Origin of the sequence: Alginatibacterium sediminis (genome assembly GCF_003610775.1) — a bacterium.
GTDB classification, from domain to species: domain Bacteria; phylum Pseudomonadota; class Gammaproteobacteria; order Enterobacterales; family Celerinatantimonadaceae; genus Alginatibacterium; species Alginatibacterium sediminis.
Window position 1 is genome coordinate 403,700 of sequence record NZ_RAQO01000004.1, and the last position, 57,671, is coordinate 461,370.

Annotated in this window: 53 protein-coding genes (2 of these 53 running past the window's edge); 24 read left to right on the forward strand and 29 right to left on the reverse strand. The window is 43.1% G+C overall.

The window, feature by feature from the left end; translation table 11 throughout:
• Positions 1–464, reverse strand: partial view of a LysR family transcriptional regulator gene (locus DBZ36_RS04940; RefSeq protein WP_120353813.1) — the 5' end (the start) only. 493 nt of this gene lie to the left of the window's left edge; only the first 464 of its 957 coding nucleotides appear in the window; the start codon lies at positions 462–464; its stop codon lies off the left edge, out of view.
• Positions 465–618: 154 nt separating this feature from the next.
• On the opposite strand from DBZ36_RS04940, the gene DBZ36_RS04945 reads away from it, so the two are divergent.
• The 4 genes from DBZ36_RS04945 (at position 619) to DBZ36_RS04960 (ending at position 5,976) form a co-directional block, all read left to right on the forward strand.
• Entirely contained in the window at positions 619–2,214 is a 1,596-nt protein-coding gene (locus tag DBZ36_RS04945; RefSeq protein WP_120353814.1) for an isocitrate lyase, read from the forward strand.
• 186 nt (positions 2,215–2,400) lie between these two features.
• The gene (locus tag DBZ36_RS04950; RefSeq protein ID WP_199711773.1) at positions 2,401–2,970 is read left to right on the forward strand and encodes a hypothetical protein; all 570 of its coding nucleotides are present in this window, start codon (positions 2,401–2,403) and stop codon (positions 2,968–2,970) included.
• 1,135 nt (positions 2,971–4,105) lie between these two features.
• Complete coding sequence (locus tag DBZ36_RS04955; RefSeq protein WP_120353815.1) at positions 4,106–5,119, forward strand: DUF2804 domain-containing protein; 1,014 nt, start codon at positions 4,106–4,108, stop codon at positions 5,117–5,119.
• An 8-nt stretch (positions 5,120–5,127) separates the two neighbouring features.
• On the forward strand, positions 5,128–5,976 hold the full coding sequence (locus tag DBZ36_RS04960; RefSeq protein ID WP_120353816.1) for a sterol desaturase family protein: 849 nt from the start codon (positions 5,128–5,130) through the stop codon (positions 5,974–5,976).
• Positions 5,977–6,888: 912 nt separating this feature from the next.
• Here DBZ36_RS04960 and fabV read toward each other — a convergent pair.
• The 7 genes from fabV to pspF form a co-directional block, all read right to left on the reverse strand.
• The gene (gene fabV / locus DBZ36_RS04965; RefSeq protein WP_120353817.1) at positions 6,889–8,091 is read right to left on the reverse strand and encodes an enoyl-ACP reductase FabV; all 1,203 of its coding nucleotides are present in this window, start codon (positions 8,089–8,091) and stop codon (positions 6,889–6,891) included.
• Positions 8,092–8,161: 70 nt separating this feature from the next.
• Positions 8,162–8,971, reverse strand: coding sequence for an ATP-binding cassette domain-containing protein (locus DBZ36_RS04970; protein WP_120353818.1), 810 nt, complete (start codon positions 8,969–8,971; stop codon positions 8,162–8,164).
• Between the two features lie 4 nt (positions 8,972–8,975).
• Positions 8,976–9,962: an oligopeptide/dipeptide ABC transporter ATP-binding protein gene (locus DBZ36_RS04975; RefSeq protein WP_120353819.1), complete on the reverse strand. Its 987-nt coding sequence runs from the start codon at positions 9,960–9,962 to the stop codon at positions 8,976–8,978.
• Entirely contained in the window at positions 9,962–10,843 is an 882-nt protein-coding gene (locus DBZ36_RS04980) for an ABC transporter permease subunit (protein ID WP_120353820.1), read from the reverse strand. Before DBZ36_RS04980 ends, DBZ36_RS04975 begins: the two co-directional genes overlap by 1 nt.
• Positions 10,833–11,795: an ABC transporter permease gene (locus tag DBZ36_RS04985; protein WP_120353821.1), complete on the reverse strand. Its 963-nt coding sequence runs from the start codon at positions 11,793–11,795 to the stop codon at positions 10,833–10,835. The genes DBZ36_RS04980 and DBZ36_RS04985 overlap by 11 nt, the downstream gene beginning before the upstream one ends.
• Positions 11,792–13,387, reverse strand: a complete 1,596-nt coding sequence (locus DBZ36_RS04990; protein ID WP_158589031.1) for an ABC transporter substrate-binding protein — start codon at positions 13,385–13,387, stop codon at positions 11,792–11,794. The genes DBZ36_RS04985 and DBZ36_RS04990 overlap by 4 nt, the downstream gene beginning before the upstream one ends.
• 64 nt (positions 13,388–13,451) lie before the next feature.
• The gene (gene pspF / locus DBZ36_RS04995; protein ID WP_120353823.1) at positions 13,452–14,426 is read right to left on the reverse strand and encodes a phage shock protein operon transcriptional activator; all 975 of its coding nucleotides are present in this window, start codon (positions 14,424–14,426) and stop codon (positions 13,452–13,454) included.
• A gap of 202 nt (positions 14,427–14,628) precedes the next feature.
• Between pspF and pspA the strand changes: the two genes are divergently transcribed.
• The 6 genes from pspA to DBZ36_RS05025 all read left to right on the forward strand — a co-directional run bounded on the left by pspA (position 14,629) and on the right by DBZ36_RS05025 (position 20,097).
• Positions 14,629–15,315, forward strand: coding sequence for a phage shock protein PspA (gene pspA / locus DBZ36_RS05000; protein ID WP_120353824.1), 687 nt, complete (start codon positions 14,629–14,631; stop codon positions 15,313–15,315).
• 6 nt (positions 15,316–15,321) lie between these two features.
• Positions 15,322–15,558: an envelope stress response membrane protein PspB gene (pspB, locus tag DBZ36_RS05005; protein WP_120353825.1), complete on the forward strand. Its 237-nt coding sequence runs from the start codon at positions 15,322–15,324 to the stop codon at positions 15,556–15,558.
• Positions 15,558–15,935, forward strand: coding sequence for an envelope stress response membrane protein PspC (gene pspC, locus DBZ36_RS05010; RefSeq protein WP_120353826.1), 378 nt, complete (start codon positions 15,558–15,560; stop codon positions 15,933–15,935). Before pspB ends, pspC begins: the two co-directional genes overlap by 1 nt.
• A gap of 217 nt (positions 15,936–16,152) precedes the next feature.
• Positions 16,153–17,616, forward strand: coding sequence for a TyrR/PhhR family helix-turn-helix DNA-binding protein (locus tag DBZ36_RS05015; RefSeq protein ID WP_120353827.1), 1,464 nt, complete (start codon positions 16,153–16,155; stop codon positions 17,614–17,616).
• 123 nt (positions 17,617–17,739) lie between these two features.
• A complete protein-coding gene (leuB, locus tag DBZ36_RS05020) occupies positions 17,740–18,849 on the forward strand; it encodes a 3-isopropylmalate dehydrogenase (RefSeq protein ID WP_120353828.1) in 1,110 nt (369 codons plus the stop codon).
• Positions 18,850–18,921: 72 nt separating this feature from the next.
• Entirely contained in the window at positions 18,922–20,097 is a 1,176-nt protein-coding gene (locus DBZ36_RS05025; protein ID WP_120353829.1) for a cystathionine beta-lyase, read from the forward strand.
• Positions 20,098–20,205: 108 nt separating this feature from the next.
• Here DBZ36_RS05025 and DBZ36_RS05030 read toward each other — a convergent pair whose 3' ends face one another.
• The 6 genes from DBZ36_RS05030 to DBZ36_RS05055 form a co-directional block, all read right to left on the reverse strand.
• Positions 20,206–20,877: a nitroreductase family protein gene (locus DBZ36_RS05030; protein WP_120353830.1), complete on the reverse strand. Its 672-nt coding sequence runs from the start codon at positions 20,875–20,877 to the stop codon at positions 20,206–20,208.
• Positions 20,878–21,048: 171 nt separating this feature from the next.
• Positions 21,049–22,581, reverse strand: coding sequence for an alpha-isopropylmalate synthase regulatory domain-containing protein (locus DBZ36_RS05035; protein WP_120353831.1), 1,533 nt, complete (start codon positions 22,579–22,581; stop codon positions 21,049–21,051).
• A 105-nt stretch (positions 22,582–22,686) separates the two neighbouring features.
• Positions 22,687–23,304, reverse strand: coding sequence for a 3-isopropylmalate dehydratase small subunit (leuD, locus tag DBZ36_RS05040; RefSeq protein WP_120353832.1), 618 nt, complete (start codon positions 23,302–23,304; stop codon positions 22,687–22,689).
• Positions 23,305–23,317: 13 nt separating this feature from the next.
• Positions 23,318–24,721: a 3-isopropylmalate dehydratase large subunit gene (gene leuC / locus DBZ36_RS05045; protein WP_120353833.1), complete on the reverse strand. Its 1,404-nt coding sequence runs from the start codon at positions 24,719–24,721 to the stop codon at positions 23,318–23,320.
• Positions 24,722–24,949: 228 nt separating this feature from the next.
• Positions 24,950–25,375: a SufE family protein gene (locus DBZ36_RS05050; protein ID WP_120353834.1), complete on the reverse strand. Its 426-nt coding sequence runs from the start codon at positions 25,373–25,375 to the stop codon at positions 24,950–24,952.
• Positions 25,375–26,589 (reverse strand): aminotransferase class V-fold PLP-dependent enzyme, encoded by a 1,215-nt coding sequence (locus tag DBZ36_RS05055; protein WP_120353835.1) that lies wholly within the window; start codon positions 26,587–26,589, stop codon positions 25,375–25,377. Before DBZ36_RS05055 ends, DBZ36_RS05050 begins: the two co-directional genes overlap by 1 nt.
• A gap of 245 nt (positions 26,590–26,834) precedes the next feature.
• On the opposite strand from DBZ36_RS05055, the gene nhaD reads away from it, so the two are divergent.
• Positions 26,835–28,247: a sodium:proton antiporter NhaD gene (nhaD, locus tag DBZ36_RS05060; RefSeq protein ID WP_120353836.1), complete on the forward strand. Its 1,413-nt coding sequence runs from the start codon at positions 26,835–26,837 to the stop codon at positions 28,245–28,247.
• Here the strand turns inward: nhaD and DBZ36_RS05065 are convergent.
• A complete protein-coding gene (locus DBZ36_RS05065; RefSeq protein WP_120353837.1) occupies positions 28,244–28,576 on the reverse strand; it encodes a translation initiation factor in 333 nt (110 codons plus the stop codon). The genes nhaD and DBZ36_RS05065 overlap by 4 nt on opposite strands.
• Positions 28,577–28,720: 144 nt before the next feature.
• Between DBZ36_RS05065 and DBZ36_RS05070 the strand changes: the two genes are divergently transcribed.
• Genes DBZ36_RS05070 through DBZ36_RS05080 form a run of 3 tightly spaced genes read left to right on the forward strand, consistent with a single transcriptional unit; the run spans position 28,721 to position 31,429 of the window.
• Positions 28,721–28,948, forward strand: a complete 228-nt coding sequence (locus tag DBZ36_RS05070) for a FeoA family protein (RefSeq protein ID WP_120353838.1) — start codon at positions 28,721–28,723, stop codon at positions 28,946–28,948.
• Positions 28,945–31,200 carry a Fe(2+) transporter permease subunit FeoB gene (feoB, locus tag DBZ36_RS05075; protein ID WP_120353839.1) on the forward strand — a complete coding sequence of 752 codons (2,256 nt, stop codon included), beginning with the start codon at positions 28,945–28,947 and terminating at the stop codon, positions 31,198–31,200. Before DBZ36_RS05070 ends, feoB begins: the two co-directional genes overlap by 4 nt.
• Entirely contained in the window at positions 31,181–31,429 is a 249-nt protein-coding gene (locus DBZ36_RS05080) for a FeoC-like transcriptional regulator (protein ID WP_120353840.1), read from the forward strand. Before feoB ends, DBZ36_RS05080 begins: the two co-directional genes overlap by 20 nt.
• A gap of 63 nt (positions 31,430–31,492) precedes the next feature.
• Here DBZ36_RS05080 and DBZ36_RS05085 read toward each other — a convergent pair whose 3' ends face one another.
• Together DBZ36_RS05085 and DBZ36_RS05090 are read right to left on the reverse strand one after the other, a co-directional pair.
• Entirely contained in the window at positions 31,493–32,605 is a 1,113-nt protein-coding gene (locus tag DBZ36_RS05085; RefSeq protein ID WP_120353841.1) for an AAA family ATPase, read from the reverse strand.
• 266 nt (positions 32,606–32,871) lie between these two features.
• Positions 32,872–33,522: an NAD-dependent epimerase/dehydratase family protein gene (locus DBZ36_RS05090; RefSeq protein ID WP_120353842.1), complete on the reverse strand. Its 651-nt coding sequence runs from the start codon at positions 33,520–33,522 to the stop codon at positions 32,872–32,874.
• A 103-nt stretch (positions 33,523–33,625) separates the two neighbouring features.
• Here DBZ36_RS05090 and DBZ36_RS05095 point away from each other — a divergent pair, with 103 nt between their 5' ends.
• Positions 33,626–34,108, forward strand: coding sequence for an FKBP-type peptidyl-prolyl cis-trans isomerase (locus DBZ36_RS05095; protein ID WP_120353843.1), 483 nt, complete (start codon positions 33,626–33,628; stop codon positions 34,106–34,108).
• A gap of 461 nt (positions 34,109–34,569) precedes the next feature.
• Here DBZ36_RS05095 and DBZ36_RS05100 read toward each other — a convergent pair whose 3' ends face one another.
• Both DBZ36_RS05100 and DBZ36_RS05105 read right to left on the reverse strand, forming a co-directional pair.
• Positions 34,570–35,739, reverse strand: a complete 1,170-nt coding sequence (locus DBZ36_RS05100) for an MFS transporter (RefSeq protein ID WP_120353844.1) — start codon at positions 35,737–35,739, stop codon at positions 34,570–34,572.
• Positions 35,720–36,523 carry a J domain-containing protein gene (locus DBZ36_RS05105; RefSeq protein ID WP_120353845.1) on the reverse strand — a complete coding sequence of 268 codons (804 nt, stop codon included), beginning with the start codon at positions 36,521–36,523 and terminating at the stop codon, positions 35,720–35,722. The genes DBZ36_RS05100 and DBZ36_RS05105 overlap by 20 nt, the downstream gene beginning before the upstream one ends.
• 218 nt (positions 36,524–36,741) lie before the next feature.
• Here DBZ36_RS05105 and efpL point away from each other — a divergent pair, with 218 nt between their 5' ends.
• Positions 36,742–37,314 carry an elongation factor P-like protein EfpL gene (gene efpL, locus DBZ36_RS05110; protein WP_120353846.1) on the forward strand — a complete coding sequence of 191 codons (573 nt, stop codon included), beginning with the start codon at positions 36,742–36,744 and terminating at the stop codon, positions 37,312–37,314.
• Between the two features lie 64 nt (positions 37,315–37,378).
• On the opposite strand, the gene purB is transcribed toward efpL, so the two are convergent.
• From purB to DBZ36_RS05130, 4 genes are all read right to left on the reverse strand, one after another.
• On the reverse strand, positions 37,379–38,746 hold the full coding sequence (purB, locus tag DBZ36_RS05115) for an adenylosuccinate lyase (protein WP_120353847.1): 1,368 nt from the start codon (positions 38,744–38,746) through the stop codon (positions 37,379–37,381).
• A gap of 17 nt (positions 38,747–38,763) precedes the next feature.
• Positions 38,764–39,387 (reverse strand): high frequency lysogenization protein HflD, encoded by a 624-nt coding sequence (gene hflD / locus DBZ36_RS05120; RefSeq protein ID WP_120353848.1) that lies wholly within the window; start codon positions 39,385–39,387, stop codon positions 38,764–38,766.
• A complete protein-coding gene (mnmA, locus tag DBZ36_RS05125) occupies positions 39,384–40,520 on the reverse strand; it encodes a tRNA 2-thiouridine(34) synthase MnmA (protein ID WP_120353849.1) in 1,137 nt (378 codons plus the stop codon). Before mnmA ends, hflD begins: the two co-directional genes overlap by 4 nt.
• A gap of 88 nt (positions 40,521–40,608) precedes the next feature.
• Positions 40,609–41,175: a pseudouridine synthase gene (locus DBZ36_RS05130; protein ID WP_120354467.1), complete on the reverse strand. Its 567-nt coding sequence runs from the start codon at positions 41,173–41,175 to the stop codon at positions 40,609–40,611.
• A 370-nt stretch (positions 41,176–41,545) separates the two neighbouring features.
• Between DBZ36_RS05130 and DBZ36_RS05135 the strand changes: the two genes are divergently transcribed.
• Positions 41,546–43,762 carry an NADP-dependent isocitrate dehydrogenase gene (locus DBZ36_RS05135; protein WP_120353850.1) on the forward strand — a complete coding sequence of 739 codons (2,217 nt, stop codon included), beginning with the start codon at positions 41,546–41,548 and terminating at the stop codon, positions 43,760–43,762.
• Between the two features lie 130 nt (positions 43,763–43,892).
• On the opposite strand, the gene cspD is transcribed toward DBZ36_RS05135, so the two are convergent.
• Complete coding sequence (gene cspD, locus DBZ36_RS05140; RefSeq protein WP_120353851.1) at positions 43,893–44,108, reverse strand: cold shock domain-containing protein CspD; 216 nt, start codon at positions 44,106–44,108, stop codon at positions 43,893–43,895.
• A 297-nt stretch (positions 44,109–44,405) separates the two neighbouring features.
• On the opposite strand from cspD, the gene clpS reads away from it, so the two are divergent.
• Both clpS and clpA read left to right on the forward strand, forming a co-directional pair.
• Positions 44,406–44,732 (forward strand): ATP-dependent Clp protease adapter ClpS, encoded by a 327-nt coding sequence (gene clpS / locus DBZ36_RS05145; protein ID WP_120353852.1) that lies wholly within the window; start codon positions 44,406–44,408, stop codon positions 44,730–44,732.
• Positions 44,733–44,750: 18 nt separating this feature from the next.
• The gene (gene clpA, locus DBZ36_RS05150) at positions 44,751–47,009 is read left to right on the forward strand and encodes an ATP-dependent Clp protease ATP-binding subunit ClpA (protein ID WP_120353853.1); all 2,259 of its coding nucleotides are present in this window, start codon (positions 44,751–44,753) and stop codon (positions 47,007–47,009) included.
• A 68-nt stretch (positions 47,010–47,077) separates the two neighbouring features.
• On the opposite strand, the gene infA is transcribed toward clpA, so the two are convergent.
• From infA to trxB, 3 genes are all read right to left on the reverse strand, one after another.
• On the reverse strand, positions 47,078–47,296 hold the full coding sequence (gene infA / locus DBZ36_RS05155; protein ID WP_120353854.1) for a translation initiation factor IF-1: 219 nt from the start codon (positions 47,294–47,296) through the stop codon (positions 47,078–47,080).
• An 80-nt stretch (positions 47,297–47,376) separates the two neighbouring features.
• Complete coding sequence (gene aat, locus DBZ36_RS05160) at positions 47,377–48,069, reverse strand: leucyl/phenylalanyl-tRNA--protein transferase (protein WP_120353855.1); 693 nt, start codon at positions 48,067–48,069, stop codon at positions 47,377–47,379.
• A 7-nt stretch (positions 48,070–48,076) separates the two neighbouring features.
• Positions 48,077–49,027: a thioredoxin-disulfide reductase gene (gene trxB, locus DBZ36_RS05165; protein ID WP_120353856.1), complete on the reverse strand. Its 951-nt coding sequence runs from the start codon at positions 49,025–49,027 to the stop codon at positions 48,077–48,079.
• Positions 49,028–49,425: 398 nt separating this feature from the next.
• Between trxB and lrp the strand changes: the two genes are divergently transcribed.
• The 5 genes from lrp to serS all read left to right on the forward strand — a co-directional run bounded on the left by lrp (position 49,426) and on the right by serS (position 56,019).
• Entirely contained in the window at positions 49,426–49,893 is a 468-nt protein-coding gene (lrp, locus tag DBZ36_RS05170) for a leucine-responsive transcriptional regulator Lrp (RefSeq protein ID WP_120353857.1), read from the forward strand.
• 139 nt (positions 49,894–50,032) lie between these two features.
• Positions 50,033–52,630: a DNA translocase FtsK gene (locus tag DBZ36_RS05175; RefSeq protein ID WP_120353858.1), complete on the forward strand. Its 2,598-nt coding sequence runs from the start codon at positions 50,033–50,035 to the stop codon at positions 52,628–52,630.
• Between the two features lie 11 nt (positions 52,631–52,641).
• Positions 52,642–53,256, forward strand: coding sequence for an outer membrane lipoprotein chaperone LolA (lolA, locus tag DBZ36_RS05180; protein ID WP_120353859.1), 615 nt, complete (start codon positions 52,642–52,644; stop codon positions 53,254–53,256).
• Positions 53,256–54,587, forward strand: a complete 1,332-nt coding sequence (locus DBZ36_RS05185; RefSeq protein ID WP_325049069.1) for a replication-associated recombination protein A — start codon at positions 53,256–53,258, stop codon at positions 54,585–54,587. The genes lolA and DBZ36_RS05185 overlap by 1 nt, the downstream gene beginning before the upstream one ends.
• A 142-nt stretch (positions 54,588–54,729) precedes the next feature.
• Entirely contained in the window at positions 54,730–56,019 is a 1,290-nt protein-coding gene (gene serS, locus DBZ36_RS05190) for a serine--tRNA ligase (protein WP_120353860.1), read from the forward strand.
• Here the strand turns inward: serS and DBZ36_RS05195 are convergent.
• Positions 56,016–56,345, reverse strand: coding sequence for a TusE/DsrC/DsvC family sulfur relay protein (locus tag DBZ36_RS05195; protein WP_120353861.1), 330 nt, complete (start codon positions 56,343–56,345; stop codon positions 56,016–56,018). The two genes, serS and DBZ36_RS05195, sit on opposite strands and share 4 nt — an antisense overlap.
• A gap of 319 nt (positions 56,346–56,664) precedes the next feature.
• Positions 56,665–57,671 carry the 3' end of an FUSC family membrane protein gene (locus DBZ36_RS05200; RefSeq protein ID WP_147394996.1) on the reverse strand. It continues 1,096 nt past the right edge of the window, so the window shows 1,007 of its 2,103 coding nt (coding positions 1,097–2,103); its start codon lies off the right edge, out of view — the gene reads right to left on this strand; its stop codon occupies positions 56,665–56,667.

The following is a 57,671-nucleotide window of genomic DNA, read 5'->3' on the forward strand; positions in this document are numbered from 1 at the left end:
TCATCAAAACGGTTGATGATGATATCAACGGTGCCTTGCTCAACATCCTGATATGTGACGTCACTAGGTGTCATAATGTCGAGCCGAATATTGGGAGCTACCTGGCTTAAGCGTAGCAATAATGGCTGAATTAGTGTTGACTCGGCATAGTCGCTGGCCATGATTCTAAATACCCGCTGACTGTTTTCAGCATCAAATTCGGTCGTCGGCTGAACAGCTTTTTCTACATTGGTAAGAACATTTCGAATAATAGGTTGTAGCTTTAAAGCACGCTCTGTCGGCGTCATTCCTTCACTGGTTCTCACTAACAATGGATCGTCGAACAAGTCCCTTAGGCGCTTGAGACCATTACTCATAGCTGGCTGAGTTATCCCCATATGCTTGGCTGCTTGGGTGACATTACGCATACGTAATAAGGTGTCTAAATACACAAGGAGGTTTAGGTCAATACGACTAATATTCATATGGAAAATACCGAACATAATAACTATAAATTTAATAAATTATTACATGCGTGCTTATACTTTGTCCAAGGTTAGATGCACATCCGCAGAGATAGCGCTGACCGCTACTAAGCACCAATGCCTTAGTACCCTACACATAATAAAGGACGAGTATATGTCTCAAATCAATCAAGATATCGAAATGATCGAAGTAGCCAAGCGCACTGCAGGTGCTCCTTGGGACGCTATTAACCCTGAATCCGCTGCTCGTATGCGTGCTCAAAACAAATTCAAGACGGGTTTGGATATTGCGCAATATACCGCTGATATTATGCGTGCAGATATGCACGCGTTTGATAATGACAAATCGATGTACACCCAGTCATTGGGTTGCTGGCATGGCTTTATCGGCCAACAAAAGATGATTTCGATTAAAAAGCACTTTGGTGGTAAGACGGACCGACGCTACTTATACCTATCTGGCTGGATGGTTGCTGCCCTTCGCTCTGACTTCGGCCCCTTGCCGGACCAATCAATGCACGAGAAAACTTCGGTTGCAGGTTTGGTTGAGGAGCTATATACCTTCCTACGTCAAGCTGATGCGCGTGAACTCGGCGGACTATTCCGTGCCCTTGATGATGCACGTGAAGCTGGCGATGCGAGTTTACAAGATTCAATTCAAGACCAAATTGATAACCATGTGACGCATGTTGTTCCGATTATTGCCGACATTGATGCTGGTTTTGGTAATGCCGAAGCTACCTACTTAATGGCCAAGCAGATGATTGAAGCAGGTGCTTGTTGTCTACAGATAGAAAACCAAGTAGCCGATGAGAAGCAGTGTGGGCACCAAGACGGTAAAGTAACCGTACCTCACGCGGACTTCCACTCTAAATTACGTGCATTGCGTTACGCATTCTTAGAGCTTGGCATCGATAACGGAATCATTGTTGCGCGTACCGATTCCCAAGGTGCGGGACTCACCAAAGAAATCGCTGTGGTTAAAGAGCCTGGTGACCAAGGTGATGTCTATAACTCATACTTAGATGTTGAAGAAATTGATGTCATGGAAATGGCTGAAGGTGACGTGTGCTTTAACCGCAATGGTAAATTGGTTCGTCCGAAACGCCTACCTTCTGGTTTGTATCAGTTCCGTGAAGGAACAGGCGAAGATCGCTGTGTATTTGACTGTATTGAAGCAATTAATGCGGGCGCCGATCTTTTGTGGATTGAAACTGAAAAACCACACATTGGTCAAATCAAAGAGATGATGGATGGCGTTCGTGAAGTTCACCCTAACGCAAAATTGGTTTACAACAACTCACCATCATTTAACTGGACACTCAATTTCCGTCAACAAACCTTCGATGCAATGCTAGAAGCGGGTGAAGATGTATCTGGATACGAACGTGAAAACCTAATGAGTGCCCAATACGATGAGAGCATTTTATCGACTCGCGCTGATGACCGAATTCGTACTTTCCAGGCTGATGCTGCACGTGAAGCGAATATCTTCCATCACTTAATCACGCTACCTACTTACCACACCGCTGCCTTATCTACCGATAACTTGGCTAAAGAGTACTTTGGTGACCAGGGCATGTTGGGCTATGTAGCTAACGTACAACGCAAAGAGATCCGCCAAGGTATTGCCTGTGTGAAACACCAAAATATGTCGGGCTCTGATATTGGTGACGATCATAAAGAGTACTTTGCTGGCGAAAACGCGCTTAAAGCTGGTGGCGCGAAGAATACATCTAACCAGTTCTAAACTAGCGAAAAATAGTTAAACTAAAGCGGCCTTTATAAGTATAAATTAGAAGTAAGGCCGCTTTTTCTTTCCGAAACCTTTGTACATTAAGCATTAAAAGACTAAAAGACTAAAAGACTTTTGGTGATATTTAGCTATGAATGTTCTTTGGACTAACTTCCTACCCACTGTTTGTTGAGACATTTTATGACGACTCTACCGCTGTACTTACAAGATGATAAACAAGGGCTCACAGATAAGGGCTTTGCTATTTCAAATGTGTGGTATCACGGAACATCTTCGGCTTTGTTGCCATCAATATTGGAATTTGGGCTAAAACGCTCTGGTGACAATGAACTCAATCAAGCTGCACAGAAAACAATGGCGACTATAGGTAATCAATTCACACCAACTCAAGAGCCGGTTTTCTTAACGCAAAGCAAAGAGCTTGCGTATTACTGGGCAACACAAGCGATAAGGGATCGCAGTGTGCGTTTTGAAGGTGAAGAAGAGCCCGTAGTTTTGGCTGTGACATTAGACGAGAAGCTACAAGCGCAAGTAAAACCTGATGTTGGAGCAATGAGCCTACTGCTTATGGACAGCGGCGAACACTTTATGGCCCATCTTGCTAGCATCTACGAACAGCGTGGCGTGCCCGTTCCAGACATCGATCTTAAACAAGCCGATCGCATGGACTTTTTGACTAAACTAGGCATGGCCTACATCAATCAAAACATCGACGCAAAAAACATCAAACTTGTTAGCGAAGTAAGGTAAGCACTGTTGCCTTTTGCCGTTCACTATTTGTGCTTAAAGCCATGATGAAGAAAACATGGTCAATGTGCTTAGAAGTAACCGTGCATTTGATACTTTTTTGTAGGGTACGCTACAAAGTAATTTTGCTGAATGTACATTAGTTGCATTCAGCTAGTGTAAAGATTGGATTTAGCGATGTATGGTTCGTACTCTGGCTAAAATCTTGTGAACAGTGATTGTTTTCCCACTAGGGCAGTTTATCTAGCTTAGGGTTTAATTTGGGCTCAGATAGTCGTTTGCTTAGCGTACAATCAGCCTTTAAAGCGCCAAGTCGAGACCCTTAAATCAAAAAATGCACTTAAAGAGTTAAGGTAACTTATTACAGATCCCTTCCTTTTTTTATGAAAAAGTCAGTAGCAACACCCGAAATATCACTTTGACTTAACCCAATTTTTTAGCCATTGTGCAGGTTGCATTCGTTTTTAACACGCTCTATGTTTTTGGAACTCTTTTGAAATCTGATTTATTGTCTTTTTTGGTAATTAACGGTGTTGTAGTTGTTATTTCGATAGCACTAATAATTAGAGGAAAATCACTAAGAGACAGCAAAAGCTCTAGGGGTATCTCGGCTTCTAGCAATGAAACTTCGACTGGGACAGCTCTAATCGTATGTGGTCTGTTGTTGTTGATAGCCCAGATTGTTAAAGTTGCTCAAAGGCTTATGTTATAACCCAATAACAATTTTTGAGAGTCGTTATTAACAACGCTGCTAGACATCAATACACCTGACAAACTCTTAAATATGTAAACTGCAAATTTGGGTGTGTCCAAGTTATTAATTTCCCAAAGTCGTTATATCCAATAAGTAAAGCATCCAAACATTGCTTTGTGTGTAGCTATCCACCTAAGTAAAGAGCAGGGATGTAACTAGATATATGCCCCTCACATCTACTTTGTGGTCTATGCCGCTTGTTATGTGTTGTTGTGAATGACTGCTTAATAGCAGCAGAATTTTGTAGCTGGCCTAAGATGATTAATTTCCAAGTTTTTACTCTAATTGTGAGCTGGATTCTAAAAATCTGCATAATTACGTTTCTAAAACGAACAATTTACTTGCACACTAGAAGACTGTTAATGGTTTGTTAATTGCGAGTTTATGTTTAATACTTTGCCAGCTCCAGAATCGCTTATCAACGTAGACGGGCAGCCTATATTTGGTCAGTTTGATGGTATTCCGTTAAAGCTCGGCTTAGAGCACTTCCGCTACACCACCGACATGGACAAAAAGGCGAGTAGGTGGGCCAAATACTTTCACTACAAACAGTTTCAGTTTGCCAGCATTGTGACTCCAAACTATGTCATTGGCTTGGCTATCGCAGATATTCGTTATGTAACCAGTGCCTTTTGTTATGTCTATGATATTCACAACGATAAATTATCAGAAGTCAGTTGGATAAAAGCACTTGGCATTGCCTCGACCATTACCTCGTCACCTAGCGATGGTATTACCACCTTAAATGGTGAGCCGATAAAATTCGACATTCAGCAGCAACAATGGCAAGTGGTGATTAACAGTAGCAGTATTCACGCTGAACTATCCTTTACGCCCACTCTTGAAAGCCTACCCTTGTCGATGTGTACGCCCACAGGCTATAGCGGCTGGACCTACACCCAAAAACATAACGCGCTAGCGGTGACGGGGCAGCTTAGTATCGATGGCGAAACCATCAGTTTGGAACATGCGCTGGCTAGCTATGACTTTTCAGCTGGATATATGAGAAGAGAAACCAGTTGGCGCTGGGCGAGCATTAATACTGTGGTGGGCCAAGCCAAGTTGGGGCTAAATTTAGCGGCTGGTGTGAACGAAACGGGCAGCTGTGAAAATGCGCTATGGATTGATGGTACTCGTCATTTACTTGGCCCGGTTCATTTTGACTTTGATCGAAGTGATCAACACAAACGTTGGCGGATATACTCGCTTGATGGGCATGTTGACTTAAGCTTCAGCGCAATTAATAAACGCAGCGAAAAACTGAATTTGTGGATACTTAAAAGCAATTTTCGCCAGTTTATCGGCCATTTCAATGGGACGATAATCGACTCATCCGGCAAGCGGCATACACTGGAGAATTGTCTTGGTTTGACCGAAGATCATTTTGCGCGCTGGTAGAGTCGAATATGGATACGCAAAACCTCATTGAACACCCTGAAATGCTGTTAGTTGTTTTAGCGCCAGTGTTTGTATTATGCATGTTGGCGGAATACTACTTAGGTCAAAAGTCGGGTCGCTTACCCCATAACTCCAGCTATCAGTTTAAAGAAGTACTTTGTAACTTTACCTTAGCAGGGATGCATCAAATGAGTGATTTGGTGACAGGACTGTTGATTGCGAAGCTCTACATTTGGTTATTTGGCTGGAAGATGTTTGAGATTGATATGGGTTTAGCCAGCTTTGCAGCACTCATGCTGCTGCAAGATTTCTTCTATTACTGGTTTCACCGGGGAAGTCACCGTATTCGCTGGATGTGGGCCGCTCATGTTGTTCACCATAGTTCTGAACACATGAACTTTAGCACCGCATTTCGTCAAAGTTTAATGTATCCATTAGCTGGTATGTGGTTGTTTTGGATACCATTAGTTATTATCGGTTTTGATCCTAGCTGGGTTGTCTTTGTAGTTCTGCTCAACCTTGGTTTGCAATTCTTTGTTCATACGCAGTGGGTACGTACACTTGGCCCTTTAGAGTATGTGTTTAATACGCCTGCCCACCATCGCGTTCATCATGGTGTTAATCCTCAATATATCGATAAAAACTACGCCGGCGTACTCATTGTTTGGGATAAGTTATTTGGCACCTTTGAACCAGAACACGAGCCTGTTCGCTATGGTATCACCAAACCTATAAGTAGTTTTAATCCATGGACTGTCACTTTTACTGAATGGAGAGCCATGTTTGCTGAGGGACTATCTTCATCCAAGTCACTCAAACAAATGCTAAAGGTTTTCTTTTCGCCACCCGCTGGTTGAAGGCTCTGTCTGGGAATCGGATTCGTAAATGATAATAGGCTAATGTTGACAAACACCGTTTGCTTAACCTAAGAGGGTGCCTTATATAAGGCTTGAGCGATAATATAGCTAAGCCAATCTCCGGTGCGCTGATTATTGCTAAAATTTACGTATCCTGGTGACCTATAGGTCGCCTGTTGAACTTGCAAGTCAGGCTGCCTAATATGAATTATCTCATCGCGATAATGGTACTAAACTCGGGGAAAAGTCAGTGGCAAGACCAATTTTATGATGCTTGCCAAATTATTCTCCTAATTTCAAAACTAAACGTACGTGCATGACTTAGATAAATCTTAAGTAACTAAAAAATGGGTCAGCTAGCGCTAAAAAGGCAACTTAGACATCATAGCTATTGGGCTTACTCGATATGACCAGAAAAAACGATCCAGTACTTTATAAGATTCGCGGTTTACCAAGACCCTGTGTACTAATGCTATTATCAGCAACACAAGTATCAATCACTATCAAAGGTGGAAGTATGAGTAATCTGTCTAACGAGACTATAGAAACATACACAATAGTAGCACCAGAATAAAGTGATGCTAGTGTTCCTGGCGCATTGCTCAGTGTTGAGTTAAACATTGACGAAACTATTGAATGGGTGTGGACACACCTTGAGAATGGCCAAAGCGCCGTTACCGGTTATCAGGTCCTTAAGAAGTAAATGGTTGAATTGGAATAAGCAAGTAACAAGCAAGCAAACGGACCAAGTCCTTGATCTGATTCGGTAGCCACTTCAGACCAACAAATTAATAGAAATGGTATAAGCTAAACAGTGAATATTACGGCTAGATAACAGAGCTTTAGGCTGGTACCGACAACAAAAAAAGCACCCGAAGGTGCTTTTTGTTTCTTAACCACAATGGCTTTTGTTTATAGTTCTATCGGTTCAAAATCAATTAGTGTATCAACGTCTGCATCGTAATCGATGCCATCAACACCGAAGCCAAACAGTTTCAAGAACTCGGCTTTGTACTCAAGGTAATCGGTTTCTTGGCTAAGGTTTTCATCAGTGATTTGTGGCCACAGATTTTTACAGTGTTGTTGTATATCATCTCGCAGCTCCCAATCATCTAGGCGCAAGCGATTACTTGCATCAACCTCAACTGGGCTGTCGTCCGTTTTATATAAGCGTTGACTGAACATACGGTAAATTTGTTCCATGCAACCTTCATGTAAACCTTGCTCTCGCATCTTCTTAAAGACCATTGCAATATATAAAGGCATCACCGGAATCGCAGAGCTCGCTTGTGTTACAACACTTTTAAGTACTGCTACGCGAGCATTGCCACCTTGCGCAGAAAGTTTGGTATTTAGTGCGCCGGCTGCGCGGTCTAAATCCATTTTTGCTTTACCCAGTGCGCCTTCCCAATAGATTGGCCAAGTGAGTTCAGTACCGATGTAGCTGTAAGCAACGCTTTGACAGCCTTCAGCGAGCACACCCGCCTCAGATAGTGCGTTTATCCATAATTCCCAGTCTTCACCGCCCATAACTGTAACGGTATCTTTAATTTCTTGTTCTGTAGCTGGCTCTACTTCGGTTTCGATAATGGTGTCGCGATTGGTATCTACTGCTGTCGAACGATAAACCTCACCAATCGGCTTAAGGCTTGAGCGAACAAGCTCTTGGGTATCTGGTAATTTACGCACTGGAGATGCAAGGGAATACACGACTAAGTCGATTTGCCCTAAGTCTTGCTTAATTAGCTCAATGGCTTGGGTTTTTGCTTCATGAGAGAAGGCATCGCCATTGATACTTTTAGCATATAAACCCGCTGCATGTGCTTTTTGAGTAAACGCAGCCGAATTGTACCAGCCAGCGGTACCAGGTTTTTTTTCTGTACCTGGCTTTTCGAAAAAGACGCCGATAGTTGCCGCATCGCTACCAAAAGCGGCGGCAATTCTAGATGATAAACCGTATCCAGAAGATGAACCCACAACCAACACTCGTTTAGGGCCTTTAGCCAATTTGCCTTGAGCAAGGGTGTAGTCGATTTGTTCTTGGACATTTGCAGCGCAACCGACAGGGTGTGTGGTTGTACAGATAAAGCCGCGGGTCCGAGGTTTGATAATCATTTAAGGTCCTTGTTGGTAATATGGCAATAAAACGTGCGGATCTTAGCACGCATTTGCCACGCTGAAACGGCTAAGTGCTCGGATCAGTTCTAGATTTATAGGAAAATTCATTTCGACTATTGTAAGAACGCAACAGTCGTTTACTTAATTCATGCGCAGGATTATCAAAGAAAGTATGATTATCACAGTATTCGACTGCTTCGCCTTGATGCATTAGCATGACTTTGTCGGCAAGATGTTGCACTAAGTCTAGATCATTGGTGACAATCACATAGGACAATCCAAAACGACGTTGCTGTTCCAGCATAATGTTGGCCATTTGCGCACGCAGTGAAATATCTTGGGCGGCAATGCCACCGTCACTAACGATAACTTTTGGATTTAAAATTAAAGCGCGGGCTAAGGACAAACGCTGCTGCTGCGCACTAGAGAGCATACTAGGGTAGAACTCACTATGATCGCGTAACAAGCCGACGTTTTCTAAAACTTCATCAATTTTTTTCTGACGTTGTAGATTGTCATGTTCGGTATTGAGTAGCAATGGCGCTTCTAGAATACGACCTATGGTTGTATTTGGATTTAAGCTTGTATGTGGATCTTGAAAAATCATTCGAATTAAACGACAACGGCGTTGATAATCACCAAAGATGAGTCCTTCGCCATTAACGAAAATATCGCCACTGCTAGGTTTGGTCATGCCACTAAGTATTTTGGCTAAGGTTGATTTTCCCGAGCCTGACTCACCTAAGATAGCAATGGTCTCTGAGGGTTCTAAGGTAAAGCTAACATGCTTCACCGCTTCAACCCGTTTACGCCCAAGCCAACCACTGTGACTATAGTAGTGATGCGAAAGATTTTGAACTCTAAGTAGTTCGGCCATAAATCTACTCTTGCTTCAATGGAAAGTGGCAGGCAAATAGATGACTGCGTTTTTTCTGAAGAACAGGCTGTTCAACACATTGCTTTTGTGCATGTGGGCAGCGAGGTCCAAGACGGCATCCTATAGGTAAATGTTGCAACAAGGGGACAGAGCCTGCTAGATTTTTCATGGGCGTTTTAGCCGCCGATTGACGGCGTTGTTCGGGTAAGGCGTCTAGTAATGCTTGGGTATAAGGATGAAAAGCGCGTGAAATAATTTCTTTGGTTTGCGCAACTTCCACGATTTGACCACAATATATAATACTTACATCTTGAGCCAGTTCACGCACCGTAGCAAAATCATTACTAACTAATAGTATCGTCATATTATTGGTTTGATTTAAGCGTTTTAGAAGCTTTAGGATCTGGCTTGCTGTATTAGGGTCCATCGAAGCAGAAGGTTCATCAGCAATCAACAGTTTTGGTTTGCCAGCGATAGCCATCGCAATCATAACTTGTTGGCAAACCCCTTGTGATAGCTCATATGGATAGCTCTGCATCACGTGTCGATGATCTTTAATACCAACTTTATGTAACAGGGCTTGAGCTTGCTTTTTACGCCATTGGAAACGACGCCAAAAACCGCCTTTGAAATTATCGGTTGGGATACTTTTCTCAAGTTGAGTACCTACTTCTTCACTAGGATCTAAGCAGGTTGCAGGATCTTGGAAAATCATCGCAATATCTTCGCGCATCACGCGGCGTCGCTCGCGTTCGCTTAAGTTCATCAGGTCGATGTCGCCCAAACGCAGACGATCTGCAGTAATACGCCAGTTGGGCTTACTGATCCCAACTATGGCTTTGCCAATTAAGCTTTTGCCTGAACCTGATTCGCCAATTAGTCCACGTACTTTACCTTCATTAATGGTTAAGCTTACCCGATCAACCGCTTTCACACGGCCCTCTGCCATATCCATTTCAATGGTGAGGTTCCTGATGTCCAACAGAGGCATTAATCTAAACCCTCAACAACGGCTCGTCGCAGGCCTTCACCTACGACATTGAATGACAAAATGCAGAGCATAATCGTAACACCCGGTAGAACGACGGTCCAAGGTGCCAAAAAAATGAGGTCACGGTTACTCGAGAGCAGTGCTCCCCATTCAGGTAACGGTGACTGGGCACCAATACCGATAAAACCGAGAGCTGTTATATCAGTTAAAGCACTACCTAGGGCTCGGCTGGTTTGTCCAATAAGTGCGGCGCTAATATTTGGTAACACGCCATAGCGTAAAATACGGTAGGGGGATGCGCCATCAAGGCGAATTGCAACCACGTATTCTTTTTGCATTTCTTGAGCAACAGCGTTGTAAACAACTCGCACAAATTGCGGAATTAAGGCAATTGAGATGGCGATTAAAGTATTAACCAAGCCGGGACCAAGCAACGACACTAAGATCAATGCTATCAATAACGAGGGAATCGATAGCGCAGTGTCCATTAGATGGTGCAAAATACTAGATTTTATACCCTTGCTCATACCCGCAAGAAAACCTAGCGGAATGCCTACAAAGGCTGCAATTAGCACCACAACTATACTACCGCCAAAACTTAATCGAGCCCCAATGATTAACTGTGATAGCAGGTCATGACCGAGATCATCGGTGCCCAAGAAATGACGGATCTCACCCGCTTGATCCCAAGATGGTGGCATTAGCAATGACTCGGATTGATAGCCCAAACCATAAGGGGATATAGCAAAACCAAATAAGCTTAAGATGATGAAACCAATAAGTATCCACAAACAGACTACAGCAACAGAATTTTTCTGGAAGCGAAGACTTATTCGGCTAGACATGGCATGAGGTCTATCGCCCCTTAAATCAATGCTCATATATTTCCTTGCGATGCAGTGGATAGATGAGAGTTGTAAAGATATCGGTTGCGACCGTAGTAAAAATAACAATCCCAGAAATAGCTAACATGCCACCTTGAATAGCTGCATAGTCTTGCTGGTAAATAGCATTAATCAACCAACGTCCGACACCGGGCCAATCAAATACGACTTCCAGTATCATAGTTGTTGTGAGTACGCTTCCAAATTGCCAGCCTAAATTTGGCAATATAGGTGGAATTGCGTTGCGTAAACCATGGTCAATAAGGATCTTCCATCGAGAAAAGCCCTTGGTCAGCGCAGTCTTTACGTAGTTTTGCTGCATCACATTACCTAAGGAAATTGTCACCTGACGAATAACTTCAGTGGTCGGCACTACTGCAAGAACTAAAGTAGGGATAGCCATATGGCTTATGACGCTTGAAATCGCTGCATCGCGAACATCTGCTGGTGCAAACCACGCGTCTATTAGCGCGAAACCAGTTGGGTGCGGATAGTCTAAAAGCAAGTCCATACGTCCAGACACCGGAAACCATCCCATTTGTAGTGATAAAGACATCACCAAGACCAGCGCTAGCCAAAATATGGGAATAGAATGCGCGACCAAAGTTATGCTCATAATGGTATTCCGCATCCATTGTTTTTTATGCATGCCAGCGATAGAACCAAGTGGAATGCCAACGATAAACGACACTAAAAAGGCAGCAAAACAAAGTTCTAAGGTTGCGGGCAAAACCGCAATCATTTCTGGATAAATCGGTTTACCACTGACGCTGGAAGTACCCCAATCACCGGAAAGTAAGCGCGCAATAAAATCCCAATAAGTTCTTAGGTTCATGCTGGTATCCACACCATTTAAATGCTGTGTTTGACCAAAGGCAAACGCGATAAATACGATAATCAGAAGCGTAATTATCAACAGATTTAAGCGGCGCATTATATAGCGGGTCATTGACTTATCCTCTGTGCATTTTTAAACGATGCGTTTCCAAAAGGATGCATTTGAATACCTTGCAGGTCTTCGCGATAAGCATAAATCCGCAAACTATGGGCTAATGGCATCACCGGCATGTTTTTACCTAAATAGGCCTGTAACTGATGGTAGTAGCGAATACGCTGTGAGAACGTTTGAGCACTGCTTGCTTGATTTAATAGGTGGTCAAAACCAGGGTCACACCACTGTGCAAAATTGCTACCTTTGGACACAGCTGCGCAACTAAATTGTTGCCGGAAAAAGTATTCGGGATCGTTGCTTTGGCTTGACCAACCGATCAACAGTAAGTCATAGGAGGGGTCTTCAGCAATCTTACGTTGTAATGTATTCCAATCGTAACTTTCGACACTTAGTTCGATGTCCCCTAAACGTAAGTCGTTAGCAATTAGCTCGGCAAGCTTTTGCGGTTGGGGGGTGAAATCACGCGCTTCGTTTAAGGTCCACAACACTAACGGACGTTCGATAGCTGCAGCATTTAGCGGGTGGCGGATGGACTTGACACTTGGCTGTGGGGAATAAGCCCAAGATGTGGAGGCGAGCACGTTGTCGGCTGCGGTCGCTAAATTTCTGTACACTGAGTCTAAAATACGGTCTGTTTGTATGAGGTGACTTAAGGCTTCTCGGTTACTAAGGCTATCAAACGGGGCTCGAGTAGTATTGAAGGCTAAGTAACTAACACTAATCCCATTTTGTACCGAAACCACAATATCGTCGCGATTGCTTAGTACACTTAATTGATTAGAGCTTGGCGCGGCTAAAACATCGCATTGACCCGTAAGTAGTTTTGCCATACGAATATGAGTTTGCGGCGTAATATCAAAAACGAGGTTTTGTAGTTTAGCCGGAGACTTCCAGTATTGATCGTGGGATTGGTAGCGGACAACGGTACCAATACGTTGATTTTTAAACTTGTAAGGACCGGTGCCGACAGGCGCTAAGTCTATTTGTTCAATTTGGTCTTGGTCTAGGAGTAGCTGCGCATATTCTGCGCTATGAATGACAGCAAACTCTGAACCTAAACTATCTAAAAAGGCACTGTCAGCCTGTACTAATTCAAATTCCACGCTGCCATCGGGGCCTTCTCTGACTTCAAGAATATTGTCTCTAAAACGACTAGCGTTAAAAAATGGGTAATTACCACCGGAAACGGCATAAAAAGGATGACGATGTTGCAACACCCGTTTAAAACTAAATACTACATCAGAGGCATTTAGTTTGCGGCTTGGCGTAAAGTAACTCTGGTGATGAAATTCAACGTCATCACGCAACCAAAACCGATACAACCTTCCTTTGTCTAGTTCTTCCCAACTTTTGGCAATCGCTGGTATAACTTCAATGCTGATAGGATCTATATCGACTAACCGGTCGAACAAATGCCGAGAACTGATAGCGACGCTATCGTTAATACTTTCAAGTTGTGGATTGTAATGCGCAGGTTGTGAATCTATGCAATAAACAATACCAGTTTTCTTGAGTTGGCCTTGCCATTCGCAAGCACACAACAGCAACAGCACAAAGCTGACGCTAATGGTGCGTAGGTGAATAAACATACAAGGTGATTTCATAGCAAATAATATTCAACAATTTAGCAAAATTAGATAGTTTTGCCTATCTTTAGCGTTGCTTGCTGGGCAGCAATTGGTGCTTTTTCATTAAACCTCGAAGTTGGTCATAAGTTAAGCCTAATGATTGTGCGCTGCGAGCTTGATGAAAATTGTGTTGGTGCAGGGCTTGTTCAAGTAATTGCTTTTCTAAGTTCTGAACCTGCGCTGTGAAGTTTTTGTCTGTATCAGTATGTGGCATTTCATTCGATTTTTGAGGACGCCAAGGTGATTCAAATGGGTCTATTTTAATCGCTTGGATCTCATCTTGTGGGCTTTGCACTAAAGCACGTTGAATGACATTACGCAGCTCACGTACATTTCCTGGCCATGTATAATCTAAAAGCTGCTGCTCACAATGCTTTGAAAAACTAATGCGCCCATCTATTCGTAGCTCTTGAGCCATCTTTTGGGCGAAATAATCAGCCAAAATTAGAATATCTTCTTTACGTGCTCGAAGTGGCGGTAGAGTGATCACTGCAAACGAAAGCCGATCGAGTAGATCACTACGAAATTTACCAAGCTTGGCTTGGGTTGGTAAATCTAGGTTTGTAGCACAGATAAGGCGGGCATCAGTTTTTATGACCTGGTTTGACCCAAGACGCTCAAACTCTCCGTATTCTATCGCACGCAACAGCTTTTCTTGAGCCATCATCGGCAACGTTGCTAATTCATCTAAAAACAGGCTACCTTGATCGGCTAGCTCAAAGCGCCCTTTGCGGCTATGAGTTGCGCCTGTAAATGCGCCAGCACTGTGCCCGAACAACTCTGATTCGATTAAATTTTCGTTCAAACTTGCGCAGTTTAAGGTGATGTACTGTTTATCCCATCGCTCGCTTAGATAATGCAGCCTTGCCGCAACCAATTCCTTGCCTGTTCCGCGTTCACCAATGATAAGAACTGGTCGGTTTAACGGTGCATATAGACTAACTTGGTCAAGAACCTCAAGAAAACTCGAGCTTTCACCGATAAGGTTTTGTTTTGACATGTGTAAATGACCAATTAATTGGTTAATATAACCAATAGTGTAGTTCTATTTCTGAAAGAAATCAAAATATACTCATAAATACAGTGACTTAAATATTTGGCATGAAGCTTGATTACATTAAAACTATAAGGCCGTTACTTGAAACGGTTTATGTTTAATCAAGTACTACTTAGCGCATTGCGCTTTATATTGGAGTCAACACATGAGTATTTTTACCCGACTAGCGGATGTTATTAACGCAAACCTTAGCAACCTATTAGATAAAGCAGAAGATCCGCAAAAAATGCTACGGCTAATCATTCAAGAAATGGAAGACACCTTAATAGAAGTTCGCTCGAGTACCGCCAAGGTGCTTGCAGATAAAAAACAATTGTTGCGTAAAATTGATTCGCTAAAGCAACGTCAAGATGAATGGCAATCTAAAGCAGAGTTAGCAATCGGACGTGGTCGAGAAGACTTAGCAAAAGCTGCATTGATTGAGAAAAATCGTTTAGGGCACGACATCACCGTCCAACAACAAGAGCTTGGCTTAGTTGATGATGCTCTTGCACAATTGCAAGACGAAATTGAAAAACTTGAAGCAAAACTAAGAGAATCACGAAATCGCCAAGATGCGATGTTAGCGCGCCAAAAAACGGCGCATAATCGTTATGCTGTTCGTCAACAACTTGATTCAACTCGATTGGCTAAAACGCGAGAAAAGTTTGAACAATTTCAAGCCAAGATTGACCATCTTGAAGCAAAAGCAGAATCTTTTGGACAAGTCAGCGCCCCAGAAGCGAATGACTTAGAGCGAGAGTTTGAACAATTACAAGCCGAATCTGAAATTGCCGATGAGTTAGAGCAATTAAAGACTAAGCTAAATCAACAATCTAATGCAGGAGGCTAGATAACGATGAGTGTCTTTGTAGCGCCATTTATTATGGCGCCAATTATAATCTTTTTGGTAATCGTAGTGCCTTTATGGTTAGTTTTACATTACCGCAGTAAGCAAAAGCTGAATATCGGTTTAAGTGATAACGAGCGTCACACTTTGGAACAGCTGCGTGAACGAGCCCGTATGTTGCAAGAGCGAGTCGAGACACTAGAAAGTCTTTTGGATGAAGAAATGAAACAATCAAGGAGCCAATAATGAACGATCATGGTTTATATCGAGACCCCGATAATGGCAAGTTGGCTGGCGTGTGTGCTGGTATTGCACAGCGTTTTAGAATTGAAACCTGGTTGGTCCGAATTATTGCATTTACCGTCGCGATCACCAATTTCGGACTTTTCGCAATAATTTATGGAGCAGGGTGGTTATTTCTCGAAAAAAAGCCCGGTACTGAATCAGAGCAATCTGCCATTAATCAGCTGAAGTCCAAAGTATGGCAGCGCGGTGATTCACCTAGCAGTATTATTGACGACATTGACAACCTTTTTAAGAATTTAGAGACACGATTACAAGATTTGGAAAAAACAGTGACCTCTCGCGATTTCGACTTAAAGCGTAAGTTTAAAAATTTATAAAGTGGCGGATAATTCATCAAGCTGTAAATAATCTAGTCAAGTAAACACTGAGGCTGTAGTTTTAGTTATAATTAAACTAAGTTTATGGTAATTGTAACGATTAGATTAGATCCGGTTTTATCAATATAATGTTTAGCAGATGTTTGCATTTAGTTGATGGCTCCAATTTGGCTAGTGAATAAAGGATTAAAATGCCCGCTACTTCAGGAACAGCTTTATGCGTCTCGAGTTAGTCTGTGAACAAAATACGCAGTTGTTTTCAGCCGTGCTCGCGCTTTTGGTTAAACATCAAATTGAGTTGTCAGCCATGGAAAGTAGTTCGCCCGGGCGTCTATTTTTAAGCACCGAAGAAGTCGCTCTAGAAACGCTGCAAGCTTTACTTAGCGAGTTAAGGCGTATAGCTGGTGTTTCTGATGCTCGAATTGTGCACGCACTACCTTCTGAAATAGAACAAAGAGAAGTTCAAATCCTGTTGGATAGTGTTCCATATCCCGTCGTTCTTATTGATAAAAACGGAATGATACGCCAGCATAATCAGGCTTTTGAAGATGCAAGTAACGACGAGCTTCTTATCAGTAACGCAAACGATATTTCTAAGTACTTAAAGGGATTTTCACCGTCAAGATGGTTTGGTTCAGGTTTAGGTAAGCGTGAAATATCCGAAGTCCAGTTAAGTGGTCGCAGTTATATGGTTGAAGTGATCCCTTTGAGTGAAAGCGAAGAAAGCGCTGATCGTCTACCTGGCGCTATAATGCTGTTTAAATCTACGTTTTGGCTCGAAGATAATTACGACCTTGAAGTTCTGCACTCCGAGCTAGAGCAAGGACATATCGTTTCTCAAAGCAGCAATATGAACCACATATTGCATAAGCTTCATCAACTTGTTGAGGAGCCGAAGGCGACGCTACTTTTTGGTGAAGCCGGAGTGGGTAAACGATTTTTAGCTCAATTACTAAATCAGTTGTCAATTGCTCAAGAAGACAAATTGTTAATTGTGGATTGCCGTAATAGCAGCGAGACCTTTGTCGAACAGCTTGTTGACATCGTATCACAGCGTCCGTTTACTGTAGCCTTGCAGTATATTGAAGTACTCAGCATTGAACAGCTCAGAGAGGCATATCGCGTCTTTCATGACCCAATTCAAGGAATCGGTCAGCTACTTTATATTTCTCATTTTAGCCCCGAGCAACTCAGTGCTCTTTGGGGTAGTGACGGCTATTACGATGTCGTTCAACAAAGTCTTGCGGTTGAGCCTTTGCGGAAGCGTCGAGAAGATATTGCCCCACTGGCACAACTTTGCCTCGATAAATATTACCTGAATCAAAATGCATCAATACCGGTATTAAGCAAAGAGGTAAAACGGTATTTATCGTCGCAAACTTGGCCGGGAAATATTTCGCAATTGTTCCATGTTATCCAAGAAACTGCAGATACTTCGAGTAAAGCCCGATGGAGCGTGAAAGATATTCGTTATCACCATGATGGTGCTGCTGATTCGGTGAGTTTGGAGAGCTTATTGCAGCAAAGCTACCACAGTGCAACGCAAGCGTTTGAGAAACTATTACTGGCTTATCATTACCCAAACTACCCTAGTTCTAGGCAACTGGCCAAAAGACTAGGCCTATCCCACACAGCAATTGCGAATAAATTGCGTGAACATAAAATCCGCGGAAAAGATTAGCCAATTTATCGTTAACTTTTGGTGATTACTGTCGTTTAAAACAAAGCGCTAGCAATATTGCATAGATTTTCTTATAGTGGTTTCCAGCTAAATTATGGATATTTAAAAGGTTGGAGAAACGATATGCAAAGCTACAAAATCGCCTTGTTAGCCGGTGATGGTATTGGCCCAGAAGTTATGAAGCAGGCGGTTAAAGTGCTCAAAGCAGTTGAAGCACGAAATCCTGATGTTAATTTTGAATTAAATCCTGCACTTTTCGGTGCTGTTGCTTACTTTGAAACCGGTAAGTCTTTCCCACAAGAAACCAAGGATATCTGCGATCAAGCGGACGCCATTCTTAAAGGCACTATCGGTTTAAATCACGAAGACTCTCAAAAAATCCCGGTTGATGAGCAACCTGAACGCGGCGCATTACTTCCGCTTCGTCGTCGCTATAATACTTACGCCAATTTCCGTCCTGTCTATTTACCTAAAGAGCTTTCGCATTTCTCGCCATTAAAAGCTGAAATCATTGGCGATGGCATTGATATTATGATCATCCGCGAATTGGTCGGTGGCTTATATTTTGGTCACAAAGAAACGGGTGTTGATGAGCAAGGACGGCGTTTTGTACGCGAAGTACTTGAATACGATGAAGATCAAATTAGAAATATTCTAAAAGTTGGTTTTGAAACGGCTCAAAAGCGTAAGAAAGTTCTGCATAACATTCATAAATCCAACGTACTTAAGTCATCAGTGCTATGGAACACCATCGTCGATGAGCTAGCACCAAGTTATCCGGATGTTGAGGTGAAACACATTTTAGTTGACGCTGCTGCAACCCTATTATGTCTGAATCCTGGTCAGTTCGATGTGATGGTGATGGAGAACATGTTTGGCGACATCCTTAGTGATCAAGGCGGCGGGATACTCGGCTCACTAGGCCTAATGCCATCTGCGTGTGTAGGACCAGAAAAATCTTACTATGAGCCTTCCCATGGTAGCGCTCCAGATATCGCAGGAAAAAATATTGCCAACCCTTATTCTATGATTGGTTCAGTCGCCCTAATGCTCGAGATGAGTTTTGGTATGGAAAGTGAGTCCAAGCATTTGTGGAACGCAATGAAGTCGGTATTTGCACAAGGCTACGGCACGCCAGATTTAGCTAAAGGTGATGACGCTAAATTAATCGATACTGATAAGTTTGGTGATCTAGTGGTAGCAGAGCTTAATAAAGCCCCGCGTCCGCAGTAACAACGATTGATTGAAAAATAAGGCGCGTTTCGCGCCTTTTTCATTGGCTTTGCATGAGGTAAGGGGTCGCAAGTGTCAGATAAGATTGCAAGTAAAATAGTAAGTGCTGGACGCTCCAAAAAGTGGGTGAATGGCGTGGTCAATCCAAGCGTTCAACGCGCTAGTACCGTGGTATTTGAAAATGTCGCAGAGTTAAAAAAATCCGCGGCTAAACGACATGATAAAACACTATTCTATGGACGCCGCGGCACTCAAACTAGCTTTTCGTTTCAAGAAGCAATGAGTGAGATTGATGGCGGAGCGGGTTGTGCTATTTACCCCTGTGGTACGGCTGCTATAGCTGGTGCTTTGCTGTCGTTCCTAAAATCAGGTGACCATCTTTTAATGGTGGATAACGTTTATGAACCCACCAGAGATTTGTGCGACAATTTACTCGCCAACTTCGGCATAAAAACGACCTATTATGATCCGATGTTGGGCGGTGACATCGAGCCCCTTGTCCAAGATAATACCAAAGTTATTTTTACTGAATCACCAGGCTCTTTGAGCATGGAGGTCCAAGACATTCCCGCTATTTCTAAGGTCTGTAAACGTCATGACATCGTTCTGATGTTAGATAACACCTACGCCTCGATTCTAAACTTCGATGCGTTTGAACACGGGGTTGATATCTCAATTCAGTCTGCCACGAAGTACATTGTGGGCCATTCTGATGTCATGTTAGGTACAGCGTCCTCAAATGAAAAGCATTGGCCACAATTACGTGAAAATAGCTACCTTCTAGGGCAGTGTGCATCGCCTGACGACATTTATCTGGCTTTAAGAGGCTTACGTACCGTTGGGGTGCGCATGGCTCAACAAGCAATTAATGCGAGATTAATAGCAAACTGGTTAGATAAACAAGCCATCGTAGATCATATCCGTCATCCGCAATTTGATAGCTGTCCAGGGCATGAGATTTTTAAGCGCGACCACAAAGATGCCAATGGTTTATTTTCATTTGTAATCAAAGAAGGGTCTGCCAAGAAGCTAGCGGCGTTCATTGATCACATGACACATTTTAAAATTGGTTATTCTTGGGGTGGCTACGAAAGCTTGATCATAGGTGTAGAAAACTTACAGAGTCTACGTACCGTAACTAGCTGGCCCGCTGGGCACATACTGATTCGCTTGCATATCGGTTTGGAAGATCCACAAGATCTAATTGACGATCTCGAGCTGGGCTTGCAGCGTTTTATTGAAGGGTGATACGGTTAAAGTGACTAGTTTAGCAAGATAGAAATATAGCCAGTTTGAGGCTGGCTATAAATTTCAGCAAATACTCAAGTCCACGTCAAAGTACGATCACATGATGCTTTATAGAAAATCGCATATCTCGTTCAAGGCCTTCTTTTTTAATGCATGCTCAGGAACCGTGGCGGCTTCATGCGGATAACCGGCGACTATTAACATATATGGGCGTTCGTTATCGTTGTCTCTACCACAAACCTTACTTAAGAAAGACATCGGCTTTGGCGTGTGGGTTAGGGTAGCGAGACCGGAGTTATGTAAAGCTTGGATTAAGAAACCGGTCGCGATACCAACAGATTCATGGACATAGTAGTTTTGCTTCGCTTCTTCGCTGTCCTCACTTCGTTTTTTGGTAAAAATTGCAATTAACCAAGGCGCCTTATCAAGGTAGGGTTTATTTGCATCCGTACCCAATGGCTTCAAATTCTCCAACCATTCTTCGCCGCCTCGACCTGCATAAAAAGCTTGCTCTATCGCTTCAGCTTGCTCGCGTATTTGGGATTTAATCTTAGGACTACTTATCGCCACAAAATGCCAAGGCTGATGATTAGCTCCGTTAGGGGCGCTACCTGCTGCCAGTATGCATTGCTCAATTATTTCTTTCGGTACGGCTCTGTCGCTAAAGTTACGAATAGAATGCCGACGTTTCAGGTTGAGGTAATTGCGTGTCGCTCGCTCCAGCATTTCGCTTTGAGGATACTCAATAAAATCACTTAAAGGCAATTGTTGCTCGCTCATTCATATGTCCTTGAGTTTATGCATTTTTATTAATGGACTTTGTTTTATATAGTCACTGCACGACAATTTATTGCTTTTTTCAAGCGTTTAGGCAAGTTAATGCTAGTTTCGCATTGGGTAAGTGCTAACAAAAAGAATGAGCCGGGCTCATTCTTTTTAGGTTTATAGTGTTTAGGCGTTGGGAGATATTTGAACATTAAGCATACGCATGGTTGCATTAATGGCAGCAAACACTTGGTTAGAGCTCACCCCACGACTGCGAAACGGTGCCTGATCATCCAATTGCCAGGTAATAAAACATTCGGTTAAAGCACTGGTTTGTCCCCCCGGAGGGATCCTAACTTCGTAATCAGATAATTTCGGTAGTTCAATATCGCGTTCTAACAAAGGACGTCTAATCGCGTGCATAAAGGCGTCAAAGCCACCATTACCATAACCCGAGGACTTCAATACATCGTCACCAATACGCAGACGCAAATTAGCTGAAGATTCCAAATCGAGACCACTGGTAATTGAACAATTCAACAACTCAATATGCGAGTGTTCTTTACTTTCTAACAAGTCAGCGATGATAAATGGCAGGTCTTCAGGGGTGATGTTTTGTTTCATATCCCCAAGCTTAACGACGTGTTTTAACAAACGTTTTTGATGTTCTTCGCTCAGTTCAATATCTAGTGCTTCAAGATTTTTTAGAACGGAGGCTTTGCCAGACATCTTACCCAGCGCGTAGCTACGTTTCCTGTCAAAGCGCTCAGGGCTTAACACCGTGTGGTACAAGCCACCTTTTTGGTCACCATCGGCATGGATACCGGCTGTTTGAGTAAACACGTCGGCACCAACAATGGGTGTATTTGCGCTGATACGTTTACCCGAAAAGTTTTCAACTAACTTTGACACATTGTGAATTTCGCTTTCGTCGATATTGAGCTGACAGTTAAGCTTGTCTTTGAGCACAACTGACACTTCGGCTAAAGAGGCATTTCCGGCACGCTCACCAAGGCAATTTATGGTGCAATGCAAGTTGGTGATACCAGCTTGAACAGCTGATATGCTGTTGGCAGTCGCAAGGCCGTAGTCATTGTGAGGATGAAAATCAAAACAAAGCTCAGGAAAACGAGACATCATATCACTAAGGCTTGCGTGAACTTCCCATGGCGCCATCACCCCCAGGGTATCAGGCAGCATAAAGTGATCTATATTTAGGCTACGCATGGCTTCTAGTAACTCGTAAACGTACTCTGGACTGTCTTGGTATCCGTTAGACCAATCTTCTAGGTATACGTTGACGCTTAGGCCTTGTTGATGCGCATAGTAAATGGTTTCGCGAATGTCGTTTAAGTGTTCAGCTAAGGTTTTACCAAGTTGCTGTTTACAATGCTTAGCACTACCTTTGGTAAGCAGGTTAATCACTTTAGCACCGGATTCAACAATCCAGTCTACGCTTCGGTGTTGGTCGACAAAGCCCAGGATTTCGATGGCGTGCAAATGGCCTTCGCGTTTAGCCCAGCTGCAAAGTTGCTGCACTGCTATTTGTTCACCTTTAGAGATACGCGCAGATGCAACCTCAATTCGGTCAACCCGCAAAGATTGTAGTAGGGCTTTGCCTAAGCTTACTTTTTCTAAAGGTGAGAAACTAACTCCATGGGTTTGCTCTCCATCTCGTAGAGTAGTGTCCATGATTTGAATACGTGGCGCTGTACTCATTTGTAAATCCTTGTTGGTTCGCAGATTAAAGCAGATTGTGTTTATAAGGGCCTAGGGACATAAAAGCACCGACATGCGGTGCTTTGCTTGTACCTACTATTTTACTTACGCACTAGGCCACAGCCAAGGTAGCTGCTTCTTGTTTTGCGTTTCAAAATCTGTGATTTTTTGCTCATGAGTCAAGGTCCACGCTATATCATCTAGACCCTGTAAAAGGGTTTCTTTACGAAAAGCATCAACTTCAAAATCAATGGATAAGCCAGCAGGGGTGGTAATCTTTTGAGATTCTAGATCGATAGTGATTTCAATACCTGGACTAGCTTCAACTTCGTCCATGAGCGCTTTTAGCGTTGGCGCATCTACACGGATAGGAAGCATGCCGTTTTTAAAACAGTTGCTAAAAAAGATATCGGCATAGCTGGTAGAAATAATGGTGTTGAAACCATAATCAGCGATAGACCATGGAGCGTGTTCGCGTGAGCTACCACAACCAAAATTGTCACCAGCGATTAAAATTTTTGCACCCTTAAATTCAGGACGATTTAATTCAAAATCTGGATTATCGCTACCATCTTCTAAAAAACGCCAATCATGGAAAAGATGAGCGCCGAAACCGGTACGTTCAACTTTCTTCAAAAATTGTTTTGGGATAATTTGATCGGTATCGACATTGGCGCGGTTCATTACTGCGGCGATGGAACTGTGTTTTGTATAAGCTTGCATGAAAATTTCCCTATTAATCCCAGTCGCGTAAATCGACGAATTTACCAGCTATTGCTGCAGCACCGGCCATTGCTGGAGATACTAAATGAGTACGACCGCCTTTGCCTTGGCGTCCTTCAAAGTTTCGATTAGAGGTTGAAGCACAGCGCTGACCTGGCTTAAGGTAATCGCCATTCATCGCTAAACACATAGAACAACCAGGCTCACGCCATTCCCAACCCGCGTCGGTAAGTATTTTGTCTAGGCCTTCTTGTTCAGCCATTTGCTTGACTGGATAACTGCCAGGAACCGCAATTGCTTGGACACCGTTAGCAACTTTTTTACCTTTGCTAACATGAGCAAGTGCACGAAAATCTTCTATGCGTCCATTAGTACAAGACCCTACAAACACAACATCGACAGGTACATCCGTCATCTTGGTACCCGCCTCAAGACCCATATAGTCAAGTGCGCTTTTGGCAGCCAAGGCTTTAATTGAATCTTCCATAGTGCTTGGGGTTGGTAAGCTTTGATTAACCGCTAATACTTGTTCTGGTGATGTACCCCAAGTTACTTGAGGCGCAATATCAGCAGCGTCTAGCGTCACAACGGTATCAAATTGAGCACCTTCATCACTGGCAAGAGAATTCCAATAATCAACTGCTTGATCCCAGTACTCACCTTTAGGCGCAAATTCTTTGCCGCGAAGGAAATCGATTGTCTTTTGATCCGGTGCAATTAAGCCTGCACGCGCGCCTCCTTCAATCGCCATATTACAGACGGTCATTCGACCTTCCATGCTTAACTCGCGAATTGCTTGTCCTGCAAACTCAATGACATGTCCGGTACCGCCGGCAGTTCCAATTTTACCGATGATGGCTAGCACGATATCTTTTGCGGTAACAAAAGGTTTTAAAGAACCGGTGACTTCAACCAGCATCGTTTTAGACTTTTGCTGTTGAATCGTTTGGGTCGCCATAATGTGTTCGACTTCCGAAGTACCAATACCGAAAGCTAGAGCACCAAATGCACCGTGAGTAGCCGTATGGCTATCGCCACAACAGACAACCATGCCCGGATGAACAAATCCATGCTCCGGTACGACGATATGGATCACACCATTATTTGGGCTTTTCATATCGTATAAGTTGATGGCATTGTCTTCACAGTTACTTGCCATTACTTCAATTTGTTTCTTACCAATAGGGTCGGGTAAGTTAATACGGTCTGCGGCTTTGGTCGGCACGCAGTGATCCATGGTCGCGAGAATACTATGTGGATTGCGAACGCTACGATTGGCAATTCGCAGACCTTCGAATGCCTGAGGGCTGGTAACTTCGTGCATCAAGTGACGATCGACGTACAGGATCGGGGTGCTAGCTTGCGGCTCGTGAACCAAGTGAGAATCCCAGATTTTCTCGTACATTGTTTTTTTCATGTTTGTGTTTACACCCTATTAGACGCATCAGTGTGCGTTTCTGTTTATAGTCCTTGTTGTTGATTAAGCGCCGTATTAGCTTATTGCCGTGGTCGACGACCGCAAAATCAAGCTCTCATAGTAATAGAAGCTAGCAAAAGCAGCAACAACACTTGATGCTAGTTATTATACGAAGTGTTGCTGAGGTATTTCTTGCTAGTTTTGCGCAAAACAGTAGCACGTAAGCAATCATCCGCCTTGGTTTGCATTATGTGCGCTATGAATCGCCTTCCATAGGCTTGTAATTCCGTTACTGCGTGATTGGGCTAAATGTTGGCTTAAACCCGCTTGGCTAACGGATTGTTCAAAGTAGTGCTGTGCTTGTTCTAAATCTGAACAGTTGTTAATTGCATGAAGCACTAAAACGGCAAGGCCACGAATGATGCGCGCATTGCTATCTATTTCGATTGTTTGCTTCGTTGTAACTAACCAAAGATCGCTTTCACAACCTTGAACACGTTGGTCTTCGGTTTTAAGGTTTATATCAATGCTAGGTAAAGATTTACCTAGCATGAGTAGTTGCCGATAGCGTTCGTTCCAAACTAAGTTTGGACTGAGCAGATCGCTAATCCGAGATTCTAGATTTGGTATTTGAGATAGTTGGTTACTTAGCATTAAGCGTAAAGATCCTCAATCATATCAATGGCAGTCATTAACGTGTCTATGTCGCTAAGCTGATTGTACAAAGCAAACGATATTCGAAGCATGCCTTGTGGGCTAAGTTGCTGGGTTAAGGGCGACGCGCAATGGCTTCCAGCTCTCAGTGCGAGATCTTGCTGATCAAATAGGACTGCCGCATCTTGTGGGTGAATATTCTTGAGATTAAACGCGATAGCTGAGCTATGCAGTGTTGGTGACGCTAGTATCTCAACCAGTGGATGTTGTGTAAGCCGCTTAATTGCATAGTGTAAAAGATCTTGCTCGTGAGCTAAACGCTGTTTGACTGGCCATTGTTCGATAAACCGTATGGCAGCTGCAATGGCTATTGCTCCAACGATATTGGGCGTGCCTGCTTCCAATCGGTAGGGCAGAACATTCCAACTTGAGCTATCAAAACTCACCTTGCTTATCATTTCTCCACCAAAACGACTTGGTTTTAGCAGCTCAAGTGCGGTAGTTTTGCCATATAAGACACCTATGCCTGTAGGTGCGTACATTTTGTGCCCCGAAAAAACATAAAAATCGCAGCCCAAGCGCTGCACATCAATGGGTTGGTGCGCTATCGCTTGCGCACCGTCTACGATGCATAGTGCGTTAACGTCGTGGCAAAGACGGGTAATTTGAGCTATTGGTAATACACAACCGATAGTATTGGCTACATGGGGCAGCGCTACAATTTTAACCTTGGGGTTTAGCATGGCGCTAAAATGCTCTAGGTCTAAATCTCCGTTAGCCAAGATTGGAATTTCGCGCAAGTGGGCATTGCAGCGTTTAGCTAGCATTTGCCAAGGAACCAAGTTCGAATGATGATCCAGGGTGGAGACTAGGATTTCGTCGCCTGCATTGATGGTGTGAGCCAGGCCATCCGCGATAAGGTTAATGGCATCGGTTGTACCGCTAGTCCAAATGATGTTCTCGCGCTGTTGGGCATTAATCCAATCTGCTACAACGTCACGCGCTGACTCAAATCGCAATGTCGAATTTCTAGCAAAACTATGGCTGGCACGATGTACGTTTCCGTGACCACTTTGATAATGGTTCAGTACACAATTAAGTACGCTATCGGGTACTTGAGTAGAAGCCGCGTTATCAAGGTAGATCTCTGCAGCTTTGGTGTGACGGAACAGGCTGAATTGTTCTTGTACTTGCTGAGCAAAAATATCAGTCACTTGTTTATCCTAATTTTCAATCAGTGTCGATTTTAGCGTTTAACGTATAGCAATGGAAATGTGATCTTGTTCATGTTTAATAGAAGTCTTAAGTCATGGGCGAATATTTTATTCATTTGTAGCTTGGATGTATTTTGTCTTGCCTTGATAATGAATACAGAAATTTCATATCAATTTGTTAATGTTTATTAGAATTTAACAAATATTTATCATATAGCGATAAATTTTTACAAGGAGAGTAATTAATGCGTTTGGCCTTGCTGTGTTTACTAAGTGTCGTTGCCTTGCCTGTTTTAGCATCGGAGTCAGCCAAAGACCTAACCGATACCTGGGTCGGTACACTTAGCATTGTTGTGTTTACTTTAGCGTATATGTTGGTAATGCTCGAAGAAGTTATCAAACTGCGTAAATCAAAACCGGTCCTGATTGCTGCAGGGATAATCTGGTTTATGATTGCCGGCTATTATCATGGTACTGATCAAGCACCTTTAGTCACTGATGCATTTCGTCACAACCTGCTAGAATTTGCTGAGCTAATGCTTTTCTTATTAGTAGCAATGACATATATCAATGCGATGGAAGAGCGGCGCTTATTCGATGGCTTGCGTTCTTGGTTAGTCAGTCGTCAGCTAACCTATCGTCAATTGTTTTGGCTAACAGGCATTTTAGCCTTTTTTATCTCGCCAATAGCGGACAACTTGACCACAGCATTACTGATGTGCGCAGTGGTTATGAAAGTTGCACACGGTAACAGCAAGCTCATCAGTTTAGCTTGTATCAATATTGTAATTGCCGCCAACGCGGGGGGAGCGTTTAGTCCTTTCGGTGACATTACAACCTTGATGGTTTGGCAAAAAGGTATGGTGGAATTCAAAGAGTTCTTTGCTCTATTTATTCCATCGATTGTGAATTTTGTGATTCCAGCCTTAATTATGAGTCGTTTCGTCTCGGCAGAGGTGATGGATGCTAACAATGAAAAAGTAGAGTTAAAGCGCGGTGCGAGACGCATTGTAGCTCTGTTCTTGCTCACCGTTGCTACGGCCGTTATTGCCCATAGTTATTTCCATCTTCCACCAGTAATGGGCATGATGACTGGCCTAGGTTATCTACAAGTATTCGGATTTTTCTTGCGTAAAACCCTGCCAACAAGTCTCGCAAAGAAACGTGCACAAGCAATGGCCGCGCATGATGAATCTAGACTACGCTCGCTAGGTAGTATTGTACCATTTGATGTATTTAACCGTGTGGCGCGTGCGGAGTGGGATACCTTGTTGTTCTTCTACGGGGTTGTGATGTGCGTTGGTGGTTTAGGCTTTATTGGATATTTAGAACTCGTTTCAAACGTTATGTATACCCAATGGGATGTCACCTATGCCAACATTGCGGTTGGAATACTCAGCGCTATCGTTGATAACATCCCAGTGATGTTTGCAGTGCTAACAATGGAGCCTGTTATGTCTCACGGCCAATGGTTGTTAGTTACTTTGACCGCGGGAGTTGGTGGCTCGTTATTGTCGATTGGGTCAGCTGCAGGTGTTGCGCTTATGGGACAAGCGCATGGACACTATACCTTTATGAGCCATTTGCGTTGGACGCCAGTTATTGCCTTAGGGTACATTGCGTCCATAGGGGCTCACTTATTGATTAACGGCGTTTAACCGCCGACTCGCTTTACCTTGTAGCCTTGTTCTTGTAACCAGTCTTGCAAGGTATCGCGTTGGTCGCCTTGAATCTCTACGACAAAGCCTTTAACGCTGCCGCCAACGCCGCAGCGTTTTTTCATGGCTTTTGCTAGGGTTGCCAGTTCTTTGGTATCGAGGCCAAATCCTTCGAGGCAAGTTACGCCTTTACCCTTACGGCCCTTTGTCTCGCGTCTCATTTTTACGAATCCATCGCTACTGGGTGTTGCAGTTGGTTGCTTTTCAGTTTCGATACGGCCCTGATCAGTTGAATAAACGAGTTGGGATAGTTGGTCGCGTAATGACATCGGTGAGTCTCCGTTCAATTTTGGAGCATTGTAGCGCATGCAAAAGGCTTCTGTCGTAGAAAAGATTGATACAAATCAACATCGCAATTATGTATAGGGATATTCTAAATGACAATGATTACCATTAAATTTTAAGAGCCCTGCGTGACCCTCGATCAACTTCAACCCGGACAGCGTGCAATAATCGTCGCCTATCAGGCTGTGGATAGGGGAGTTAGAAAAAAATTACTATCGATAGGATTATTACCTGATAGCCAAATTCAATACATTCGCAGTGCACCGCTTGGCGATCCAATGCAAATCCGAAGTGAGGGTAGTAATATCGCTATTCAAAAAAGTTTAGCGGCGATGATCGAGGTAAAAACTCTATGATGCGTATTGTTACCGTTGGTAATCCAAATTCTGGCAAAACCACACTATTTAATGCCCTCAGCGGAAGTCGACAGCGCGTCGGTAACTTTAGTGGCGTTACGGTTGATAAAAAGTCTGCCACGATTAATGTTAATCATACCCAGTGTGAACTCGTTGACTTACCGGGTATCTACAATCTTCATCCGCAAGAGCAAGAAGGGTCCGTTGATGAGCAGGTTGCGGCGGATTACCTTCGTCAAGGCAACATTGACCTAGTGATAAATGTTGTAGATGCCGCGACTATCGAACGTAGTCTTTATTTAACGCTACAGCTACGCGAGTTAGGTTTACCGGTGTTATTGGTTCTCAACAAAATGGATTCTGCAAAAGTTAGCTTACTCGATATAAAACTTAAACAACTTGGAGTTCCGCTTGGTGTTGAGGTTGCAGCCATTAGTGCCACAGACCCACTGCAAGTTGCAGATTTTAAACATGGCTTAGTTGACCATGTATCTCGCGCCAATATTGAATGCTTACATATTGATTACAGTGCAGATGTCGAAGCGTTTATTCAACAATGGTCAACAATAGCGCAAGTCCAAGACATACGAGCACGATGTTTGGCGTTGATTGATGGTGAGTCCACTGCGCTCGCAGATTTAAGCCCACAGCAACGCCAGCAACTGCAAACGAGTTTAAGCCCGCAAAAACAGGATCAATTTGACCTAGAAATTGCAGACTGTCGTTATAGTTTTATTTATACGATCACTCAGGCATGTGTGCGCAAGAAAGGCCAATTAGCCCACGATTTAAGTGAACGTCTCGATACGATTTTTCTTAACAAATGGCTTGGAATTCCACTGTTTTTCGCAATGATGTACGCGATGTTTATGTTCGCGATCAACGGAGGTGCAATATTTATCGATTTCTTTGATATTGCTGCTGGGACAATATTTGTTGATGGCGTGCGTGAGCTAGGCGATAGCATAGGTTTACCGCAGTGGACTCAAGTTGTTCTAAGTGATGGGTTTGGTAGTGGGATACAAACGGTAGCCACATTTATTCCAGTTATTTTGTTTTTGTATTTGTATTTAGCGTTGATGGAAAGTTCCGGCTATTTAGCGCGTGCGGCATTTGTTGTTGACCGATTAATGCAAAAATTAGGGTTGCCAGGTAAAGCATTTGTTCCTATGTTGATGGGATTTGGTTGCACGGTTCCAGCAATCATGGCGACTCGAGTGCTAGACAAGCAACGCGAACGCAAGCTAACGTCGGCGATGAGCCCATTCATGTCATGTGGTGCTCGCTTACCCGTCTATGCGCTGTTTGCTGCCGCCTTCTTTCCGCAATCAGGCCAGAATTTAGTCTTCATTTTATATGTGGTTGGTATTTTAGCTGCGGTATTCACCGGGATGGTGTTAAAGCATACGCTACTGCCAGGTAAAACTCAGGATTCGATTCTCGAGCTCCCGGATTGGCAGATCCCAAGACTCAAAAACGTAATGATATTGACCTATCAAAAAGTAAAAGGTTTCATCTTTGGGGCGGGTAAAACTATTGTGGTAGTCGTCGCTATCCTTAGTATTCTTAACAACATAAGTTTTCAATCTGAGGGCCTCAAATCAGACAATAGTAATTCAATTCTTAGTCAAGCTAGTCAATTGGTAACTCCGCTTTTTAGTCCGATGGGTATAGAAAACGACAACTGGCAAGCAACGGTTGGCATCGTTACAGGCATATTTGCTAAAGAAGCGGTCGTAGGAACGCTAAATTCGCTTTATTCACCTAGTGTTGATGAGCATGAAGAATGGACCTATTTGGGGCGTTCCCAAGAAGCCATTGAATCAATCGTTGAAAACACCTTCGATATGGACTTTTCAGATCCATTAGGTATTGCTGTAGATGTTGCAGATACAAGTTCTGAAGCTGCAACAATCAACGAAGTTGAAGAAAGCACCTTAACACGATTACAGTCTTCATTTACTCAAGCCTCAGCTTTCTCGTACCTGCTCTTTATTCTAATGTATTTACCATGCGCTGCAGCTATGGGGGCTTTAGTCAAGGAGCATGGACGTCCATGGGCAAGCTTCATTGCACTATGGAGCACTGGATTGGCGTACGCGAGTGCCGTTTTATTTTATCAACTTAGCCAAATTAACACTCAGCCTTTGCAAGCAAGTTTGATCAGCGCTGTGGTCATTGGTATGACACTTAGCGTGATCATTGCTCTAAAAATTTATTCGAGACGTAGCTATGATCTTGCAAGCGCTTAAGCAGTACATTCAGAATAACCCTGGCTGCAGCTTGCATGATTTAAGTGTCCATTTCGCAATGAGCGAAGATGCAAGTATGGCAATGCTTAACAGTTGGGTGAAACGAGGGAAGCTAAATATTGAAAAAACAGAGGGCTGTGCAGTTGGAAGTTGTCATTGTGATGCCTCGCTCTCGCAGGTTTATCTGCGGTGGTGTGATGATTTAAGCATTGGTGTTTCTAAACGTTAACTGGCCTAAATAATAGAAACCGTCCATGATTAAACCTTGTTCAGCAAAGACCTTAGATTTTAACTAACGGGTTCGTTCAAGCCATAAGCTAAATAAAATATTGTTGATTTGATACGATCCTGTATCTACTTTTGAAACATCATCTAATCGCTCCAAAGCAGTGATTGATTGATTTAATGCTTGCTTAGTCAAATTTACACGATCTAAATTAAGCTGAGAGAATACGCTTTCTCCGTTAGCGTAGGCGATAGCCTTTAACGCCTTTTTAAGTCGAGGCGGATAACTAATAAACTTATCTCTAAACTCGTCATCGTAAGCGGTGACTAAGTTTGCTAGAACTCGCTCACAATCTTCCTTTGATGGTTTGACTGTTTGCTCAGCGTAAAAACGATAACAACATTGTAGTAAAAGTCGAGTTTGACCGCGAACACTGTGATACAAGGATTCAAAAGCTTGCTCTTGAAAATGTGTGCTTAGTTTATCTTCGCAGAAAGCTTTAATAGCGCTGATCTCCACACCTTTGATCGACATCGGTGTTGTCATACCGTGCCAGGGTTGGCTTTCCTTGTTTAATAGATTGCGAAGAATACTTTTTTTAGAGCCACTAAAGATAAAACTTAGCTTGCGGTTTGATTGAGAAATGGTGCGTAACTTGGCATCAATTTTTATCTTTTTTATACCTTTGATCTGCTGAAACTCATCAAAAGCAATAACCGCATGACTACAGTGGCTATGCTGACAGTAGTCTTCTATAAGACCAATCGCAGAGGTGAGTAACTTGTCAAAATCTTTGATCTCAATACTAGGCTTAAAAGCAAAACTGTCTCCTGAACGGGTTGGTTGAAACTCAACTCCTTTTACTCGAGATAAAATATCCAATAACTTTGACGTCTGAGAGCGTAGGGTGCTTGGCGTTGCCTTTTCAACGGCTACATATAATTCTCTGGCAAAATCCATTTCATCAACTATCGAATATAAGTCCACATATATTGGAAGTATTGAACTAGGTGCTTCAGCGAAGGCTTTTAAGATTAGGCTTGTTTTACCGTAACGTCGATCCCCATAAAGCATGACATTGGCTTGATTGCTCATAAGGTCTACAAGCCTTGCCAATTCCTCGCTACGACCACAAAACTGGTCGGTGTCAGATACTTTGTCAAAGCTAAATGGATTCATGATGTTGCCTTAGTCACTGTTAGTTAAGTTAATGGTAACGAGTAGGGCGCAACGTTTTACACGATACTAATTAGTAAAGTGTATAACGATACCGTGTAAAGTCAACGCTTAGTTAGAAAAGGGGATTAGCTTAGTTTGGGGCGACGCTGTCTGTTCACTTCAAAGCCCTAGGCTTACTTAATGTGTAAGCAGTTTGTTAGCGTTTGAGAGTGAGGTGCTTAAGTTTGCTCACACTTTGCCATTCGCAAACGACGACGTTGAGCGTTCTAATTTCGAGCAAAACGGTTAATTTGATCGCTACCTTGGACTAGTAGGTTAGATTGGTCAGAGCTTAGCGTAGCGTTAACTAAAGCCTTTGCTAAGTTTTCAATCTCAGTGGGGCGCATAGACGCAGGGATGATAAATTTCAACATCGAGCTGAGCTTAATCGCTATGTACTCTAGTGGGCGCTTGTCTGCAGACCGGCTACCAGATAAAAGTGAAGGTCTAATGATCACCAGTTGCTCAAGTTCTAGTTGCGATAAGCTAGTTTCTATTTCCGCTTTGGTACGAGAATACAAACTCAATGCCTTGTGACTTGTCCCCATGGACGAAACATAGCTGAGTTTCTTTGCACCAAAATGTAGTGCTCGAGCACATAACTGTAAACATAAATCACGTTCAATTTTCACAAAGTTAGCTTTGCTACCCGCTTGTTTCAGTGTAGTACCGAAACAGCAAATAACATGGCTAGAGTTTGCCTGCTTAGGCTCTTGGTGCAAATACTCATCGAAACTAATTTGTAGAAGCTTTGCGTGCTCAGGCAGCGCTTTGCGCGTAGGAGCAATAACCTGTTCTACTTGTGGATTTGCCAATAACAACGCGAGCACAGCTTTTCCGGTTAAACCACTGGCGCCAATTAAAGTTAGACGAATCATACGCATCCTCTGAAAACTAATTTAATGCTAGACTACTTCACAAATTATTGGCTGTAAGCCTTTTATTGATTTGAACTTCTAATTTTATTTCAAGGACACGTTTATGCAAGTACAAGACAAAACTGTAGTATCTTTCCGATTTAAACTTTTTAACCAAGCAGGAGAGTTGGTTGATGAGAGTGGTGAGCAGCCTTTACTATACCTTGTCGGTCAACACGGCATGTTGCCAGGCTTAGCTAAATCGTTTCTTGAAAAGTCTAAGGGCGATAGCTACAGCTTAGATTTAAGCGCTGAAGAAGGATTTGGAGAACGTAAGGCTGACTCGGCACAACGGGTTTCCCGCAATAAAATATTCCCAAAAACGAAGCTCAGTCCTGGTCAAGATGTTGTTTGGGATTCACCTGAAGGGCAAATCCAAGTGACGGTTATCAAGTCAGGACTTAAAATGGTAGATATTGATACCAATCATCCATTAGCTGGTGAACCAGTACGCTTCGATGTAGAAATTACTGATGTACGCGTGGCCAGTGACGACGAAGTTGCTCACGGACACGCGCATGGCGCTGGTGGACATGAACACCACTAAGACTGAAATATAACTGCAACAAATAATCAACTTTTTGTGAGCTTTGAAAAGGGTTTCGCAATTATATACTGCTATATAAGCGTCTGGCTTTAGTAATATAACGCGAATTTGGCTTTATGTAGCGAATTACCTTAATTCAACTTGCAATGTGATCTGCATCACACTAATATTCTAAATGTGACCTGTGTCACGTTATTGAATTTTATGAGGACGCACTATGTTTGATTATTTTGGAAGTTTGGCAACGATGTATTATTTGAAGAACGCAAATGATGAACCCACTGAAGATTTGCATCGTTAATGGCTTTGTCGCAACAGCAAGGTACTTGCTGCCGTCGACTTAGCTTAGTGTTCGATTATGACCCTTATCAGCGCGCATGCCGTTTTGAGATGCGAATGAAAAGGAGACTAAAATGAACCAGCGTTAGTAAGGCCTGTCTCTATATGTTACAGGCCTTTTTTTATGCTGTTTTAAATAACAGCCATTCTTTTCCAGGTTTCGGAATCGCCGGAATCAATAAGCTACACAGTAATGAGCATAGCGCAATAAGAGCGCCTATCCAAAAGACCAAACTAGGCTGAACCAACCAAAGCATGCCCAGCAATCCGGGTAATACCACCGCTGCAATATGGTTGATAGTAAAACTTACCCCAGCTGTAGATGCAATGTCCTTAGGATCTGCGATTTTTTGAAAGTAAGTTTTGACCGCAATCGCCAGAGCGAAAAACAAATGGTCTACAACGTAGAGTACCGCTGCAGCAACAGCAGAGTCTACAACTGCATAACCTGAGAATACGATGATCAGCCCTATGTATTCGATACACAAAGCTTTGCGTTCGCCGATACGACCAACCCAGCGCCCAATCGCGCTAGCGAACAGCATATTGAAAACTTGGTTAACTAGAAATAATAAAGCGATATTTGATGCTGAATAGTCAAATCGTTCCACCATTAAGAAGCCAGCAAAAACTACAAAAATTTGGCGTCGAGCACCACTGAAAAATGTTAATAAATAGAATAATGCATAGCGAGGTCTTAATACGAGGTGCTTATGCTGAGCATGTTCGGTCGTGAACAGGGGATAGCGCCATGCAAAATACAGCACAGCAAACATCGCAATCGAGCCAAAAACGAGATACAGGTACTTGTATTCGATATGGTAAAACTCGAGTAACAACCACAGCAAGCCATAGGCGATAACAGAAGCCCCGCCTTTAACTGCTAAAGCTTTGCCCATAAACCCTGCAGTTTGACTAGCAGGGATCCATTGTAAAGTTAGCGATTGATTGCACGTCTCAAAATAATGAAACCCGATCGACATTATTACAGTCGTAAAATAAAGACCATATGCACTAGGGAAGTATCCCGTGATCGCAATACCGAAGCCGAGTACAAACAAACTAATAAGTGCAAAGCGTTGTTCGTTAAGAACTAAAAGAATATACACAGCAGTAAAAGCTAGAAATCCTGGTATTTCACGTAAGCTTTGTAAAATACCTATTTGTTGCCCATTAAACTGTGCTACCTCAATGGTGAAATTGTTTATCAATACCATCCAAATGGAAAAGCTAAATGGCATTAAAAATGCCATTGATAACAGTAGTCGCTGTTTATTCTGTAATTGATTCATTGGTCTCTTCTTTTTCGACTGTAGCATTTTCAACGACAGGAACTACAGGCTCAAGTGGGATAGCGCTAATTGGGGCATAGCTACTTAACTGCGGAAATTGATCAATGATTCCAGATTTGGAAGCGAGTAGGGTTAGCAATTCTGCTTGTTGCCTTTGATCTGCTTGCGCATATTGTTCGCGGGCTTGTGAAAGGCGGAGACTTTGTTTAAGCGCCCATATTTGTTCTTCAAGACTGGCGCTTTGTTGATCGCTAAGCGCTATTTTTTGTTGCTGTAAGTCATCAATAGCAATTTGTTGGACGTTTACAGCTAGTTGTTTATCTAATTGTTGTTGTAGCACATTTTTATCAGCCAAAATTAGTTGGTTTTGATTTTGCAATCGCAAGGCATAGAAGCTTGCCACGAAGGTGATACAACACAGTAACACTGCAATCAACAAAGTTAAAAAACGCGAACTTGATTGATTGCTGGATTTTGTTTCAATTATTTCCAGAGTAGCTTGTTTTTTTAGTAATTGGTTTTGACGGATCAGTTGGGCTTTACCGCGCTGTAGCTGACGTTGTTTTTCTTCTATCTGGCCAAGCTGATTGGGATCGCTGAAAAATGCTAGTTTGTCGCCGTTTCCACTTTTTACTTGTTGATAGCTGATTTTGACGAGATTCATTAGTGCATCACTACCCCCTTTATCTGGGTGACAACGATTGGCCAATGCTTTATAGCGCTTGCGCGCAAGCTCGACACTAATATCCTTTTTTAAGCCTAAGACTTGTGAAAAACTAGCCATGAGAAATCCATTCTTCGCGATAGCGTTGTAGTGTATCAACTTGTCGTGATTTTTATAGCCGATATACGATACGGATTACTCAATTGTGAAAGCAATTTAACGACTTGACTACTTTATGGCCAAAATCTCAAGCCAGTGTCGTAAAATTTGTCTAAAAACTTGCGAAAACTAGGGTAAATGGTATTTTCTGCCCACACCATTTTAGAGGATTGGAAGCGATGCCAAAGGCAAGTGAAGTCAAAAAGAACGCAGCACTGGTTCATAACGACAAAGTATTTATGGTTAAAGAGATTAGCAAACTGACCCCTAGTGGTCGTGCGGGAGCTAGCCTCTATCGCATGCGTTTGTATGATGTCGTAACGGGTCTTAAAGTTGATGAGAGCTTTAAAGCTGATGAAATGCTCACGCTGGCGGATTTAAGTCGACGAAACGCTATGTTTTCCTATATCGATGGAGAAGAATATGTGTTTATGGATAACGAAGATTATACCCCGTATAACTTCAACCAAGAGCCTATAGCAGACGAACTTCGCTACATCGACGAGCAAACTCAAGGTATTCAAGTTGTATTGGTTGACGGAGCTCCTGTTGCTATTGAGCTACCCTCATCTGTCGAGTTAGTCATTACCGAAACAGACCCGTCTATCAAAGGTGCTTCAGCTAGCGCTCGTACTAAACCTGCAATAATGAGTACCGGTCTAAGCGTTCAAGTTCCTGAGTACATTGCAACTGGCGACAAAATTAAAGTGAACACAGCCGATGCAAAATTTATGGGCCGTGCCGACAAATAACTGCCAGTGTTAGATACAAAAAAGGCTGCTCATTGAGCAGCCTTTTGTTTTACGCAATTACTGACTATAGTTTTTCGACTAACTCAACGGCTTGTCCGATGTAATTAGCTGGAGTTAGCTTACGTAGTTCTTGCTTAGCTTCTTCTGGCATATCCAAGTTATCAATGAAGGCTTGCATTGCTTGTGCGTCAACGCGTTTACCACGGGTTAACTCTTTAAGTTTTTCATATGGCTTTTCTATACCATAGCGACGCATAACGGTTTGTACAGGTTCGGCTAGTACTTCCCAGTTTTGGTCTAGATCTTTGCGTAGATTAGCTTCGTTAACTTCAAGCTTTGAAATGCCTTTTAGACTTGCATGGTATGCAATTAACGAATAACCCATTGCCACACCGAGGTTACGTAACACTGTAGAATCGGTTAGATCACGTTGCCAGCGAGAGACAGGTAGTTTGGCTGAAAGGTGGCCAAACACAGCGTTGGCTAATCCTAAGTTACCTTCGGAGTTTTCGAAGTCAATTGGGTTCACTTTATGTGGCATGGTGGACGAGCCAATTTCACCGGCGATGGTTTTTTGCTTGAAGTGGCCAAGCGCGATGTAGCCCCAAATATCTCTGTCGAAGTCGATTAAGATGGTGTTGAAGCGAGCGATAGCATCAAACAACTCAGCGATGTAATCATGTGGCTCAATCTGTGTTGTATAAGGATTCCATATGATCCCGAGAGAGCTTACAAATTCTTCTGAAAATGCATGCCAATCGATATCTGGATAAGCACTTAGGTGGGCATTGTAGTTACCCACGGCGCCGTTAATTTTACCTAAAATTTCAACCTTGGTGATCTGTGTGATCTGACGATCCAAACGAGCAACAACATTGGCAAACTCTTTACCAACAGTTGAAGGTGAAGCCGGTTGACCATGGGTGCGTGATAACAAAGGAATTGCTTTGTATTCAATAGCGAGCCCGCGAATTGAATCACTCAGTTTATTGAGCATTGGTAGTAACACCGTATCACGAGCTTCGGTTAGCATTAAGGCGTGTGAAAGGTTGTTAATGTCTTCTGAGGTACAAGCGAAGTGAATAAACTCAGATGCGGCATTGAGCTCCGCATTGTCAGCGACTTTTTCCTTAAGGAAATATTCGACCGCTTTAACATCGTGGTTGGTGGTGCGCTCGATATCTTTTATGCGTTGCGCATCACTTTCACCAAATTCATTGAGCAAGGTTTCTAGGAAAGCATTTGCGCCATCAGAGAAGAGCGCAACTTCAGGTATTTGCTCACATGTACTTAGTTTTTGTAACCAGCGAACTTCGACTTGCACCCGGGCTTTAATTAGACCGAACTCGCTAAAGATTGAACGTAATGTACTTGTTTTATCTCCATATCGACCATCGATAGGGGAAATGGCTGTCAATGCTGACAAGTCCATGAGCATACTCCTGTTGTTTAGACTATTGCTTGGTAGATTTCATCTGCACGTGAGGCATATTGCCCACGCGAAAATAGAAGCTGTCGACGTTTGCCACCGAGTTGTCGCCACAATACGCAGGCACGTATCGCTGACAACAGCAGTGTTCTAATTTTGTTTTGCGCTAAAGGGATCTTCAAGTATTCAACGTTACCATGTACTTGAATTTTTGGACCCGCTGGTGAAATGATATCGCTATAGATACTCGCGGTATTGGCAAGCACTTGCTCATCCAAAGGATCAAAATGCTGAAGTTGACGCTGGATTTGAGTTATTCGTTCACCAAGCATGGCTAATAGGTCAGGGCGTTTTGCAAGTTTGCGTTCCAACGCCAGTATGCCAACCATATAACGAGTTAGCTCGACGGTTTTTGGTTCCCGCACGCTATTGAGTTGAGCAATTAGCGATGAGTATCCGTCCTTCAATGCAGCCGGACCACCATAGATTTCATTACAGCTGTCAGCATCAATCGCCAACACACTGTTGATAGACGTTTTTAAGCCTTGCGCATCGCAGCTATTGCTATGAGCGACATCTTGTACAAGTTTTATGCTCTGGCATAACGCAGCTAGTGCCATAATGCGGTCATCCATTTGGCTCATAGCGAATCCTTGTTTGCAATGCGCTGTTCTATGATGCCGCCGCCAAGGCATACTTCATCTTTATAGAACACCACCGACTGACCCGGTGTGACAGCAATTTGAGGGTCGTCAAAAATGACGGACACTTTGTCGTCAGACAATGGATATACCCAACATGGAATATCCGTTTGGCGGTAGCGAGTTTTAACACTGCAACGCAAGGCCTCTGCTAAAGTTTTGCGATCAACCCAATGAAGTTGGTTAGCTAATAGAGCTTCGCTTTTGAGGCGAGGGTGATCATGACCTTGTCCGACGACCAAAACATTACGTTCGATGTCTTTATCAACGACATACCAAGGATCTTCACTGCCATCTTTGGTGCCGCCAATACCTAGGCCCTTGCGTTGACCAAGGGTGTGATACATCAAGCCCTGGTGTTCGCCGATGTGTTCGCCTTCGCTACTTTCGATTGGACCCGGTTGCGCGGGTAAATATTGCGCCAGAAAATCAGTAAACTTACGCTCTCCGATGAAGCAGATCCCAGTACTGTCTTTTTTATCGTGTGTCACCAGACCTTGTTGTTCAGCAATATGACGTACTAGCGGCTTTTCGATATCTCCAACAGGAAATAGCGTTTGGGCGATGTGTTTTTCTTCAAGAGTATATAAAAAGTAGCTTTGGTCTTTGTTGCTATCGAGACCACGTAACATTTGCCAATGGCCGTCTTGGAAACGGCGTTGGACATAATGACCGGTCGCAATGTAGTCGGCTGCTAGTTCTTCGGCAGCAAACTCTAAAAAGGCTTTAAACTTAATCTCTTTATTGCACATGATATCTGGGTTTGGCGTACGTCCAGCTTTGTACTCTTCAAGGAAGTGTTCAAAGACGTTATCCCAATATTCAGCTGCAAAATTGATGGTATGAAGCTTTATCCCTAGCTTGTCACAAACCTTTTGTGCGTCGGCTAAATCTTCAGCTGCCGCGCAGTATTCAGAGTTGTCGTCTTCTTCCCAGTTTTTCATAAACAGACCTTCAACCTGATAACCCTGTTGAATTAAAAGGTAGGCTGAAACGGAAGAATCAACACCGCCGGACATTCCGACGACGACTTTTTTATTAGCGTTATCGCTTGTAGGCTCAGGGATATAGTTCATCAATAGACTGTAATAGCTTTCGCGTGTTAAAAATTTGGCGCAATTCTAGCAGAAACACAAGGTGATACCAATCACAAAACAGGACAGTTTATGGTTCTACGATTGTATAGTTTCCACTGTCGATATCATCAATAGTCCATTGGCCTATTCGGTAACGGATGAGGCGTAGTGTTGGAAAACCAACCGCAGCTGTCATGCGTCGCACCTGGCGGTTTCTGCCTTCACTGATAGTCAGTGAAATCCAACTCGTAGGAATAGCGGCTCGTTCTCGAATAGGGGGGACGCGAGGCCAGATTTCGGGGCTTTGCATCAGTTCACACTGCGCTGGTGCAGTAATTCCGTCTTTAAGTTCAATACCTGATGATAGTTTATCGATAGCTAAGTTTGTAATTTGTCCTTCAACTTGGACCCAATAACATTTATCAGTTTTGTTATCTGGGTGAGCCAACAAATGTTGCATTTTTCCGCTATTAGTTAATATCAACAAACCTTCACTATCACGGTCTAGGCGTCCTGCAGCATATACGTTTGGAATATCTACATAGTTTTTAAGCGTTGCTCGTTGGTTGTCATCGGTAAACTGGCTTAATACGTCGAACGGTTTATTCAACAGTATCAACTGCGTTTTAGCGGGTTCGGGGCGGCGTTTTCCCATGGGCTTACGACGATGGGTACTTGAGTTGCTGCTTTGAGGGCCGCTACGTCGGCCGCGTATTAAACGCGTCACACTGTTTTCCTTGAAATTAAAGTCGCGACTAGTTTATAGGCCAGAGTTATGCGGCGCAAACTTCCCTAGCAGTTTGACTGGTAGGGTCAGTTTGGATTGGACTTAGGTGATATGTAATTGTTTTTAGATTTAGTTTATTATCGCAACACTTTGTTTAAAACAAACATAACTATAGGGCTACAGTTCTGATTTGGTTTACCCATCAAATTGGATGTACCCACCATAAGCCAAAAGGAATGTGGCGCTAACAACTCGCGTTGGTCCACACCTTTGGTAATGCAAATACTAGGAAGTTGAAATGTCTAAGATTGTCTACACCATAACTGATGAGGCGCCAGCCTTAGCCACACAATCATTATTACCGATTGTCAATGCCTTCACTGCGCAAGCCAACATTGAAATTGAAACACGCGATATCTCGCTAGCGGGTCGCGTTCTTTCTGGCTTCCCGGACTGCTTGCGTCCAGAGCAACAAATCTCAGATGATTTAGCTTATCTTGGCGAACTTGCCAAGACAGCTGAAGCTAATATTATCAAGTTGCCAAATATTTCTGCGTCTATTCCCCAGCTAAAAGCTTGTATTGCAGAATTACAGCAACAAGGTTTTGCGATTCCTGATTTTCCTGAAGAACCTAAGACTGATAAAGAAAATGAAACTCGAGCGCGCTATGCGAAAGTCTTGGGGTCTGCGGTTAATCCGGTATTACGTGAAGGGAATTCAGATCGTAGGGCACCTAATGCAGTTAAAAACTTTGCTAAGGCTAACCCCCACCGTATGGGCGCATGGTCTAAAGACAGCAAGACTCATGTATCTAGCATGCAGTCTGGTGACTTCTATGCAAGTGAACAGTCAATGACCTTTGATTCTGCCGGTAGCGTTAAAATTGTTCACCAAGATATACAAGGTAAACAAACTGAGCTTAAAAGCGCGTTTGAGATACTTGAAGGTGAGATAATTGATAGTTCAGTACTTAGTATCTCTAGCTTGAAGTCGTTCATTGGCGAACAAATCGTAAAAACGAAGCAGCAAGACGTTCTATTTTCGCTACATATGAAAGCGACTATGATGAAGGTCTCTGATCCGATTATATTTGGTGCAGTCGTTGAATCTTTTTATAGTGAAGTATTCGCAGCCTATGCTGAAGACTTTGAAGCACTTGGTGTTGATACGCGTAATGGCTTAGGGGATGTAATTGGAAAAATTAAAAATCTACCTAAAGACCGTCAAGCTCAAATAACCGCTGCATTTGTTGATGCGTCAGAAAAACTTCCGGCATTAGCTATGGTCGACAGCGATAAGGGTATCACCAACTTACATGTACCATCAGATGTAATCATTGATGCATCAATGCCAGCTATGATCCGAAGCTCTGGACAAATGTATAACAGTGCTGGCGAGCTCCAAGACACCAATGCCATTATTCCTGACCGTTGTTACGCTGGTATTTATCAAGCTACCATTGATTTTTGTAAGTTAAATGGTGCGTTTGATCCTACAACGATGGGTAGCGTATCGAATGTTGGTTTAATGGCGCAAAAAGCTGAAGAATATGGTTCTCACGATAAAACATTCCAAATTGAAACTGACGGACAAGTACTTGTACTTGATGGCAACGATCAGGTTCTAATGAGCCAGAATGTCGAAACCGGTGACATCTTCCGTATGTGTCAAGTTAAAGACGCACCTATACAAGACTGGGTTAAACTTGCGGTAAAACGTGCTCAAGCCACTAACACACCAGCAATTTTTTGGTTAGACCAAGCGCGAGCTCACGATGCCCAGCTAATTACTAAAGTTAAGCAGTACCTCGCGACTTATGATACCTCTGGTTTGGATATTCAAATTTTGAGTCCCGTTGACGCAACTCAATTTTCTTTGGGACGCGTACTTCAAGGTGTTGATACCATTTCAGTAACCGGTAATGTCTTGCGAGACTACCTGACCGATTTGTTCCCAATTTTGGAACTGGGCACGAGTGCAAAAATGCTGTCTATTGTTCCGCTAATGAATGGCGGTGGGCTATTCGAAACAGGGGCGGGTGGCTCAGCGCCAAAGCATGTACAACAATTCGAAAAAGAAAATCACTTACGTTGGGATTCATTGGGTGAGTTTTTAGCCTTAGGGGTATCCTTAGAGCATCTATCTGATGTAACCAGCAATGCAAAAGCTAAGGTTCTCGCTGAGTGCTTAGACAAGGCAACCGCAACCTTCTTGCTCGATAATAAGTCACCATCGCGTAAAGTTAATGAAATAGATAATCGCGGCAGCCACTATTACTTAACCAAGTATTGGGCACAAGAATTAGCCAAACAGAGTGACGATCGGGAACTAGCGCAAACTTTCGCCAAGTTTGCCGAACAGCTTGAGTTTAGCGAACCAACTATTTTACATGAGCTCATCCAAGTTCAGGATTCTAAGATGGACATTGGTGGTTATTTTCATCCAAATGCCGAACTTGCTGCAAAAGCAATGCGTCCAAGTGAGCACTTCAATACGGCACTCGAGAACTTGTAATTTGTTTCTATAAAAAAAACCGAGGTTATTAATCTCGGTTTTTTTAACGCAATTTTCAGGTTGGTAACTTAAAGTCGCTATTGTTGCTGTTCATGTGTTCTACAGTAGGGACTTTTAAGCTAAAAATTGGCTATTTCTGACTTTCGTCAAAAACAATGCTTACTGCATGGCTGCCTTTAGGTCCGTCTTCTGTTTCAAAGTCGACTTGTTGTCCTGCTTTGAGCGTGCGATAACCTTCCATTTGTATTGTAGAGTAGTGGGCAAAGATATCTTCACCGCCTTGTTCTGGACAAATGAACCCAAATCCTTTTGCATTATTAAACCATTTTACTGTTCCACTAGGCATACCACTTTTTCCTATTTATTGTTACGTGTTTACCACGGTTTGAAAATCCATTAACAAATTAATAACGTTTAATATTACATTATCCTTAAGGATACGTATTGCAAGTGCTCAACATGCCTATTTTAAAGGTTTGTGAACTTTTGCTGATATTTTTGCATAGAAATTAAACTATGGTTATTTAACAATTTAGTAAAATATTTATCAGTGTCAAGCTTATGACCATTTTTATGCTAGCCTTGATCATGCAAAGCGGTTATGTTGGTTTACAGTGATGATCATTATTAATCTAATTAACGTATGAGTAAGATATCGGATTGGCTTGATTTAGAAAGCCTTACCTTGGAAAGTGACCCTAAAATAGCGCCGCCACCAATGTATCGGGTTTATGTAAATAATGACGATTACACACCAATGGATTTTGTAGTAAAAATACTGCAATTGTTTTTTGGAATGAATGAAGATAAAGCCACACAAACGATGTTAGAAATTCATTATCGTGGCCGAGGGACCTGCGGGGTTTTCACTCAAGAAGTAGCGGAAACAAAAGTTGCGCAAGTCAATCAATTTGCAAGGAAGAACGAGCATCCATTGTTGTGCACGATGGAGCCCGAAGAGTCAGAGTAGTATTTGGGAGAGCAGTATATGCTGAACAAAGAATTGGAAAGCACCCTTAATCAAGCGTTTAAAGACGCTCGTCACCAACAACACGAATTCATGACGGTCGAGCACTTGCTACTCGCCTTGTTAGACAATCAAGCGGCCAACGAAGCGCTTTTAGCTTGTGGGGCAGGAATAGAAAACCTGCGAAAAGAGCTATTATCTTTTATCGAACAAACCACACCCACAATCCCCCAATCAGACGCCGAACGAGAAACCCAGCCTACCTTAGGTTTTCAACGGGTTCTGCAACGAGCAGTGTTTCATGTGCAGTCCTCCGGTAACCACGAAGTCAGTGGGGCTAATGTTTTGGTCGCAATCTTCAGCGAGCAAGAAAGCCAAGCGGTCTATTTTTTAAAGAAAACTGATATTAGTCGTTTAGATGTCGTTAACTTTATATCCCATGGTATCCGTAAAGAAGATGCGAGCGACGAATCTGAATCGAGTAGCGAACCAGGGACCGCTCATACCAGCCCTGAAGAAATGAAAAAGCTTGAAAACTTCGCGATTAACCTAAATCAATTGGTGCTTAAAGGTAAAATTGATCCCCTGATTGGGCGTGATGCAGAGCTTAGCCGAACGGTTCAAGTTTTATGTCGTCGTCGTAAAAATAACCCCTTATTGGTTGGTGAAGCAGGTGTGGGTAAAACTGCGATTGCCGAAGGCCTCGCATACAGAATTGTGCATGAAGATGTGCCTGATGTTATCAAAAATGCAACCATCTATTCTCTAGATATAGGTTCCCTCTTAGCTGGTACTAAATACCGTGGCGATTTTGAAAAGCGGTTTAAGGCACTACTCAAGCAGTTAGAAAATGCCGAAAATGCAATTTTGTTTATTGATGAAATCCATACCATCATAGGAGCAGGCGCAGCCTCTGGTGGACAACTCGATGCGGCAAATTTAATTAAGCCACTACTAAGTAATGGCTTATTACGCTGTATTGGCTCAACCACGTATCAAGAATATAACCAAATCTTTGAGAAAGATCGCGCCTTGGCAAGACGATTCCAAAAAGTGGATGTAGTGGAACCAAGTGTTGCTGATACCACTAAAATCTTATTAGGACTTAAAAGCCGTTATGAAGCACACCATGAGGTGCGCTATACCAAACAAGCATTGCAATCGGCTGCGGAGTTATCGGCTAAGTACATTAATGAGCGTCACCTGCCTGACAAAGCCATTGACGTCATTGATGAGGCCGGCGCACGAATGCGCTTGTTACCAGCAAGCAAACGTAAGAAAACAGTCGGTGTTACTGAAATTGAAGAAATCGTAGCTAAAATTGCGCGCATTCCTGAAACTAAAGTTTCGTCGTCTGATCGTGAAACATTGCGCGAACTAGATGACAGTTTAAAAATGGTTGTGTTTGGACAAGATCCCGCTATCGATGTATTGGTGGATGCGATTCGCTTAAATCGCTCCGGTTTGGGTATTGAGAATAAACCGGTGGGTTCTTTCTTGTTTGCAGGCCCAACGGGTGTTGGTAAAACAGAAGTCACAGCCCAATTAGCAAAATGCTTGGGTGTTGAACTGATTCGTTTCGATATGTCCGAATATATGGAGCGTCATGCCGTCAGTCGATTAATTGGTGCGCCACCGGGTTATGTTGGTTTTGACCAAGGCGGCTTGCTAACCGACCAAGTATTGAAGCATCCGCATTGTGTGTTGTTGCTCGATGAAATTGAAAAAGCACATGAAGATGTCTTTAACTTGCTATTGCAAGTTATGGATCACGGTACTTTAACCGACAACAATGGTCGACAAGCAGATTTCAGAAATGTAATTGTCGTTATGACCAGTAATGCAGGTGTTAAAGAAATTCAACGTTCTACCATTGGTTTTAAAGAGCAAGAGCAAGCTTTCGATGCAATGGATGAAATTAACAAAGTCTTTTCTCCAGAGTTTAGAAACCGTCTCGATAATATTATTTGGTTTAACCATCTCTACGAAGATGTGATTGAGCGGGTAGTGGACAAGTTTATCGTTGAACTTCAAGCGCAGTTAGACGCAAATGGTGTTTCTCTTGAATTAACAGAAGAAGCACGTATTTGGTTAGCCCACAAAGGCTACGACAAAGCGATGGGTGCTCGACCAATGTCGCGACTTATTCGTGAACAAGTACGCAAACCTTTGGCGAATGAAATATTATTTGGACGACTCAATAAAGGCGGGCATGTTGACGTGACTGTTGTTGATGATGCCTTGGAATTTCATTACGCTGACGAGACAGCAGAAGCCTAATTAGCGTTGATTATACAAGAACACAAAAAGCCAGCATTGCTGGCTTTTTTATTATCCGTCGAAAACTACTAGCGAGCTCGGAAGACAATGCGTCCTTTAGAAAGGTCATAAGGGGTCAACTGTACGGTTACTGTATCGCCAGTTAAAATGCGGATATAGTTCTTACGCATTTTTCCAGAGATATGCGCAGTAACGACATGACCATTTTCTAGTTCAACACGGAACATCGTGTTGGGCAAAGTATCAAGTACCGTGCCTTGCATTTCAATATTGTCTTCTTTTGCCATTGAGTCCTCGAAGGAGTAGTAAATTAAATCGCAGCGAGAATGCCAGATTTAAGGGGCTGTGTAAAGTTTCGACGCAAATATTAAAGCAGTCTTTGTGCTTGCCAAGTGCTTTTGTCTACTTCTTGTGCTTTTAGTTGTTTTAGCAACTTCAGATATTCAGTCCGGGGTTTAATTTGCATGCCTAAAGAGCGTAAATGCGGGTTTTCCATTTGCCCATCGATATATTGCCCTTTGTGGTTTTCAAAGTGCTTTGAGAACACAAAATAAGCTAGCTTTGATGCGTTGCTAACGCGATGGAACATCGATTCACCGCAAAACATTTGACCAACTGCAATTCCATAAAACCCTCCGACAAGTTCGGTATTTTGCCAAACCTCTACGCTGTGCGCATGTCCGAGCTTGTGCAGGGCTTGATAAGCCTTCTGCATATCTTGAGTGATCCAAGTGCCGGTTTCATCTCGTTCGGCCGCACATTGATGTACGACATCTGAAAAAGCCATATTGAGGGTTACATGGAGCTGCGTTTTACGCATAAGTTTAGCCATACTGCGACTTGGCATTATGTTAGCGCACTGTTGTCCAAAACGCGGCTCTGGAGACCACCACAGAATCTCTTGGCCTTCTTCATACCAAGGAAAGATACCATTGTTGTAAGCAAGAATAAGGCGTTGTGCAGAAAGGTCGCCGCCGATAGCGAGTAAGCCATTTGGGTCTTCAAGGGCAAGGCTAGGCTTTGGAAACCTAAGCTCTGTGCCCAATTGGTAAAGAGGCAAGGGTAGTTTAGAGGCTGTCTAGATAGCGCTCAGCGTCCAAAGCAGCCATACAACCTGAACCCGCTGACGTAATCGCCTGACGGTAGATATGGTCCGCTACATCGCCTGCGGCAAAAACGCCTTCCTTACTCGTTGCAGTTGCATTACCAGTGATTCCGCTATGGATCTGAATATAACCATTTTCCATATCCAGTTGGTCTGCAAATATTTCAGTATTTGGAGAGTGCCCAATTGCGATAAAGGCTCCCATGACTTCAATATCTTTAGTTTCGCCAGTTGCAACGTGCTGGGTTCTTACTGCAGTGACACCCATTTCATCGCCTAGCACTTCATCAAGTGTTTGGTCGAGGTGCAATATAATGTTACCTGCCGCAACTTTATCCATTAATCGTTTGGTTAGAATTTTTTCACTGCGGAAACTATCACGGCGGTGAATCAGGTGCACTTCGCTGGCGATATTGCTTAAATATAGAGCTTCTTCAACGGCAGTATTGCCACCACCGACGACTGCAACTTTTTGGTTTCGATAAAAGAAACCATCGCAGGTTGCACAGGCAGATACACCACGGCCTTTAAATGCTTCTTCTGATTCTAGGCCTAAATAACGCGCCGATGCTCCGGTGCAAATGATTAAAGCATCACAGCTATATTCGACTGAATCACCTTTTAATCGATATGGTTTTTGGGAAAAGTCGACCGACGTTATATGGTCGATGATAATTTCGGTATCGAATTCAAGTGCGTGGTCACGCATGCGGTCCATTAGTACAGGGCCAGTTAAACCCTTTGCATCACCTGGCCAGTTTTCCACTTCAGTGGTGGTCGTTAGCTGTCCACCTTGTTGAATACCTGTAATCAACACCGGATTTAGATTTGCTCGAGCTGCATAAACTGCTGCTGTATATCCGGCGGGGCCACTGCCTAAAATAATTAGTTTATGGTGTTGTACATCGCTCATTGGGATTAATCTCTTGTATATATAGGTTATAAATTTGTTTCGCCACACTTTAACAGGTATTCAAGCAATGGGTAATAAGCGTTTACACTTTGATATGAGTTGTAATTCTAAGTGCACGCTTCTTTATCGTCAAAAATCACGGTTTATTCGAATTGCGGCTTGCTTGAGTGCGGGAATTGTGAAATAAATACACCTAGACAATAAAACTATTCTCCAATATTAGCATCCGTTTCGGCGTAAAAGTCTAAAACTAGCAATTATGGGTAGGTATCATGTTGTCAAAGTAGCTTTCAGAAAAAGGTTTTTTATGGTGAAAGCATGCATAATTTTTCACTCTTGAGCAGGGGACCCAGCTAAAGAGTTAGTGAATAGTATATACGGACGTAGAAGGTTTATAGATGAAGGAACTAGATCGCATTGACCGCAACATTCTTGGCGAGTTGCAAAAAGATGGCCGCATTTCAAATGTAGAACTATCTAAACGTGTTGGCTTAAGCCCTACGCCTTGTTTAGAACGTGTTCGACGCTTAGAGCGTCAAGGGTTTATTAGCGGTTATACAGCTATTCTAAATCCTCAATACCTTGATGCCTCTTTACTTGTGTTTGTCGAGATCACGCTCAACCGCGGTGCTCCAGACGTATTTGAACAATTTAATTATGCGGTTCAAAATTTGGAAGACATACAAGAATGCCATCTAGTTTCAGGTGATTTCGACTATCTATTGAAAACTCGAGTTGCTGATATGTCTGCTTATCGAAAGTTGTTGGGTGAAACACTGTTACGTTTACCTGGTGTAAATGACACCCGTACATACGTAGTCATGGAAGAAGTCAAACAAAGCAATCGTTTGGTTATCCGTAGCTAGTTAGGGGTTGTCATACAGTATTAAGCGGCGAAAGCCGCTTTTTTTATAGCACAAAAGGCTGAGATATCGCGGTATTTGTGGCACTATCTTGCTATTACGAAAGGCAGTGAAGCCAATAAAAACACAATAGGTTTCTTTCTTGAATACAAGTTCAATCTTCAGACTTAAAGGCACTGCTCGTTTTATCGAAGCATTCGCCGTCATTGGAGTCGCACTCAGTTTGTTTATTCTGATTGCGCTGCTCAGTTTTCACCCCGATGACCCTAGTTGGTCGCAAACGGCGTGGCGTTCTGATGTCGGCAATGCTGCAGGTAACAGCGGTGCTTGGCTGGCCGATATTTTGTTTTTTATGTTCGGTATCTGTGCTTACGGCGTTCCTGCCTTACTAGTTTTGGCTTGCTACAAGTTCTTACTCAGTAGTTTAAGTTTCTACGACATCGATTTTCTATCATTGAGCTTGCGGCTTGTCGGTTTAAGCTGCGGTATTTTTAGCTTCGTCACGCTTGCTAGTATCAATGTAGACGACTTTTACTATTTTTCATCAGGAGGGCTCATGGGCGATATGATAGCTCAAACGCTAATTCCAGTTTTCGGACTTTTGGGCACTATTATCGTACTGTTAGCAGGTATAGCGGTAGGCGTTACTCTATTTACGGGTCTGTCTTGGATTGCAATTGTCGAATGGATCGGAGAACAACTGACAAGCTTTTGGTTCTGGTGTTTAAAACTACTAGGCAAGCATGAATCTGGAAAACTGGCTGATGCTCAAGAACAGCTCGATGATGACGCTCAAGAAGAAGCTTTAAAGCAGGATTTGCCTTTTGATGATGAAGGTCCAGAAGACCAATTACCTTCTGCTTCGCCAAAGCCGTCATTGCTGAGTAGCTTGAAACAGAAAATGTCACAGCGACAACTTCAGCAGGATGCTGAATTGGACGCAAGCCCCGAACCAAGTGATCAAGAGCCGAGTATTTCTAATCTCTTCGCAAGCGATGATAAACAAGCGAAAACAGAATCATTGCTTGAACCAACTTTGAATTTAGCCACTGCTGTTGATTCAGAACAACCAAGTGAGCTCAATCCAACGGTGATCGTTAATCCACCTGAGTTGCAAAGTGAATCCATGGGCGCACTGCCAGGAGATGAGCCAGCGGCAGCAACTCGAGCTAGCTTTGAGCGACCAGCTAATGCACCAGAAATTGATCAGGCGGCCATACTAAACCCGCCTCCAAAACCTAAATTACCGCCGTTGCCGGATATGAACTTGTTAGATAGACCCGATAAGCAACAAAATCCCATATCCGAACACGAACTAGAACAAGCCTCTCGCTTAGTCGAAGCTAAGTTACTTGATTTCAACGTGCAAGCTACTGTTGTAGCCGTACACCCAGGACCTGTGATTACCCGCTTTGAGCTCGATCTTGCACCTGGTATTAAAGTGAGCAAAATTTCAGGCCTTTCCAAAGATTTGGCTCGCGCTTTATCCGCGATTAGTGTGCGAGTTGTAGAGGTGATTCCGGGGAAATCAGTTATCGGACTAGAGCTACCTAACCGTTACCGTGAAATTGTGTATATGCGTGAGGTGATTGACAGTGAGCAATTCCATCAATCCAAATCACCACTGACCATGGTATTAGGTAAAGATATTGCTGGAGATCCTGTGGTCGTTGACCTTGCTAAAATGCCGCATCTCCTGGTTGCAGGTACCACGGGTTCGGGTAAATCCGTGGGCGTAAACACCATGATTGTGAGCCTACTATATAAATCGACTCCAGCAGATGTACGTCTAATTATGATTGACCCCAAGATGTTGGAATTATCGGTTTACGAAGGTATTCCTCATTTGTTGGCTGAAGTGGTCACCGATATGAAAGAGGCTGCAAACTCTTTGCGTTGGTGTGTCGGTGAAATGGAACGTCGTTACAAGCTAATGTCGGCAATGGGTGTACGTAACTTAAAAGGTTATAACGCTAAGATAGTGGATGCAAAAAATGCCGGTCAACCCCATGTTGATCCACTCTGGAAACCGGGTGATAGCATGGATGCCACAGCGCCATTGCTTGAAAAATTACCACATATCGTAGTCGTCATCGACGAATTTGCAGACATGATGATGATTGTCGGCAAAAAAGTAGAAGAACTGATCGCACGTATCGCGCAAAAAGCGCGTGCCGCTGGTATTCATCTTATTTTGGCCACTCAACGTCCATCTGTAGATGTAATCACCGGCTTAATTAAAGCAAATATTCCAACACGAATGGCTTTCCAAGTTTCAAGTAAAATTGACTCCAGAACTATTTTGGATCAGCAAGGTGCAGAAACTTTATTGGGAATGGGGGACATGCTTTACTTACCAGCGGGGACAGGTGTGCCTACGCGTGTTCATGGTGCATTTGTTGACGACCATGAGGTACACGCGGTAGTTGCTGCTTGGAAAGAACGCGGCGCACCTAATTACATTGATGAAATTCTTAACGGTGACGCAGGTCCCGATGGTATGTTGCCTGGGGAAATGGCAGAAGCTGATAGTGAAACAGACGAATTATTTGATAGTGCAGTTGCTCATGTAACCGAAACCCGCCGTGGTTCGGTCAGTGGAGTGCAACGTAAATTTAAGATTGGTTATAACCGTGCTGCACGCATCGTAGAACAAATGGAAGCTCATGGCATTGTAAGTGCACCGGGTCATAATGGAAACCGAGAAGTGATAGCGCCACCACCTGTGAGAGTCGATTGATAGGAAACTATATGTATAAATTAATAAAACCTTTAGTGTTTAGTTTGGCTTTATCTAGCGGATTTTCCTTACCTGCGCTGGCTGATGCTAAGTCAGAATTACGCGAACAGCTCTCAGGGATAACAGATTTTACGGCTAACTACACACAACAAGTATTGGACGTTGATGGTAGCGAATTACAACTCGCACAAGGGGAACTTAAGTTGTTGAGACCAGGTAAGGTTTTCTGGCAACAAGTAAGTCCCGATGACGACCTAATCATCTCTGATGGGGAAACGATTTGGTATTTCAGTCCTTTTATTGAGCAGGTTTCTATCCTTGATGCGCAAAGTGCTATTAGCACCACGCCACTTATTTTGTTGAGTACTGATCAAGATAGCGCATGGGAGCAATACCAAGTTGAGACTAGTGAAGCTGGGTATTTGTTGAGCTCAGTGAGTGACCCCGATCAAGCTCAGTTTTGGATAGACCTCGTTGATGGGAAAATTAACGCGTTTTCAATCAGAGAACAAAGTGGTCAACAGAACAATTTCGAACTTAGTGAATTTGAGTCCAATACTGGTATAGACTCAGCTATGTTCAGTTTTGAAATTCCAAGCGGTGTTAGTGTGGACGACCAACGCTAGTGCAAACAATGGGCTTTGAATTTGCTGAAGACTTTCGACCGTTAGCGGCGCGGCTTAGGCCAACTAAGCTAAGTGAGTATGTGGGGCAAAAACACTTATTAGCAACGGGCTTACCACTAAGACTTGCCATTGAAAACGGTCAATTACACTCCATGATATTATGGGGACCGCCAGGGACTGGTAAGACAACCTTAGCTGAAATTGCAGCATTGCATGGTAACGCTGCCGTTGAAAAGGTATCGGCAGTTACCGGTGGAATTAAAGAGGTTAGGGCGGCGATAGAGCAAGCTAAACTCAATCAAGATCAGGGCCGACGCACGGTTTTGTTTGTTGATGAAGTGCATCGTTTTAATAAAAGTCAACAAGACGCGTTTTTACCTCATGTTGAAGATGGCACCATCATCTTTATTGGCGCAACAACAGAAAACCCTTCATTTGAACTCAACAACGCTTTGCTATCACGAGCCAGAGTTTATGTGCTTCAAGCATTAAGCGACAATGATATTCTGGGCTTACTAAAAGACGCCATACACCGCGACACATGGTTGAAAGAACTCAAGGTTCAAGCCAGTGATGAGCTGCTAGAGCAGGTTGCTAGCTTTTCAACAGGTGATGCCCGCCGAGCCTTAAATACTGTTGAAATGATGCTTCAGTTAATGCCACAAACTCCAGGTGAAGTGCACCAACTTACCGTTGAGCAGCTTAAAAATGTTGCCGGAGAGCGTTACAGTCATATTGATAAGCAAGGTGATCAATATTTTGATTTGTTATCGGCGTTACATAAGTCAATACGGGGTTCAAACCCTGATGGGGCCTTGTTTTGGTATGCGCGTATACTAGAAGCCAGTGGCGATCCATTAGTTGTAGCTAGGCGTTGCTTAGCAATTGCGTCAGAAGATGTTGGCAATGCAGATCCGCGCGCTATGCAAGTGGCTATTAGCGCATGGGACTGCTATACCCGAGTTGGTGCCGCTGAAGGTGAACGTGCCATTGCTCAAGCGGTTAGCTATTTGGCTTGCGCTCCTAAAAGCAACGCTGTTTACACCGCTTTTTCTGCCGCTAAAGTTGCTGCTAAAGAATATGGGCACCTCGGGGTACCGGTACACCTTCGTAATGCACCAACTGAGCTCATGAAAGAACTTGGCTATGGTCAAGCGTATCGTTATGCCCACGACGAGCCTAATGCATATGCACAGGGACAAACTTATCTTCCCGAGCCCTTATTAGGCCAAACTTTCTACCATCCGGTTGACCGTGGATTAGAGATTAAAATAGCTGAAAAGCTAAGCTACCTACGAAAATTAGACCAAGATTTTGACAAAGGTAGTTAGTTGCCTAAGGCTTGTGCAATTTGAGGCCAGCAACACTCGATAAGCTATGGCTTTGAATTCCCGCTTTATCTATAATGTTCGGTCTATGTAGCTACTGAGTCTCGGTAGCTTCTTTTATTTATCCAATGGAAAAGGTTATTCGATGTTAGACGCTAAATACCTGCGCAGTGAAGTTGAGCAAGCCGCTGAACGTTTACTTGCCCGAGGTTACCAACTCGATGTGAACAAACTTAAAGAGCTAGAAGAGCAGCGCAAATCTCTACAAGTTCGCACCCAACAGTTGCAAAGTGAGCGTAACACTCGATCCAAATCCATAGGACAAGCCAAAGCCCGTGGCGAAGATATTGCCCCTTTGCTCGCTGAGGTGGGTCAATTAGGTAGCGATCTTGATCAAGCTAAAGCCGATCTCGCTCAGCTGTTACTTGAAATCGATGCAATTGCATTAAGCACGCCTAACTTGCCACATGAAAGTGTACCTGCTGGAAAAGACGAGTCAGAAAATGTCGAGCTACATCGCTGGGGTAGCATTCCTAGTTTTGACTTTGAAGTTAAAGATCATGTTGCGATAGGCGAAGGTTTGGATGGCCTAGATTTTAAATCTGCAGTTAAAATTAGTGGCTCACGATTCATTGTCATGAAAGGCCAAGTAGCTCGATTGCATCGTGCTCTCGCGCAATTCATGGTTGATACCCATACTTTAGAGCACGGTTATACCGAAATGTACGTGCCGTACTTGGTTAACGAAGCGTCGTTATATGGTACCGGACAATTGCCAAAATTTGGTGAAGATCTGTTTCATACTCAACCCGCCACCGAAGAAGGTGTTGGTATGAGTTTGATCCCAACCGCCGAAGTGCCGCTAACCAACATGTATCGCGACGAAATCGTAGATGAAGCACAATTGCCGATTCAGATGACTGCTCATACGCCAAGTTTTCGCAGTGAAGCGGGCTCTTACGGGCGCGATACTCGCGGCTTGATCCGCCAGCACCAGTTCGACAAAGTTGAGATGGTTCAAATCGTTCATCCTGAACAAAGTTACCAAGCTTTAGAAGACATGCGTCAACATGCAGAAAATATTCTGCAAAAACTTGAACTACCGTATCGAGTGGTGACCTTGTGTACTGGTGATATGGGCTTCGGAGCAGCGAAAACCTATGACTTAGAAGTGTGGCTGCCAGCGCAGGACACCTATCGTGAGATTTCATCAGTTTCTAACTGCGAAGACTTTCAATCTCGCCGCATGCAAGCGCGCTTTAGAAGTACGGTCAGCAAAAAGCCAGAATTACTGCATACCCTTAATGGTTCGGGACTAGCGGTAGGTCGTACTTTAGTGGCTGTAGTTGAGAACTACCAACAAGCCGATGGTAGCGTTAAAATTCCAAGTGTATTGCAAAGTTATATGGGTGGTCTCACTCAAATTTCGCTTTAAATACATTTAACCGGTTTAGGTAAGCCTGCAATCCGCGTGGCTTGCTTTGCCGGACCTAATGGGAACAGTTTGTAAAGATACCGGCTGTTTCCTTTATCCGCACCTAAACTCTTTCCCATGGCCTTGACTAGTGCTCGCATCGCCGGAGAGGTGTTGTACTCGATATAGAAATCTCTAACAAAATACACCACTTCCCAATGTGCATCGCTCATCTCTACATCTTCTAAAGTGGCTATATGGCCAGCTAGCTGCGGATCCCAATCATCCATGTTGGCAAGGTAGCCGTGTTTATCGGTTTCATAGTTGTGTTGATTGAAAATGATCATTGGCTGCCTATAGTGAGGGGTGAACGCGCGCAGTATAGCAATCTTGCTTATACCAATCACAGTAATTTATTGATCACTATTGTTTGACTAAAACTCCAATCTTGTCGTCATAACTCTTGTCATTAGACCGCTAATAACAGCGACCTCTTCCTAAAGCTAAGCGTTTTAGTACAACAAGTAAAAGACCAAAAATATAATGGGATTGGTATTATACCATTCCTATTAATTAGTTAGTCTTCCTTGGTCGTATGTAGAATTGCTTAGTTCAAGATAAAATCGAAGTAACTAGATGACCTAATGACAAAGGATTAAGGTATTTCTACAGACTATGCCTATAGAAATGCTGATTCAAGGCTTCCAAATCGGTCACAATTAATTCTAATTGGTAAATGAGTACTTGTTGTTGTAAATGCAGTTTAGGTAACAGCTGTCGTAATTGTTTTCTGATTAGCGCTGCGGCGGCAAGATCTTTGGGCCTGTCGATAGCTTGTAGCAAAAGTTGATCTTCTAATTGTACAAAACAGTTCGAGAATTGTTCAGAAATGTCGTTTATTAAGGCCATGCTGCTTTGGTCACCAACGACACTGCGATGTACCGCCAGAGCCGATACATGAGCGTTCAAGCTATTAAAGTGACCCGATAACAAGTAAAGCCCAGTAATGTTACCTTGCTTAGTGCTTGGCTCGCGTTTCATTTTCTCGATATGATCCAAAAACACTGCAAAGGATTGCCGGGCATTAAAGCGTGCATAACGAAAACGGCGTTCTTCACTTTGGTGCTCACTGGTGTAGTGACTAAGTGTTTCAAACAAATAAACACGGTAACTAATCAGAACATTCTGACTCAAGCCCAAACTCTTTTCTTTTTGCCAATGACTCAATACGAAGCGCGCCGTAAATGCGACCAAAAAAGCACCAATCAGCGTTGCTACAATACGAACGACTAATCCTTCGCTAAATGCTATGGGATTAAGTTGCAGGCTTAGTGACACAAACAATGTGATGAAAACTACAGATAAGCCGTAACTGGCTTTGAAAAACAAGAAAAATAGCCAAGCAAATATGGGGAAAAGACACAAAATGAACCAATGCTGGGGGTCAAATATTGCTAGTACACTTGCCAATACTGCGCCAACGAGTGTACCAATAACACGTTCGGCAAGCCGCTGTTTGGTCTGACTGTAATCGGGTTTAAGAAGTAATAGAATGGTTAGCAATAACCAAAAACTCTCCTGACCAGGGTAATAAGCCACGGCAGCGTAACCAATGCCCATCAATGCTGCCATTCGCATAGAATGGTGGCTTGCTGGTTTTTTAAAATCAACCA

Excerpts from the sequence above, each read along its gene's own strand:
- DBZ36_RS04945 (WP_120353814.1), top strand. The coding sequence starts at position 619 with ATGTCTCAAATCAATCAAGATATCGAAATGATCGAAGTAGCCAAGCGC.
- DBZ36_RS04950 (WP_199711773.1), top strand. The coding sequence starts at position 2,401 with ATGACGACTCTACCGCTGTACTTACAAGATGATAAACAAGGGCTCACA.
- DBZ36_RS04955 (WP_120353815.1), top strand. The coding sequence starts at position 4,106 with ATGTTTAATACTTTGCCAGCTCCAGAATCGCTTATCAACGTAGACGGG.
- DBZ36_RS04960 (WP_120353816.1), top strand. The coding sequence starts at position 5,128 with ATGGATACGCAAAACCTCATTGAACACCCTGAAATGCTGTTAGTTGTT.
- fabV (WP_120353817.1), bottom strand. The coding sequence starts at position 8,091 with ATGATTATCAAACCTCGGACCCGCGGCTTTATCTGTACAACCACACAC.
- DBZ36_RS04970 (WP_120353818.1), bottom strand. The coding sequence starts at position 8,971 with ATGGCCGAACTACTTAGAGTTCAAAATCTTTCGCATCACTACTATAGT.
- DBZ36_RS04975 (WP_120353819.1), bottom strand. The coding sequence starts at position 9,962 with ATGCCTCTGTTGGACATCAGGAACCTCACCATTGAAATGGATATGGCA.
- DBZ36_RS04980 (WP_120353820.1), bottom strand. The coding sequence starts at position 10,843 with ATGAGCATTGATTTAAGGGGCGATAGACCTCATGCCATGTCTAGCCGA.
- DBZ36_RS04985 (WP_120353821.1), bottom strand. The coding sequence starts at position 11,795 with ATGACCCGCTATATAATGCGCCGCTTAAATCTGTTGATAATTACGCTT.
- DBZ36_RS04990 (WP_158589031.1), bottom strand. The coding sequence starts at position 13,387 with ATGTTTATTCACCTACGCACCATTAGCGTCAGCTTTGTGCTGTTGCTG.
- pspF (WP_120353823.1), bottom strand. The coding sequence starts at position 14,426 with ATGTCAAAACAAAACCTTATCGGTGAAAGCTCGAGTTTTCTTGAGGTT.
- pspA (WP_120353824.1), top strand. The coding sequence starts at position 14,629 with ATGAGTATTTTTACCCGACTAGCGGATGTTATTAACGCAAACCTTAGC.
- pspB (WP_120353825.1), top strand. The coding sequence starts at position 15,322 with ATGAGTGTCTTTGTAGCGCCATTTATTATGGCGCCAATTATAATCTTT.
- pspC (WP_120353826.1), top strand. The coding sequence starts at position 15,558 with ATGAACGATCATGGTTTATATCGAGACCCCGATAATGGCAAGTTGGCT.
- DBZ36_RS05015 (WP_120353827.1), top strand. The coding sequence starts at position 16,153 with ATGCGTCTCGAGTTAGTCTGTGAACAAAATACGCAGTTGTTTTCAGCC.
- leuB (WP_120353828.1), top strand. The coding sequence starts at position 17,740 with ATGCAAAGCTACAAAATCGCCTTGTTAGCCGGTGATGGTATTGGCCCA.
- DBZ36_RS05030 (WP_120353830.1), bottom strand. The coding sequence starts at position 20,877 with ATGAGCGAGCAACAATTGCCTTTAAGTGATTTTATTGAGTATCCTCAA.
- DBZ36_RS05035 (WP_120353831.1), bottom strand. The coding sequence starts at position 22,581 with ATGAGTACAGCGCCACGTATTCAAATCATGGACACTACTCTACGAGAT.
- leuD (WP_120353832.1), bottom strand. The coding sequence starts at position 23,304 with ATGCAAGCTTATACAAAACACAGTTCCATCGCCGCAGTAATGAACCGC.
- leuC (WP_120353833.1), bottom strand. The coding sequence starts at position 24,721 with ATGAAAAAAACAATGTACGAGAAAATCTGGGATTCTCACTTGGTTCAC.
- DBZ36_RS05050 (WP_120353834.1), bottom strand. The coding sequence starts at position 25,375 with ATGCTAAGTAACCAACTATCTCAAATACCAAATCTAGAATCTCGGATT.
- nhaD (WP_120353836.1), top strand. The coding sequence starts at position 26,835 with ATGCGTTTGGCCTTGCTGTGTTTACTAAGTGTCGTTGCCTTGCCTGTT.
- DBZ36_RS05065 (WP_120353837.1), bottom strand. The coding sequence starts at position 28,576 with ATGTCATTACGCGACCAACTATCCCAACTCGTTTATTCAACTGATCAG.
- feoB (WP_120353839.1), top strand. The coding sequence starts at position 28,945 with ATGATGCGTATTGTTACCGTTGGTAATCCAAATTCTGGCAAAACCACA.
- DBZ36_RS05080 (WP_120353840.1), top strand. The coding sequence starts at position 31,181 with ATGATCTTGCAAGCGCTTAAGCAGTACATTCAGAATAACCCTGGCTGC.
- DBZ36_RS05085 (WP_120353841.1), bottom strand. The coding sequence starts at position 32,605 with ATGAATCCATTTAGCTTTGACAAAGTATCTGACACCGACCAGTTTTGT.
- DBZ36_RS05090 (WP_120353842.1), bottom strand. The coding sequence starts at position 33,522 with ATGATTCGTCTAACTTTAATTGGCGCCAGTGGTTTAACCGGAAAAGCT.
- DBZ36_RS05095 (WP_120353843.1), top strand. The coding sequence starts at position 33,626 with ATGCAAGTACAAGACAAAACTGTAGTATCTTTCCGATTTAAACTTTTT.
- DBZ36_RS05100 (WP_120353844.1), bottom strand. The coding sequence starts at position 35,739 with ATGAATCAATTACAGAATAAACAGCGACTACTGTTATCAATGGCATTT.
- DBZ36_RS05105 (WP_120353845.1), bottom strand. The coding sequence starts at position 36,523 with ATGGCTAGTTTTTCACAAGTCTTAGGCTTAAAAAAGGATATTAGTGTC.
- efpL (WP_120353846.1), top strand. The coding sequence starts at position 36,742 with ATGCCAAAGGCAAGTGAAGTCAAAAAGAACGCAGCACTGGTTCATAAC.
- purB (WP_120353847.1), bottom strand. The coding sequence starts at position 38,746 with ATGGACTTGTCAGCATTGACAGCCATTTCCCCTATCGATGGTCGATAT.
- hflD (WP_120353848.1), bottom strand. The coding sequence starts at position 39,387 with ATGAGCCAAATGGATGACCGCATTATGGCACTAGCTGCGTTATGCCAG.
- mnmA (WP_120353849.1), bottom strand. The coding sequence starts at position 40,520 with ATGAACTATATCCCTGAGCCTACAAGCGATAACGCTAATAAAAAAGTC.
- DBZ36_RS05130 (WP_120354467.1), bottom strand. The coding sequence starts at position 41,175 with ATGGGAAAACGCCGCCCCGAACCCGCTAAAACGCAGTTGATACTGTTG.
- DBZ36_RS05135 (WP_120353850.1), top strand. The coding sequence starts at position 41,546 with ATGTCTAAGATTGTCTACACCATAACTGATGAGGCGCCAGCCTTAGCC.
- cspD (WP_120353851.1), bottom strand. The coding sequence starts at position 44,108 with ATGCCTAGTGGAACAGTAAAATGGTTTAATAATGCAAAAGGATTTGGG.
- clpS (WP_120353852.1), top strand. The coding sequence starts at position 44,406 with ATGAGTAAGATATCGGATTGGCTTGATTTAGAAAGCCTTACCTTGGAA.
- clpA (WP_120353853.1), top strand. The coding sequence starts at position 44,751 with ATGCTGAACAAAGAATTGGAAAGCACCCTTAATCAAGCGTTTAAAGAC.
- infA (WP_120353854.1), bottom strand. The coding sequence starts at position 47,296 with ATGGCAAAAGAAGACAATATTGAAATGCAAGGCACGGTACTTGATACT.
- trxB (WP_120353856.1), bottom strand. The coding sequence starts at position 49,027 with ATGAGCGATGTACAACACCATAAACTAATTATTTTAGGCAGTGGCCCC.
- lrp (WP_120353857.1), top strand. The coding sequence starts at position 49,426 with ATGAAGGAACTAGATCGCATTGACCGCAACATTCTTGGCGAGTTGCAA.
- lolA (WP_120353859.1), top strand. The coding sequence starts at position 52,642 with ATGTATAAATTAATAAAACCTTTAGTGTTTAGTTTGGCTTTATCTAGC.
- serS (WP_120353860.1), top strand. The coding sequence starts at position 54,730 with ATGTTAGACGCTAAATACCTGCGCAGTGAAGTTGAGCAAGCCGCTGAA.
- DBZ36_RS05195 (WP_120353861.1), bottom strand. The coding sequence starts at position 56,345 with ATGATCATTTTCAATCAACACAACTATGAAACCGATAAACACGGCTAC.